Source organism: Nostoc sp. (assembly GCF_036917135.1).
In the GTDB taxonomy this organism is placed as follows: domain Bacteria; phylum Cyanobacteriota; class Cyanobacteriia; order Cyanobacteriales; family Nostocaceae; genus Nostoc.
Genome location: NZ_JBALEA010000063.1, coordinates 57,672 through 115,342, shown reverse-complemented (window position 1 = coordinate 115,342; position 57,671 = coordinate 57,672). Strand labels below are relative to the sequence as shown.

Sequence of the window (57,671 nt, the reverse complement as noted above, 5' to 3'; positions counted from 1 at the left end):
AATTACATTGTCAAAGATTGAGGATTCGTCTCAATCAATTTCGCTAAATCTTGCAAGAACGCCGCAGCATGGGCACCGTAAATAATCCGATGGTCAGAGGTGATATTAACTTGCATTTGTTGCCGCACGGCAAATAAACCATCGGGTGTTGCTACCACTTGCGGACGAGATGCCCCGATCGCTAAAATTGAACCTTGTCCAGGTGGTAAAATCGCATCAAATTTGTCTACGCCAAACATCCCCAAATTCGACAGGGTAAAAGTACCACTGTTGTATTCTTGGGGCTGTAGTTGTTTTGCCCTGGCACGTTCTACCAAAGACTTCCAAGTGCGCGATAGAGAATAAATATCTACTGCGTCGGCATTTTGTAGTACAGGTGTAATCAATCCGCCATCATCCATCGCTACCGCTACGGAAATGTTGATATCAGAATGATAAACAATACCCTGGTCTGAGTAGCTGGCATTTAAAAGTGGGTGTTTTTGCAACGTTACCGCTACAGCTTTCGCCAGTAGCGCTGTCATTGTCACGCCTTTGGATTTAATTTGTTTATAAAGTTTGTCTAATCCATCGGTGGTAATTGTATAACCGACACGGAAGACGGGCACGGATATGGTGGCTACCATGTTCCGCACTACAGCATTTTGGAAGGTAGTTAGAGGCACGATTTGACCAGGAACAGCCGCTACTACTGGTGTGGGTGCTGGTGTCCGAGGTGCTGGGGGTGCAACTGGGGCGCTGGTTGCTACAGGTGCTGCTGGGGCAACTGGGGCAGAGGCAGGTTGTTTGCCCTGATTAGACAACGCTTCTACATCTTCGGCGACAATGCGACCGTGGGGGCCACTACCTTGGAGTGTAGTTAAATCAACTTTGAGTTCTTTGGCTAACTTGCGGGCACGGGGTGAAGCTACAAGCCTTCCTTCTTTGTGGTTAGACCCGTTTTGAGAGGCTAAGGCAGGTGTTGTAGCTGAGGCTGTGCCGGCGGCGATTGGTTCAGGGGAAGAGGTAATAGTAGCAGCCGCGCCGGAGGAATTGGCGAGAGATTTCGCCTGTTCAATTTCAGCTTCCGTTTCGGCGATGAAGGCGATCGCAGATCCTACCGGGGCAGTTTCACCAGCTTCAACTATGATATGGGCAAGAAAGCCTTCATAAAAGGTTTCTACATCCATATCTGCCTTATCTGACTCTACAACCACCACTGTTTCGCCTTTTTCCACTTTGTCACCTGGCGATTTCACCCAGGAAACGATTTTGCCTTCGGTCATGGTAGAACTCAGAGCCGGCATAAATACTTCGTGAATGCTCATAGGGTGGTTTGGAAATCAATGGTTTATGGACTTTAACAGCTTTTGTCAGATCGAATTGTATCTTGGTGGGAGGGTTTTAGACTGTTTATATTTTAGGTTGGGTATTGGGCATCCCTTCTCTACGAGACGCTACGCGTAGCTTGCTTCCACAAAGTGGTACGCCTTCTCTACGAGACGCTGCACGAACGCTCCAAATTAAAAATTAAAAATTATTATTCTTCTTACAATACCTCTGCCAAATTAAGAGGGTTCAACGCCCGTAGAAACCTTATGAATACGTCCTAAAGAAGTAAGCTTGGCAAAAATCTGGGTTAATAAAATAGGCTCAGGGATTTCCAATAAGTTAGCCAAGCGAGGATATTGCAGATCATGATACCTTGTCGAACTCAATATAGAGGTGTTTCAGTGTCCGCATAAGTACGTTCGGTAAATATTCGTATCCTTCTTGCGCCAAGCGAATGTCCTTCAGCCGTAGCAGCAAACGCTGATATGCGATCTCCATTTCCTTACGAGCAAGCATAGCGCCCAAACAAAAATGAATGCCATGACCAAAAGATAGGTGGTTGCTGGCATTATGGCGGCGCACATCGAAACGCTCACCCTCAATAAATTTTATGGGGTCGCGGTTAGCAGCATCAAAGCGGAGCATCACTAAAGACCCAGCTTTGAGATCAACATCTGCGAGTTTTGTATCTTGCGTCACAACTCGCCACATTCCTGCTGTCGGACTTTCCATTCGTAAAACTTCTTCAATAAAGTTCTCTAACAGGGAAATATCTGTTTGTACCAACTTCATCTGCTCTTTATTATTTGTCAGCAATAACATCCCACCTGCAAGCGCACTCGTAACAGTCTCATTGCCTGCCACTAATATTTGCTGAATTATACTCAGCAGTTCAGCAGTGTCGAGCGATCGCTCTCCATCGACTTTTGCCTGTACCAAGTCAGTGATCAAATCATCTTGAGGCTGTTTTTGGCGTGACTCTATGACATCACGAAAATAATGCTGGAAAGCGACAACATCTTTAGCACACTCGATCTCCTGCTCTCTAGAAAGGATATGACCTAAACGCGCAATAAAAGCATCAGACCATTGCTTCAACTTTGGCAGATCAGCTTGCGGTACACCTAACTGTTGAGCAATAACTTTGATCGGTAAAGGTACGGCAAACTCACTGACGAATTCACACTTGCGCTGAGAAATGAAACTGTCAATTAGTTCATCAACAATCTGCTCAATCAAGTCACGCATTTTATTGACACGCGACGAGTTGAATGCCTTATTTACCAACGATCGAAATCGCTCGTGTTCTGGCGGATCTGCCGTGAGTAGGGTATTCATCTGAGGCCAGCCTTGAGCCGAAATTTTCTGCAACTCATCATCATGCTCTTCTTTGCTAGCCAGTAAAGTCGAGAAATTGCTAGAGAATACTCTTGTATCCTTAAGAATTTCGATCGCTAAGTCATAGCGAGTGACGAGAAAGAGTTTCGCTCCCGTTCTGGGACTTGGTAGCTCCATAATTGGTGCTTGCTCCTGTGCCAGCTTGTAGAATTCATAAGGGCACACAAGCACTTCTGGGTCAAAGAAGTTGTAGTCTGACAGATGCTTCATGCTTCTAATGGTGGTCAGTGATGGTTTGCTTTGAATCAAAATCAAGTCAACATCATCTTAACAGCTTACTCACTGTTGACTCATTTTTGAGGGGTTAGAGGTAACTATGTCTGCGATCTGCCAGGATGATTGCCTGAATCCTACTTGATGACAAAGTTAGACGGGTCTTGATCTCGTCGATGCTTAGTGGGAATGGGGGTTGGCTGCCCATCACCCGCAAGGGCTGCGGTTTTCTCCAGGGATTCCCTCAGTCGCTTGGCTGCGTAGATGGACATGTCTCGGGGTACATTAATGCGATCGCGCAAATATCGGAGAGCGACATCAGCTCCCGATGGAGGTACACAGTCTTCACCTGTCATCATCTGTGTTAAAGCACAACGTAGCGCTTGATCAAACAATTTATCATCTAAGGGGTTGACTCGGATAATATTGATGCGGTGTTCGATAGTTCGTTGAAGAGCTTCCATGCGAGAGTTTTCGGGTTCTGGATAAGTAACATCTGGTAGCCCAAACCAGGGACCGTTATCCACCCGCGCTTTATTGACAAGCATCTGGGTTTCGCCGTTTTCCCAACAGCCCCCCATCTGGGGCGGCAAATCATGTGCGTGGGTGTGAAAGTCGCTCTGAGTACCGCAGTAGGTCGGTCGGCTTTCCATTGCCGCAAACCATGCGCTCAAGCGAGGGTTTTCTTCTCGCAGGGAGTAGCCCTTGTAGTAGTAAAGGCTCGCATTCATCCGTTCGAGATATGGCGTAAAAATGACATCCACGATGCCGAAGCTATCTAGAAAATAAGGGCTTGAGGTGCTACCCAGAGCCGACTCAACCTTAGCCACCACGGCCATAAATTGTTCTCGGTTGCGTTGTTCTTGTTGAGAGGAACCGACTCTAGAGCAGAGCCAAGCGCACCAGGCTGCAAATAAAAGTCGTTCTAATTGACGTAGAGGAATCACCGTGCGGTCTTCCATCCCTTGGCTCAATGGAGCAAAAACCTTTTCTAAAGCGATTAAAATGTCATCGCTTTCCTTAATAATCCGTCCATCTAGCTCGATCGCGGGGAGCATTCCTGATGGTACTTTGCGTTTGTACCAACTTTCTTTCTCCCCGTAGCAGAACATTGTCACTTTTTCGATGCGGTAGGGGATCTGTTTTTCCTCTAGCCATAACCAAACCTTTTGACAGTAAGGACACCAGGCGTGGTTATCGCGGTACAGCGTTACCCGCACATCAGATTCTGGCTGACCAAACAAGCGCAACCTGGCTCTAGCGTTGGTGAGACCATTAATGGTATCTATTTGGTAGTCCGTGAGAGTTTCTAGTTCTTGCCAGCTTAAGGGTGCGGTAGTCATAGGGTGAATTGCGTAGGGCAATACTTAGGACAATTCTGTACTTTACAATATTTTCAATTACGCCAAGGCTTAATTTAACGTGTCGCGCAAGTTCCCACCTTCAATGTACTCATAAGCTGGGGATTTTGAGCGGGGGATAAGGAGCATTGACATCCTCACCGGACTGAAGCCACGGTGATTCTGGAGTAATAAGTAATGAGTAATGAGTAAGAATATTCACTTATTACTCATTACTTATTACTCATTACTTTAAAGCCGTGCTAGAAGCACGTAGCTCTAAACCCATTTTTTCGGTAATCTCGCCCCCGGCAACTAACCGCTCAAGGATTTGAAAATAAACTTTTAAAATACCTTCTAAGAACTATTTATTTGCTAGACACTTGAGTTAGCTGCCCAGGCAAAAAAAAGCAATATATGCTAGGATTGTATCAAATTATAGCAATTATTCAAGAGCAATTTAGAATAATTTTGCGCTTTGTTGAGTAAAAAAGCTAAAATCTACGATTTTTGGAGATTTTTAGGTTATGACAACCTCACAGGAGAGGATTATCCCGATAGACTTGCGAACCGAAATGTCGCAGTCTTATCTGGAATACGCCATGAGCGTGATAGTGGGTCGGGCGTTGCCAGATGCCAGGGATGGTCTAAAACCTGTGCATCGTCGCATTCTCTACGCAATGCACGAGCTAGGTCTACTTCACGATCGCCCTTTTAAGAAATGCGCCCGTGTGGTGGGGGAAGTATTAGGTAAATATCACCCCCACGGCGACACGGCAGTATATGATGCCCTGGTGCGGATGGCACAGGATTTTTCCATGCGATCGCCCCTAGTTAACGGGCATGGTAACTTTGGATCGGTAGACAACGATCCGCCCGCCGCCATGCGGTATACAGAATGCCGCTTGCAAGCTTTAACTAGTGCTGGTCTACTCCACGACATCGAATTAGAAACCGTAGACTTTGCCGATAACTTCGACGGTTCCCAGCAAGAACCCACAGTTTTACCAGCACGGATTCCCCAGTTATTGCTCAATGGTTCCTCTGGAATTGCCGTGGGCATGGCCACCAACATTCCCCCCCACAACTTGGGCGAATTGATTGATGCTTTGGTGGCTGTAATCCACAATCCAGAAATAAGTGACATCGAGTTAATGCAGTATGTCCACGGCCCAGACTTTCCCACTGGGGCGCAGATTTTGGGCACATCTGCCATTCGAGAAGCTTACACCACCGGGCGTGGTTCCATCACCATGCGTGGTGTCGCTAACATTGAAACCGTTGAACAACGGGGACGCCCAGATAGAGAAGCAATTATCATCACCGAATTGCCCTATCAAACCAACAAAGCGGCGCTGATTGAAAAAATCGCCGAAATGGTGAACGAGAAGCGTCTAGAAGGCATCGCAGATATCCGGGATGAAAGCGATCGCGACGGGATGCGAATTGTCATCGAACTCAAGCGTGATGCTTATCCCCGCGTCGTTCTAAACAACCTCTACAAACAAACGCCACTGCAAGCAAACTTCGGCGCAAATATGCTGGCGTTGGTGAATAGCGAACCCCAAGTACTCACCCTCAAGCAGTTCTTAACCGTCTTTTTGGATTTCCGCATCGAATCCATTGCCAGACGCACCCGCTACGAACTGCGGAAAGCTGAGGAACGCGATCATCTCCTCCAAGGGTTATTAATAGCCCTGTCCCAGTTAGATCCAATTATCGTCTTGATTCGCCATGCTCCCGATGCACCCACAGCTAAAGGCGAATTAATCACAATTTACGGACTCTCAGAAGTGCAAGCAGATGCGATTTTGCAGATGCAATTACGGCGGTTGACTGCCTTAGAAGCAGACAAAATTCGTCTGGAACACGATGAGTTACAAGCGAAAATTACCGACTTGCAAGATATTTTGGCACGTCGGGAGAGAGTGCTAGAAATCATTGAAACCGAAGTTGGGCAACTAAAAACTAGCTTTGCCACACCTCGCCGCACGGTGATTTTACCAGGGGAAGGGGAATTAGATGACCGTGACCTAATTGCCAATGAAAAAGCGATCATTTTGGTGACAGAGCAAGGTTACATCAAACGGATGCCAGTCAACACCTTTGAAGCCCAAAGCCGTGCTACCAGAGGCAAAGCCGCAGCGAAGGTAAAAGATGATGATACCGTTGAGCATTTCTTAACTTGCTGCGATCACGACAGTATTTTATTCTTTAGCCAGCGTGGTGTCGTTTACTGCCTGAGAGCGTATCAAATTCCAGTGAGTTCGCGTACCAGTCGGGGGACACCAATTGTCCAAATGCTACCGATTCCCAAAGAGGAAAAAATCACCTCCATTGTACCCGTTGACGAGTTTAGCAACGAAGAATATTTGGTCATGCTCACCAAAGGTGGCAATATCAAGAAAACCGAATTGGCAGCCTTTAGCCATATTCGCGCCAATGGCTTGATTGCCATTTCCTTAGAAGAAGGCGACCAACTGCGGTGGGTGCGACGTGCCAGAGTAGAGGATAGTGTAATCATTGGTTCTCGTAACGGCATGGCGATTAACTTCCGGTGCAACCACGAACAATTACGTCCTTTAAGTAGGGCAACTCGTGGAGTGAAAGCCATGAAACTCAAAAATAAAGATGAACTGGTGGGTATGGATATTCTGCCCGCAGCAATTCTGGAAACTTTGGATATAGTTACAGAAGCCGAAATTGAAGATATCGAAGTTATCGAAGCAGAAGATATCGAAGTTATCGAAATTAATGAAGAAGCGGCAGAAGTACCTGCCAACGCCAGTATTGGCCCTTGGGTGTTGGTAATTACAATGGGAGGATATGGTAAGCGCGTACCAGTTGCCCAGTTCCGACTGCAAAATCGTGCTGGTCAAGGTTTAATGGCGACCAAGTTCAAAAACCGCAAACACAAAGATAAGTTGGCAACCCTACGCATTGTCAACAACGATGACGATGAAATCATGATGGTGACAAATCGCGGTATTATCATCCGTCAAGCGGTAAATGCGATTTCTATCCAATCGCGATCGGCGACTGGGGTAAGAGTGCAGCGTTTAGATGAAGACGACGCGATTACCGGAGTGGCAATAGTTCCACCTGATGCTGTCGATGCAGAAGAAGCAGAGTAAAAAGCAGGGTGACCAGGGGAGGCAGGGGAGGCAGGGGGAGAGGTTTATCTCTTTACTCCCTTGCTTAATTGCCTTAGCTAGCGGCATTTTAATGGGGCTAACTGTAGCCCCAGTAGGTGCATGGTTCTTGGCTTGGATTGCCCTAGTCCCCTTATGGGTGCTAGTTGTCACTTCAGCCAAACGCAAAAATCAATCCCCCCCTGCTCCCTCATCTTCCCCTGCTCCCCCTGCTGTCTTCTGGGGTATCGGTTATCACGGTGTCGCCCTCTCGTGGATTACGGGAATTCACCCGATGACTTGGTTGGGCGTTCCGTGGTGGCCAAGTTTGGCAATCACCCTTTTTTGTTGGGGATTTATCAGTGTTTTAGGAGGGATATTCGTTGCTATTTGGGCGGCTGTGATGGTTCGCTTGGGTGGACAAAAACCGTGGCTACGTATACTGATTGGTACAGCCGTGTGGTGCGGATTAGAAAGTCTATGGAGTGCTGGACCTTTATGGTGGAGTTCTCTTGCTTACACACAAAGTCCGCATAATCTCGTAATTTTACATCTTGGTCAACTCTCTGGGCCTAATACTGTGACAGCCGCAATAGTTGCTGTTAATGGGTTAATTGCTGAAGGATGGACGAACCGCAGAGACGCAGAGAGCGCAGAGAGAATTTCCTCTGTGTCGCGCCAGTTGCTACAAGTCGGGGAACCCGCCCAACGCACTGGCTTCTTTGCGCCTCTGTGGTTCGTTAATAAATACTTTGCTACGGCTACAGGACTATTAATTACCTTACACCTCATAGGTTTTATCTTATACAGCCGCCCCATCGCTCAACCCCCAGAAGCCGCCTTGAAAGTGGGGATTATTCAGGGTAATATTCCGAACCGACTTTTACGAAGTTCCGAAGGGTTTCGTCGCGCCCAAGAAAATTACACCAGTGGGTATATAACTTTAGCAAATCAAGGTGTAGATGCAGTCCTCACCCCAGAAGGAGCCTTACCTATTTTTCAGCGTAACTTGCTCTCAACTGCCTTAGTCGCAGCAGTGAAAGAAAAAGGCGTAGTTGCTTGGATTGGGGCTTTTGGCGAACGGGGAGACAGTTATACAATTACTTTGTTTACTTTTAATACTAAAGGTGAAATTGTCAGCCGCTACGACAAAGCCAAATTAGTACCTCTGGGGGAATATATTCCCTTTGAAGGCATTTTAGGCGGAATTGTTCAACGTTTGTCCCCACTGGATGCACACCAAGTTCCTGGTTCAGCAAATCAGATATTTGATACTCCTTTTGGTCGTGCGATCGCTAGTATATGTTACGAATCTGCTTTTCCTGAACAATTTCGCCGTCAAGCTGCTATGGGTGGGCAATTTATCCTCAGTTCTTCTAACGATGCCCATTACACTGCATCCATGCCATTCCAGCACCATGCACAGGATATCATGCGGGCAATTGAAACTGATCGATGGTCAGCACGAGCAACTAACACCGGATATTCAGCCTTTGTAGATCCTCACGGCAAAACCTTGTGGATGTCTGGATATAATACCTACGAAACTCATGCTGAAACAATTTATCGGCGACAGACACAGACTTTATATGTGCGTTGGGGTGATTGGTTAACACCGTTATTGTTGATCTCCTCTGGAGGCGCTTGGCTAGTAATTAAAGGTAGGGGCGTGATTTTGTTCAGACTTTAATACCTAATTTTACCCTTGCCAGTGACTCAAAAGTTGAGCAAAGTGGAAGCGATCGCTGTGGCAATGAAAGCTAAATTCTGGACATCCATAGCGACTCATTTAAACCACTTTTGAGGCTTTCCCCAAATGAATAAATTACTTATTGGCATTGGAATGTTTTTGGGATCTACTATTGGCAGTTATATCCCAATATTATGGGGTGGAAGTTTGTTCTCGATTACCTCGATCCTCTGGAGCGTTATCGGGGGACTTGTGGGTATTTGGATTGGGTATCGCATCTCAAAATATTTAGGGTTTATTTGAGTCGCCTTGGTTGGAGGTATAAACCTGTTAATCGGTTAGTTTCGATACATTTTGTGGGATAGTGAGAAGTCTGATTTAAGCAAGCCTTAAATCAAAATCTTGGGGCATCTCCCCCTTGCTAAGTAAGACTTTCTCAGCTATTTCACCAAAAAAAATGTCGTGTATTAAATTAATAAAAGCTATACTTTTTCGATGTGAAAAAAATTACATCTTGCTAGATAATAACTATTTATATACACATATATAAGAAATTTGCCATTATCCATAAGGGTGAAATTGCAATAGACAATTTCATACCAAATTAAGTTTAAAAAAGTGTGTGAGCGATAATTCCCGGATTTTAAAGTGTTTTAATAAAGTTATTAACCAAAGTTTAGAGAAGCAAAAACATGAAAGGTTTCAGGAAGCTATCCTCAATAGCAATGTTGCTATTTGCCTTTGTGTCTCCGCCCTCATTAGCTGAAGCGAAGGATATTTCTCTAAGCAATGCTCTGAATGAACAGAGCGTTGCGCCAGATGCCAACCTGGTTGGAAATCAAACGGGAGAGCTTTTGATTGCTCAAGGGCGGTTAGAACGACGGCAGATGATTCGACGACGGGAGCAGTTAAGACGACGGGAGATTATTCGACGACGGGAGCCGTTAAGACGACGGGAGATTATTCGACGACGGGAACCGTTAAGAGAACGCCAGATTATCCGACGACGGGAGCAGTTAAGACAACGCCAGATTATCCGACGAGGATATTGAGGACTGGTGATACAAATAACTAATGGTTAGTGGTGGTTATATTACAATACAGTTCAGAATGAGCAACAAAATACTTGTAGAGACGGCGATTTATCGCGTCTCGAAAACCAAAAATTGTTGCCAGTAGCCCTTAACCCAAGCGTATTGGGTTATATTACAGTTATTTTCAGGTAAATAGATCACGCGGTAGGGGCACACCAATGAGCAATGCTATGTCCCACCGATAAATGTGGTTCAAATACATGAAAACTGCTGTAACCACTAACCATTAACTATCGTTATGTTCTAAGGGAACTCCAAGAAATAAATTATCCAATATTGTGGGGTGGGCATCCTGCCCGCCCAGTCCATAGGGCTCTCGTGTCGCCCACCCCACAAGAGTTAATTGGATATTTTTTTATTTGTCAGTCCCTAAGGCAATAGCAAAAAATAAATTATCCATAAGACATCTCCGAAAATTAAATATGCTTTGTCCATAACCCTTGTAGAGACGCGAAATTTCACGTCTCTACTGGAGATGTCTATAACATGAAGGTACGTTATGCTTTAGCCTAACGCACCCTACATTGGATATTTTTTAATTGTCAGTCCCTAATGGGTTGCCACTACCTCTCCTTCCAGGCGAACGAGTCGGTCTGCTAAAAGTTTTTCAAGGTCTTCTAATGCCTTGGTAAAACCTTTGATACCCTCGTCTAGTTTGTCAGTTGCCATGCGGTCGGCAGCGTGCATTTTGTCATAAGTAGCTTTGTCAACGGATATCTTGGCAATTTCCAAGTTTGCTACTTTGGCAGGGTCAAGTTTGCGTGGCAGTTCTCCAATGGTTGCTTGCAATTCAGCCAAAAGCGATGGCGAAATTGTCAACAAGTCACTACCTGCAAGTTCAGTAATTTCACCAACGTTACGGAAGCTAGCTCCCATAACTTCGGTTTTATAGCCGAATTTCTTGTAGTAGTTGTAGATTTTGGTGACTGACAAAACTCCTGGATCTTCGGCTGCTGGGTAGCTATCGCGTCCACTATCTTTTTTGTACCAGTCGAGAATGCGACCAACGAAAGGAGAGATTAGGGTAACGCCGGCTTCGGCACAAGCGATCGCTTGGTGAAGACCAAACAACAAGGTAAGGTTACAGTGAATACCTTCTTTTTCGAGAATTTCCGCAGCGCGAATGCCTTCCCAGGTGGTGGCAATTTTAATTAACACGCGATCGCGGCCAATTCCAGCTGCTTTATACTGGGCAATTAAGTCCCGTGCCTTAGTCAGGGTAGCTTCGGTATCATAGGACAAGCGAGCATCCACTTCTGTAGACACGCGACCGGGAATGATTTGCAAAATCTTTAATCCAAAGGCAACTGCCAAACGGTCAAAAGCTAGAGAAACTATTTGTGCTTGGGTAGCTCCGGCTCCAGCATCTTTCTTTGCTTGGAGTAAAGTTTGATCGACAATTCCCTGATATTCTGGCATCTGCGCCGCAGCAGTAATCAGAGAAGGATTGGTGGTGGCGTCTTGGGGTTTGAACTTTTCAATTGCCTGAATATCCCCTGTATCTGCGACTACAACAGTCATTTGTCGCAATTGTTCCAGTAAATTCTTAGACATAAAATACTCCGTGATGAATGTTACAGGATTTACTTATTCCCCAGTTCTCTATAGCGGTTCTCGTTTACGTGAGGTACACCCGTAGGGGCACGGCACTGCCGTGCCCCTACACCTCGTGATTGTTGTACCGCATCTGAATGGGAACCGCTATACACTCTTTACTGTCCCTTCAATTCTGATTCTGGCAATTTTTCTTAATCATTGCCCAATTTTGCTTACTATCTTGAGCCACAGACCTATTTTAAGTGCCTTATGCCGAAATTGGCTGTCCAATGGAATGCACTTTGATTAAACTAGTTGTTCCCGATTTACCAATTGGAACACCAGAGGTAATTACCACCTTATCGCCCTTATTGGCTAGACCCATCTCTACAACTGTGTTCACCACATTGGTAAACATCTCTTCGGCATTGTGGACTGGTGGAATGAGCAAAGCTTCCACACCCCAAGAAAGCGCTAGTTGGCGATAAGTGGTGATATCAGAGGTGAGGGCAATAATGGGAGAAGTTGGGCGATATTTAGACACCATTCTCGCCGTATTTCCTGAAGAAGTGTTACAGAGAATTGCCCGTGAGCCTGTTTCATAAGCGATGCGACACACCGATTCTGCCACAGATTCGGTAACGGTGAGACTACCCGCTTCATGACACCAGGAATGTTTGCTACCTTCATCTAGAGCCTGTTCTGTCCGCACGGCGATATTGTGCATCATCTGGACGGCGGCGACGGGATATTGCCCGACGGCTGTTTCACCAGAAAGCATGACTGCATCCGTACCATCTAAGATGGAGTTGGCAACATCGGTGGCTTCAGCGCGGGTAGGATCGGGGGCGCTAATCATCGACTCTAGCATTTGGGTGGCTGTAATCACCGGCTTGCCAGCCAGATTGCAACGGCGAGTTATATCTTTTTGAATTAGAGGTACTTCGTGAATTGGCACTTCCACCCCTAAATCGCCACGGGCAATCATAATCGCGTCGGCAACGTTCAGAATGGAGTCAAAGTTTTCTACTGCCTCAGCTCTTTCGATTTTGGCAATTAAGCGGATGGAAGCGCCAGCAGCTTCAATCATCCGTCTGGCGGGTTCTAAGTCTTGTGGCGATCGCACGAAGGACACCGCTACCCAGTCTACACCCAACTGAATCCCAAAGCGCAGATCCAGCAAGTCTTTTTCGGTGATGGAACTGACAGGTAAAGGAGTTTGGGGCAGGTTTACGCCTTTGTGCGTGGAAATTAGCCCGCCAATCTTCACTTGTGCCCGAATGCGATCGGCATCACGATTGGTAACAATCAACTTGACGCGACCATCATTAATCAAAATCGGTTCGCCTGGTCGCATCATGGCGAATAAAGTCGGCAATGGTAGAGGTATTTCCTCAATACTCTCACCCTTTTCTTGCAAAACAAAAGTGACTTCACTACCAGCTTCCAGATTTAACCCTTCCGGTGGTAAAGTTCCCAAACGAATCTTCGGACCACACAGGTCTTGCATAATTGCGATGGGCTTTTGCTTCTCAGTACTAATCTGCCTGAGATAGTGAGCAGTTTGGGCGTGGAATTCATAAGCGCCGTGGGAAAAATTCAGCCGCGCCACGTTCATTCCAGCTTCTACTAAGGCTTGTAGCTTTTCAGGGGCAGATGTAGCAGGCCCAACAGTACAAATGATTTTGGTTCGACGCATAGGGATTAGGGGTTGAGGAGTAACCTGCAAATTTGGATGCTTGGAGCGTAGGCGTAGCCCGTCGTAGACATCGCCCAAAGCATCCAAATTCACACGTGCTTCATATCACTGATTTGCTAAAAAAAAGATACTAGATAAAGTTTTATTCTCAGGGTATTTACCACCTGACCCAAATCCCAAATCGGGTACTGGGGATTGGGGATTGGGGACTGGGGGAGATGAGGGAGAAATCAATTCAAAATTCAAAATTAAAGAATTTATTTCTGCCTCCTGCCTCCTCTTTCCCAATTCCCAATTCCCAATTCCCAATTCCCAATTCCTAATCAAACCACAGCTGCTGTCGATGCAAGTTTTTCTTTCTGTGACATAGACAACATCAGGTCAATCACGCGATTCGAGTAGCCCCACTCGTTGTCATACCAGGCAATTACCTTGAAGAAGTTGGAATTCAACTCAATACCAGCACCTGCGTCGAAGATACTAGAATGGGTATCGCCTTGAAAATCTGTGGAAACGACTTCTTCATCGGTGTAGCCCAAGATACCTGCTAGAGAACCTGCGGCAGCCTCCTTCATGGCAGCACAGATTTCCTTATAACTGGTAGTTTTGGCAGTTTTGAAAGTTAAATCAACTACAGAGACATCGGGAGTCGGAACTCGTAATGCCATCCCAGTCAGCCTACCCTTCAACTCTGGTAAAACCAGGGCTACGGCTTTAGCTGCGCCTGTGGAGGAGGGAATAATATTTTGAGATGCACCTCGACCACCGCGCCAGTCCTTCTTACTAGGGCCGTCTACGGTTGGCTGGGTGGCAGTCATGGCATGGACGGTGGTCATCAATCCTTCCGTCAACCCAAAGTTGTCATTGATCACCTTAGCGATGGGAGCTAGACAGTTTGTGGTGCAGCTAGCATTGGAGACAATAAGATCCTTGCCGGGGTCAAACAGGTGATGATTTACGCCCATTAATAGGGTAGGAACTGTATCAGGGTCTTTGGTGGGAGCGGAAATTATCACTCGCTTTGCACCTGCCTTCAGGTGGTTTGCAGCCCCTTCATAGCCAGTGAAGAGTCCCGTAGATTCCACCACATAATCTGCACCTAATTGTCCCCAAGGCAATTCGGCTGGATTTCTCACCGATACACAAGGAATGAAGTGCCCGTCAATGAGGATGCCATCTTCCTTGGCTTCAACCTTGAACTTTAATCTACCGTGGGTTGAGTCGTACTTTAATAGATAAGCGAGGTTATCTGGTGGTACTAGGTCGTTAATGCCCACAAACTCAATATTGGGATTATCGATGCCAGCACGAAGCACAAGCCGCCCGATTCGACCGAAGCCATTGATACCAACTTTTAATTTAGTCAAGATTAAACCTCCCGTTGTGGAAAGCTGAACAAAAGGAGCAAGTTAAAAGTCAAAATAGATTGCCTTTTACTCTTTACACTCTGATCCTGACAGTCTCAGTCAGCTAAGGCATATTTACTTGGCATCTTTTAAGGATTGGGGCATTGGGAATTGGGAATTGGGGATTGGGAAAGAGGAGGCAGGAGGCAGGAGGCAGAAATAAATTCTTTAATTTTGAATTTTGAATTTTGAATTGATTTCTCCCACTCTCCACTACTGAAAGGCGATCGCACTGGTCACTATTGCGGGAAACTAAAAGCAGATATATTAGGAAAGGAGAACCTAATGAGCTGGACTAAAGTTCTTGCAGTCGAAGCACTTTCCCCAGGTGCGCGAGAAGTGGTAAAAGTTGGGAACCGGAAAATTCTACTTTTAAATCACGAAAATCAGCTTTATGCTGTAGATAACACCTGTCCTCACTTAAAATTACCTCTGAAAAGTGGGAAAATCAAAGATGGGGCAATTGTTTGTTCTTTCCATCACAGTGCTTTTGACCTGCGGACTGGCGAGGTAAAAGACTGGTGTTCTTGGCCACCTGGTGTAGGTAAGGTACTCTCCTTGGTTTCACAACCAAAAACATTGCCAGTGTTTCCGACTCGTGTAGAAGAAGGTAGCATCTGGGTTGATGTACAAGAGGAATAACAACCTCTCTCTGAACTTAGGGACTGACAATTAAATGAGTAATGAGTAATAAGTAATGAGTAATGAGTAATGAGTAATACCCATTACTCATTACTTCAAAATCAAAGACAGTTGGAGTCGGGGATTTAGCGAGAAACGCGGTCTTCTCCCTTGGCGCTAGCCTCTCCCTTTGAGAGAAGGGGAGACGCTAAAAGCGATGGGCTTTGCCCCAAGTGGAGCCATTTCTCAAGACAAACCCCAACTCAACTGATACTACGTGTAATGGTTGGGGTCTTAAACCCTTGAATTTACGATAAAAAAACATCCCAAATTTTTTGTGGGATGGGTGTCCCCACCCGTCCCAGATTTAGAGCGATCATGTTGCCCACCCCACAAAATGGATAATTTATTTCTTGGAAATCCCTTACCGAAACAGTGCTGAGTAAAAAAAGCAATAAAAACCCCAGCCGATGAGTTTCGCTGGGGTTTTTATCAAAATTGACCTATTTCAGAGATATAGGAACTATTGATTGAGAAAATAGAACATCTTCTCAAGTAGTTTTAAGGCTTTGCTGTGATCAAATGTTGGGTTGTGTATTACTGACTGCTTCTATAGAACCTGTAGCATTTTGAGACTCGCCTAAATTGACTTTGAACACCTTGTTCTGCTCTTGCTCCAGTTTGGGTAAAGTCAAAATTAAAATCCCATCTTTCAGGTCTGCCTTAACTTGTTGATTCTGAACTTTGGTTGGTAGAGGAATTACTCTAGTGAACTTGCCATACCGGAATTCAGAATGAACTTTAGCGTTAGATTGGGAATGTTTTTGGTAACGATGCTCACCAACAATGGAAACTGCATCTTGAGTGACCTGAACATCCAGGTCTTTAGCCTCAACGCCTGGAATCTCAACTCTTAATAGCAACTCTGACCCATTATCAGATAATTCAACAGCAGGAACCCACGCTGTTATCGGTGATGTAGAAGTTTCAGAATTGCCGCGCTCTGCGACTGTCAGATCAGAAAAGAGTTGATCCATTTGACGACGTAGAATCTCCATTTCACGGAATGGTTCCCAACGAATGAGTGGCATATTTCAATCTCTCCTTAACTTTCTAATTCACTTTTGGGTAATCAAACAAAGTTTTAGAGGTATTTAGAGGTTTCAGATATTTAAGCAATTATCGAACCTCCAGTTTTTTAGAGAGGAGCTTTATTTCTCTCTAGTAAGTAATTTAATAAAAGAAAAACCTAAAAACAGTTGGGTAAACCGTACAGACATCGGTTGTATTTACCGTATCAAACTAACTGAATTTTCACGATATCTGGAAAACCTCTCTTCTATTTATCTCTCCTACAAGGAGAGAGACTTCACTCTTGTTCCACGTGGCATCAGAGACGAATGAGTTAAGATACAACTCTCGTCCTGACTGCTTCCCAGCTTCTAGGCTAGGAACCCATTCTTGGAGGGCTGCCGCCTCCAGTACCTTGTGATCGGAGCGGAGGCAGCAGCCCTCTTTGAATACATTCCCAGCCTCTAGGCTGGGAACGAGGCGAACGAGGTGACACAAGCCTTTGGGTTTTTCTTAGTGCCATTCGCGTCAGAGACTTTGAATTTTCCCCCTTCCCGACACCTCCGGTGTACACACAAGTCGAAAAAAGCTCGATTTTCCATTTCTCTCGTTCCCAGGCTCTGCCCTTTTGCGACACGTTAAGAACCGTGTTTTGATCACAGACAGAGCTATAGAACTAGTATTTAATTTTTGAAGTACACCTAGGGGAGCTGTTGCGTTGCGGAGGTTCCTTCCGTTGTCCCAACTGGCGTTGTGTTAGCGCCGAAAGTAGGGTACTACAAGCTCTGATCAAATCGGCATGGTTGGTGTATGGGCGATGTCAGCTTTGTTGTATCTTCGTACTTCGATCTTCCATCACAGAGATTTGCCAGTATTAAGCACTTCTCCTGCTTCATCTGCAACTTTTTCAGACATCTTGTGCGGAAGGGATGGTGGCAAGAAACAAGGATTTTATTTACAATTTTCTAACAGAGTTTTGCTTTCTGATTTTATGTTCAGTTTAATTAAATAAATTACTCTTGATTCCAAATTAACTTAGTAACTGATATATATGGATGCTCAAGAAATAAAAATTTTATTAGTTGATGACAACTTAGAGAATTTACATTTTTTATCAGACATCCTTCAACACCAAGGTTATCAGGTACAAAGTGTCATTTCTGGACAATTGGCAATCAATAGGGCGCTTGCTTCTTTGCCTGATTTGCTATTGCTAAATATTTTCATGTCAAATATGGATAGTTATGAAATTTGTCAAAAGTTGAAAACTAACTTTAAAAGTCAAGAAGTTCCGATAATCTTTTTCGGTGTTTTAGATGAATTACCTGAAAAAATCAACGTCTTTGATTTAGGAGATATTGACTATATTACCCAACCATTCAAAACTAAAGAAGTTTTATTACGCGTCAAAAATCAACTTACTATGCAAAGGCTGAGAAAACAGTTAAAAGAAAAAAATGTCCAACTGCAACAGGAGATTAAAGAGCGTCAACGGGTTGCAGTTGAGTTAGATATTTGCAACAGCCAAATAGAAGATATTTTTAAAGAAATTTCCGTTAGCATTAGCAAAGCCTTTTATAGAGAAGTTTACCAAAGCCAACGTCTTTTAGTCGAAGCTGCCTTAAAAAAGAGTGAAATTCAATATCGCTACCTAGTGGAGACATCCCAGGATATGATCTGGTCGGTAGATATTGATGGACTAATTACCTTTGTCAACCCGGCAGTCAAGCAGATTTATGGCTACGAACCCCAAGAAATGATCGGGCGTGCCTGGACTGATTTCATCTCGCCTACACAACTTGCTGAAGATCGAGTAGTCTTTGAGCGTGTTCTTCAGGGAAAACCTATCTTCCAACATGAAACTACCTGTATCGCTAAAGATGGTACCTTACTTTATCTGATGTTTAATGCGATCGCATTACGCAACGAAGAGGGTTTAGTTATAGGCATGACAGGCACTGCTAGTAATATTACTCAGCGTCGAGGAGTAGAAAAATTACTCCAAGAAAGCGCAATTAAGCTCCGCAATCATAACCTAGTGCTAACACGACTAGCACAAAATCAGACGCTTTATCAGGGTGATTTGAAAACAGCCTTGAGTAAAATCACTGAAACAGCTGTCAAGAATATTGGGATGGAACGAGCTAGTGTCTGGCTGTATGACGAAACAGGCATAAAAATCCAGTGTTTTGATCTATTTGAAGCCAGTCACAATCAACATAGCGAAGGATTTTCCTTATCAGCAGCAGACTATCCAGCTTATTTTGGAGCTTTGCAGCAAGACCAACCAATCGCTGCCGATGATGCCCGTACCGATGCCAGAACTAAAGATTTTTCTGCGTATTACTCAAGATTAAACATCACCTCTATACTCGATACACCCGTTAGGCTGGAAGGAAAGACTGTAGGAGTTTTATGTCTGGAGGCAGTGGGAGTTACTCATCATTGGACGCTAGAAGACCAAAATTTTGCTCGCTCTCTGGGTAATTTAGTGTCCTTGGTGTTGGAGGCAAAAGAACGCCAACGCGCAGAAGCAGCGCGGCGGGCTTCTGAAGAAAAGTTAGCATCAGCTTTTCGCTCATCTCCCGATCCCATTGCCTTAATTACTGTTGCTAACAAACGCTACATCGAAGTTAACGACAGCTTTTGTCGGTTTTTTGGTTATTCTCGTTCTCAGGTGATCGATCGCACCGATGAAGAATTGAATATTTGGGTGAATCCAGAAGAATATAATTTTCTCACCCACATCTTGCAACAAACAAAAGCTATCCGCAATTATGAGATTGATGTCTGCACTTCCACAGGAGTAATCAGGACAACACTGTTGAGTGCGGAAATGATCGAGATTGATGGGCAATGGTACGTGCTGGGCACCACGAAAGACATCACTGAACGCAACCAAGCAGAAAATGAAAGCCGTTTGTTGTTGTTGACTACCCAAGCCATAACTGGCGCGAGTGATGTCAACAGCGCTTTAGCAGTGGTTTTGCGCTTAATTTGTCACACCATTGGCTGGGATTTTGGTGAAGCATGGATACCTAATGAAGATGGGACTGTTTTAGAACACAGTCTCAGCTGGTACGGTGAGCAGAGCAGTTTAGAAGAGTTCTCCCGCAAAAGCCAAACTGTGAAATTTCCTCTGGGATTGGGACTACCAGGAAGAGTTTGGCAGAGCCAGGAGCCAGAATGGATAGAAGATGTTTCTTTAGTTACAGAGCCAGTTTTTTTGCGATCGCTACAAGCCGCAAAGGTGGGATTAAAAGCTAGTTTTGGTGTTCCCATACTAGCTGGAAACCAAGTATTAGCTGTTTTAGTGTTTTTTAAACGTAGCTCAGTATTGATAGATCAGCGTTTGCTCTTGTTAGTCAGTGCTGTTGCAGCTCAATTAGGTGGGTTGATTGAGCGCAAAACCTTAGAACAAGAACTCGCAATCAGAGAAGCTCGCCTCAATGCCTTTTTTAGTAGCGCTCCCGTTGGCATGACCATTATAGATACACAGCTGCGGTATGTGCAAATAAACCAACTGCTGGCAGAGATTAATGGACTACCCCAGCAAGATCATATTGGCAAGACCATCCATGAAATCTTACCTCATATCGTCCCTTTAGTAGAACCAATTTATCAACAGGTTTTGTTGACTGGTCAACCCATTCTCAATCAAGAATTAAGCGCCCCATCAATTCAAGAACCAGATATTATCCGCCACTTCTTAGTTTCTTATTTTCCCATTCCTGGTGAAGACCATCACCCCTCTGGTGTCGGCACAGTTTTAGTAGAAATAAGCGAACTACAAACAGCGCTACGCGAACGGCAAGCCGCGCTATGCGATCGCAAACGTGTCGAGCAAGAACTGCGTTTAGCCAACGAACGCCTACAATATCTCCTCACCTCTAGCCCTGTAGTCATTTATAGCAACAAAACATCAGAAGATTTTAGCACTACTTTTATCAGTGAGAACGTTAAAGAAATGGTGGGCTACGAAGCGCAGGAATTTATGGAAAATTCTAGTTTCTGGCTCAATCGCGTTCACCCACAAGATATTGAACTGATCTCAGTCAAATTTTCCCATCTTGTTGAGCAGGAATACATTGACTACGAATACCGTTGGTTACACGCTGATGGAACTTATCACTGGTTCTACGAAAAAATGAGGTTAATTTATGACGAAGCTAACTACCCGATAGAATGTGTTGGTTATTGGGCAGATATTAACGATCGCAAATTGGCAGAATTAGCTTTGCAGTCGGGTCAACAACAATATCAAATTTTAGCAGAAGCTTCACCAGCTTGTATATTTCACGCAGATATAGATGGGAATGTCTTATATTTTAATCAACGCTGGAGTGAGATTAGTGGATGTAGTTTAGAAGAATCTCTGGGCGCAGGTTGGTTAAATGCAGTACATCCAGAGGACCGAGAGCAGGTATTGCTGGGATGGAATCAAGCAAGAATCGGTAAAAAAATGTATAAGTGCGAACATCGCTTTGTGCGTGATGAGAGTACAGTCGTCTGGGTAATTTGTCAGGCTTTGCCAGAATTTAGAAATGATGGAGAAATTAAAGGCTACATCGGCACAATTACAGATATTACCGAGAGAAAATTGGCAGAAGAAGCCTTGCGTGAGAGTGTAGAACGAGAAAGAGCGATCGCCCAAGTGATTCAAAGGATGCGCCAAACACTGGATTTAGATACTATATTTGCAGCTACAACCGAAGAATTGCGGCAAGTACTCAACTGCGATCGGGTTGTTGTCTATCGTTTCAATCCCCAGTGGAGTGGTGAATTTGTCTCTGAGTCGGTGGGTAATGGTTGGATTTCTCTAATAGAAGAACACAACAATGATCCTGATCTCACAGAGGGTGTCTTACAAGATGGCCGTTGCCTAGCAAAAATTTTGGATAGCGCAAATAACCAGGTGGAAGATCCTGATCTGCAAATAATCCAAGGTGCAAGTTTCCTCAGTATCCCAGACATTTACAACGCGGATTTTCATCCTCTTTATATCAACCTGTTAGAGCGCTTTCAGGCAAAAGCCTACATTATTGTCCCTATTTTATATGGTACTCAGCTTTGGGGATTACTGGCGAGTTATCAAAATTCCGATGTCCGTCAATGGAAACCAGGAGAAATCAACATCGTAGTTCAAATAGGAAATCAGTTAGGTGTTGCTTTACAGCAGGCACAATTGCTAGCGCAAACTCAAAGGCAGTCACAAGCATTGCAAGAAGCTGTGATTATTGCTGATGCTGCCAACCACGCCAAAAGCGAGTTTCTCGCCAACATGAGCCACGAACTACGTACCCCACTTAACGCCATCCTCGGTTTTACCCAAGTCATGAGCCACGATCATACTTTATCCCCTGAACATCAGCAAAATCTAGCAATCATCAATCGTGCTGGCGAACATCTCCTGAATTTAATCAACGACATTTTGGAAATGTCTAAAATTGAAGCCGGCAGAATCACATTAAATCTTAACAATTTTGACTTAATTCGCCTCTTAGAAAATCTGGAAGAGATGTTGCGTTTTCGCGCCACCTCCAACGGATTAGAATTGATATTTGAATATACATCTGACCTCCCCCAGTACATCCAAACTGACGAAAGTAAACTGCGTCAAGTCTTGCTTAACCTTTTGGGAAATGCAATCAAATTTACCGATACTGGGAAGGTAACGCTGCGGGTGGGACTGGGGATTGGGGAGCAGGGAGCAGGGAGCAGGGGCGAAAGAGGCAATTATTCATTCTCCCCCTTACCCCCTGCTCCCTGCCCTTCTGCCTCTTCAACCCAATCCCCAATCCCTAATACTTCGGCTTCTCTACGAGACGCTACGCGAACGCTCAGTACAAGTCCCCAATACCTAATCTTCGAGGTACAAGACACCGGTCGCGGTATTGCCCCGCAAGAAATTGACTTGCTGTTTGAGGCTTTTGGGCAAACTGAAACCGGAAGAAAATCGCAACAGGGAACAGGGCTAGGTTTAGCAATTAGCCGCAAATACGTGCAACTAATGGGGGGAGATATTAGCGTCACCAGCACTATTGGCAAGGGAAGTAAATTTGCTTTTGATATTCAAATTGGTCTAGCCGCAGCTAGCGAAATCCAGATCAAAAAAACTAAAGGCCAAGTTATTAGTTTAGCGCCCGCTCAAAGCGAATACCGCATTTTAGTGGTTGATGACTCCATAGACAGCCGTTTAGTACTAGCGAAAATTCTCACGTCTATCGGCTTTGCAGTCGAGGAAGCAACAAATGGTATCGAAGCGATCGCACTTTGGCAGACATGGCAACCACATCTGATATTAATGGATATGCGAATGCCGATTATGGACGGCTATGAAGCCACAAAAGTTATTAAAACTAGAGAAGAAACCTCTATCCCAAATCGCAATACCATTATTATTGCCTTAACTGCTAATGCCTTTGAGGAACAACGAGAGGCAATGATCAAAGCGGGTTGCGATGATTATATTAACAAGCCTTTCCGCCAGGAAGAATTACTAGAAAAATTAAGCGAATATTTAGGAGTTCAATATATTTATCAAGAAGAAACCTATCAGCTAATAAACGCAAAACAACAAGGAATAAAATCAATGCTGACACTTGCAGATTTAGTTCCTTTTTCATCTGAAATCTCACCTGAATGGGTGAAAAATGTGTACACTGCCGCCGCCCAATGCAGCGATAATCTAATTTTAGAATTGATTGAGCAAATCCCTTTTGAAAATGCCTTACTGCGAGACTTTATAACAGATTTAGCTCATAATTTCCAGTTTGATAAAATTATGGAATTGATGAGTATTGCCGGACTATTATCAAGTTAATAGGAGTTGTCAATTGGGTAGCAATAAGATCCCCCTAACCCCATTTTTTTAATTTGGATAAATACATTGCGCTCGCCGCTCTTAAACCTTGGGGCTTCAAGTTAATTTAAGTAAAGCAGCGTAGATATTTAAAGGTTTGTAGTATGCCCCTTTGGGGATCTTGCTACGCGTAGCGTCTCCTAGAGAGGAGTTGAGTCCAATTGTCAAGGCTGAAGCCGCTCAATACAAAATAAGGGACTTCCAGATAAATAAATATCCCATCGCTTTTAAGGCAGGGGAGCAGGGGGCAGGGAGCAGGGGGAGAAAAAGCCGTTTTGAAGGAGTGAAATTGGATAATTTATTTCTTGGAGTTCCCTAATCACAAACTTCTTTACATTACTTAACGTACTTCGATTTATGCTATTTTTCAAAAAAAGATGCAATCATTGCATCGACACACCCTGATTTCAATCTTGGCGACTTGAATCAGGATTATATTTTTGTTAACATTTCCAGAAAATTCAGGTTAAGTAACTTTCAAGACAAAAATGTGTCAATAAAAGTAATCAAATGTAATTAAGGATACAAATCATTGGTGCTTAGGAATAAAAAAAAGTGTTGAAGAAAGTTGTGATCGTTGGGGCTATGACTCTACTGTTTTTGGGAGGACCGTTGATGGGAAATGCTTTTGCCCAAACACCAGTCGCTGCGGTGCCTGCTGCTGATACTGGAGATACGGCATTTATGCTGATTTCAGCAGCACTTGTGCTGCTAATGACACCAGGATTGGCGTTTTTCTATGGTGGGTTTGTGCGATCGCGCAATGTGCTAAACACATTGATGATGAGTTTTGTGTTGATGGCGATCGTGGGAGTCACTTGGATTCTATGGGGCTACAGTCTTTCCTTTGCGCCAGGTTTACCATTCATTGGTGGATTGCAATGGTTGTTTGGCAATGTGGGGTTGGAGACTCAGGGTTATTTGCCTCATCTGCCCTATGAGGATGCCCTGAAAGCAGCAGATCCGAAATATGCTGATTTAACCTCCTATGCCGGAACCATACCTCACCAGGCATTCATGATCTACCAAGCCATGTTTGCCATTATCACCCCAGCCTTAATTTCTGGAGCGATCGTAGAACGAATGAGTTTCCGCGCCTATTCGCTGTTTGTGCTACTGTGGTCAATCTTTGTTTACGCCCCCCTCGCCCACATGGTATGGGCGAAAGGTGGATTTTTAGGTTTGGCTGGTGGATTGGGTGCCCTCGACTTTGCCGGTGGGACAGTCGTTCATATTAGTTCTGGGGTTTCAGCCCTGGTAGCGGCGATCGTCCTTGGACCTCGGAAAACCCATCCCGATCGCCTTAGCCCACCGCACAATGTTCCGTTTGTTTTGCTAGGTGCTGCCTTGCTGTGGTTTGGTTGGTTCGGCTTCAACGCTGGAAGTGCCCTATCTGTTGCGAGTGGAACATCTGGTAACTTAGTTACAAATGTGGCAACAACAGCCTTTGTCGCCACCAATACGGCGGCGGCGGCGGCGGCTTTAATGTGGTTAATTTTGGAAGCGGCTTTACGGGGTAAACCAACCGCCGTGGGAGCAGCGACAGGAGCCGTTGCTGGTTTAGTAGGCATCACCCCCGCCGCCGGATTTGTCACACCGTTATCAGCGATTTTAATTGGTTTCATCACCGCCTTTGTTTGCTTCTATGCCATCAGTTTCAAGCACAAGCTAGAAATTGACGATGCTTTAGATACCTATCCCGTGCATGGGGTTGGTGGTACAGTGGGGGCAATTTTAACGGCAGTCTTTGCCACGACTCAAGTCAACGGTGGAGGTAGAGACGGAGTACTGCGTGGTAATTTGGGTGAATTGGGAGTTGAACTAATAGCGATCGCCGTTGCTTATGCGATCGCAGGTGTTGGTACCTGGATTATTCTCAAGGTGATCGATGCGACAATCGGGCTACGAGTCAAAGAGGAAGCCGAATTACAAGGTTTGGATATCAACGAACACGGCGAAGAAGGTTACAATTCCGAGTTTGGCGATCGTCCCATTCAATAGGGAGTTTGGAGAGACGCGATTAATCGCGTCTCTACGTTAAGAGTTAGGAGTTAGGAGTTAGGAGGAAAGAACTTTCTGTTTGCTTCTCCAGTCCCCAGTCCCCAATCCCCAGTCCCCAATACTTCGGCTTACCTCGGCTCCGGCTCCATCGAGCGAAGTCGAGATGCTCGGCACAAGTCGCTCAGTACAAGTCCCCAATCCCCAGTCCCGATTTTAAAATTGTGTAATTTGCGATCGCTAGCGTTAAAATTTGATTCAAATAACTGGTAAATTTCGCTAGTCGTGTCTACTTCTTTTAAAACCTTTCCTATCTGGGCATTTTTTTCGCTGTTAACCAACGGCATCCTAATGTTGGCGGTCATTCTGCTAATTTGGCAACAGCAGAGATTGGCCGCTTTTTTTGGGATAATAACATCCCCAGAGTCAATCAACTTGAACAACTCAACCCAAATTGCTACATCTGATTTGGGTCGCCGCCATCAACTCACTTATCAACAGTGGGTAGACATCCTCAAGCAAGAAGCCAAGGTCGCTGCTGACCAACATCCTCCGCATTTAACTATCCTGGTGGGAGATTCTCTGAGTTTGTGGTTTCCCCCGGAATTATTACCCGAAGGTAAAAATTGGCTCAATCAAGGGATTTCTGGCGAAACCAGCAATGGACTCTTGAAAAGATTGAAGATATTTGACCGCACCCAGCCAGAGGTGATTTTTGTGATGATTGGCATTAATGACCTAATTCGGGGGGTAAGCGATGGGGTAATTTTAGATAATCAGCAGCAAATTATCAGTTACCTGCAAAAGACGCATCCCACAGCGCAAATTGTTGTCCAGTCGATTTTGCCACATGCGGCAGAGTCAGCAACCTGGAAAGGACGAGATAAACTTCTGGCTGTTACTAACAGTCGCATTCGTGAGTTGAATCAGCAACTACAAAGCATATCTACCAAAAAAGGTGTCAAATATCTCGATTTATATCCCCTGTTTACCAACAAGCAAGGAAATCTCCGCCGCGAATTTACTACTGATGGCTTACACCTAAGTCCTGAAGGCTATATAGTTTGGCGTTCGGGATTGCAGATTTATAGCGAGATCGAATTAAAATCCCAGCATCAGGGAAGAGGAGAAGGGAAAAAAGGCTAAAGCACAAAAAGAAGTAATATCTTTGAATACAACTCTGTATCAATCGCGTCTTGGCGCGAGAAAATAAGAAATAGTGGTTTAAGTAGACAAATCTAATGGATACAAAAGCTTTTAAGCGCAGCCTCCAACATTCCGAAAATTACAATCGCAAGGGCTTTGGTCATCAGGCAGAAGTTGCTACTCAGTTGCAGTCTGAGTATCAGAGTAACTTGATTCAAGAAATCCGCGATCGCAATTACACTCTGCAACGCGGTGATGTGACAATCCGACTAGCACAAGCCTTCGGTTTTTGCTGGGGTGTAGAACGGGCTGTAGCGATGGCTTATGAAACTCGTCAGCACTTCCCCACAGAACACATTTGGATTACCAACGAGATTATTCACAACCCTTCTGTAAATCAACGAATGCAGGAGATGGAGGTAGAATTCATCCCCATTGAAGGAACTCAAAAAGACTTTTCTGTTGTTGGCACTGGTGATGTAGTCATATTACCTGCTTTTGGGGCTAGCGTTCAAGAAATGCAGATACTTCACGAGAAAGGCTGCAAAATTGTTGATACAACTTGTCCTTGGGTATCTAAAGTTTGGAATACAGTAGAGAAGCACAAAAAAATCGATTATACATCAATTATTCATGGTAAATATAAGCATGAAGAAACAGTTGCGACTAGTTCCTTTGCTGGCAAGTATTTAATCGTGTTGAACTTGTCAGAAGCAGCTTATGTTGCTGACTATATTATTAATGGTGGGAACCGTGAAGAATTTATCACAAAATTTGCTAAAGCTTGTTCAGCCGGATTTGACCCCGATCGAGATTTAGCAAGAGTTGGCATTGCCAACCAAACTACCATGCTTAAAGACGAAACTGAGCAAATCGGCAAGCTTTTTGAGCGGACTATGTTGCAGAAGTATGGGCCAATCGAGTTAAATCAGCATTTCCAAAGCTTCAACACTATTTGTGATGCCACCCAAGAACGGCAAGATGCTATGTTGGAATTGGTGGAACATAATTTAGATTTAATGGTAGTAATTGGTGGGTTTAATTCCTCCAATACTACTCAATTGCAACAAATTGCTTTTGAGCGGGGAATTCCTTCTTATCATATTGATACTGTTGAACGGATTAAATCAGGAGATTCCATAGAACATCGGCAATTAAATGGGCAGTTAATAACTACAGAAAACTGGTTGCCAAATGGAGAAATTGTTGTGGGAATTACTTCTGGTGCTTCTACGCCAGATAAGGTGGTAGAAGATGTGATTGAGAAGATTTTTGCTGTGAAGGCAATAGCAGCAGTAGTTTAAATTGTCGGGGCAATTCATGAATTGCCCCGACAGCGTGTAGTTTTGCGTAAATCCTATAGCGGTTCTCGTTTACATGAGGTACACCCGTAGGGGCACGGCATTGCCGTGCCCCTACATTTCGTGATGTAATGTTGTACCGCATCTGAATGGGAACCGCTATGAATAAATTACTTCTGAGATATCGCTGCGCGTAAACTGTAACTACCAGATTCTCCCGCTTCAAAAGTGTTAGCCAACAGATAATAGACACCATTTTCTGGTATAGTCACAGTCAATCGAGCATTAAAATTCTTTGGGGAAATGTCGTCATTTTCTGCTACAAGTCGTTCTTTAGCAGGAAGCAGCAAGTACAAGTGAGGGTCTATTTGGTCACTATCCATCTCAATAGTTATCTGTTGACCTGCTTTACCTTCAAAGACATAAGTGTGAAAATAGCTATTATTTGGTAAAGTGCGATCGCCATTTTTAAGGCTTGCTTGTAAAACTTTACCATTCATGGGTAAATCCGTGTCTTCATTATTAGTAGGTTGTTTACGCCCACTTGCTAACTGAGCATTACCTTGTTCTACGGCTACCAAAAAAGGCTGAATTAATTCAGTAGGAATTGCAAAACTAATACCAATAAATCTTTTTATTTCGGTGTCATTGAAAATTGCACTATTAACACCAATTACTTGCCCATTAGAGTTGAGCAATGGCCCTCCAGAATTGCCAGGATTCACAGCAGCATCGTGTTGGATTAAGCCCAATTTTTTATCAACGCGACTGATCACACCATAGGTTAAAGTATTTTGCAATTCCAGACTCAGGGGAGTACCAATAGCATAGACAGATTGACCTACTTGTGCTGAACCGGATGTAGCTAAACGCAGGTAAGGGAGATTTTTTTGATTGCGAATCTTGAGTGCGGCTAAATCTAAACCTCCAGATCCAAAACCAACCACATCAGCTAAAACTTGTGTACCATCAGCCAGTACTATTGCAACAGCTTTAGAACTATCTTCGACAACGTGAGCATTAGTTAAAACTAGACCATCTGGACTCACAATAAAACCACTACCATGTCCGAAACCAGTAGCGATCGCAACTACAGCCGGACTAGCTTTTGCATATAGCTGAATCCGGTTTTGTTCTTCAGAATTTTCGGCGACAAGAATAGTTGATTTGATTTTTTCAGCCTGTTTACCTAATAAAGTAGGTTCACATTCTTGAGGGCTTTTGGCAATAGCAGGTAGTTGGCAACCAAATAAACTACTAATAGAAACTCCCCCAATAACAGTTGTCAAAATTGCTGAAGTTCCTATTGTTAAAAATTTTCTGTTCATTTTTCAACCATCCTTAATAAGTGAAATAACCTTAGTAAAAAAAAAATCCGCGTGCTTTATGCTCAGGAGACGATTTCAAAAATTGTTCTTTTCCTTACTCTTCTCTGCACCTCTGCGTGAGACATAAAATATTTAACTTCTTCTACTAACAAGTATCTTATTCTGATTCACCGAAGCAACTCGCAATTTGAGAATAAATTCACCAATAGAAGATATTACACTATTTGAGTGAAGTTTTTTTCAACATTATCAGCTTCAGTTTCGCTAACAGACTTCAGTCTGAGGGTACTCCTAGACCCCCAGAGAGAGGTTTAAAGGAGGGTACAAACCGGGAGTATCTCACCTTTGCAAATATACCAGGCGATTAGAAATCGCGGCTACAGAAACGAAGTCCGCCTACGCGGACTCAAAGAATTTGAAACCCATGCAGGTGGGTTTTGTCTGTATAGCCGCGAATTCCATTCGCCAGGGCAGGTGTGTTTTTACAGCGATCGTAAATAGACCATGCTGTAGGGGCACAGCAATGCTATGCCCTTACGAAAGATGTGGTTTTTAAACTTATCCATATTTGGTATTTCTTCTCAATGCGTAAGTCCTATAATCGTTTACGATCCAGTGAATGAGGTGATTGTAGAATGGAAAAATTAGAGCAATATCGAGGTTATATTCAAGAGTTATTGGCAGCTTATGCTAGTCGAGGTTCGTCAAAAAGTGAAATAGAAAAACAAGTCATTTTTGATACTATTCACGATCACTATCAATTAGTCTACGTAGGCTGGAAAAATCGACGACGGCAATATGGCTGTGTTTTGCATCTTGATATCAAAGATGGGAAGATTTGGATACAATACGATGGGACTGAGATTGGCATTGCTAATGATTTAGTAAAATTAGGAGTCCCAAAGGAAGATATTGTTTTGGCATTTAATGAACCGTTGGTAAGGCAATATACGGGATTTGGTGTGGGTTGAAATAATTCGTAATTCAGTTTTGCAACGGGGATTTAGAGCAAAGTTGAGCCAGTAACTATTGTTTTGTTCGCAATGCTTGGATAGTAGGATGGGAAAGGAGTTTTCGCGCCTCATCAATTAGGTGTGTTCCCCAAAGATTTTGCTTGAGAACCTCGACATCAGCGAAGCTTTTATCTAAACGCAAAGCGGCTTGTGCCATGTTGAGAGCTTTTTGTTGCTCACCTTTGGCATATAAAGCAACGGCCAATGCCATTTGTGGTTCTGCTAGACTAGCATTAATTTGCACTGCTTTTTCCCACTGCTGTATTGCCCCATCTACATCTCCATTTTCATATTTGATGTAGCCAACATTGATGATAACTGCTACTAATTTTGAATCTTTAGCAAGCGCCTGATTGTATTCTGAGAGTGCGGCGCGATCGTTTCCTTGTTTCTGGTAGACAACACCCCGCCCAAAGTATGCGTCGGCATTATCAGGCTGAAGTTTAATCGCTTGACTATAATCAGCTAATGCTGCTTGATAATCTTTCAATTGAATGTAAACATTACCCCGCGCAACATAAGCTTGTGCATTCTCAGGCTGAAGCTTAATACCTTGACTATAATCTGCTAGTGCTGCTTGATAATTTTTTAGTTGAACGTAGTAAACATCACCCCGTCCAAAATAGGCGTTAGCATTATCAGGCTGAAGTTTAATCGCTTGACTAGAATCAGCTAATGCTCCTTGATAATCTTTTAACTCAGAACGGACAACCCCCCGCGCAACATAAGCTTGTGCATTGTCAGACTGAAGCTTAATACCTTGACTATAATCTGCTAATGCTGCTTGATAGTCTTTTAACTGAACGTAAACATCGCCCCGCACAACATAAGCTTGTGCATTGTCAGACTGAAGCTTAATACCTTGACTATAATCTGCTAATGCTGCTTGGTAATTCTTCAACTGATTTTTGTAAACATCACCCCGCCCAAAATAGGCGTTAGCATTATCAGGCTTAAGTTTAATCGCTTGACTATAATCTGTTAATGCTGCTTGGTAATTCTTCAACTGAACGTAAACATAGCCCCGCACAACATAAGTTTGTGCATTGTCAGGCTGAAGTTTAATCGCTTGACTATAATCAGCTAGTGCTAAATCCCATTTTTTCTGCTTAGTGTAAAGATACCCCCGATTCTTGTAAGCTTGGGCATACTCAGGATTAATCCTAATAGCTTTAGTGTAATCAGCAAGAGCTAAATCCCATTTTTTCTGATCATAGTAAAGATCCCCCCGATTATTATAAGCTTGGGCATACTCAGAATTAATCGCAATGGCTTTGGTATAATCAGCAAGAGCTAAATCTGATTTTTTCTGATCATAGTAAACATCCCCCCGATTGTTGTAAGCATCAGCCAACTGAGGATTAATTGCAATGGCTTTGGTATAATCAGCAAGAGCTAAATCCCATTTTTTCTGCTTAGTGTAAAGATACCCCCGATTTTTGTAAGCATCAGCCAACTGAGGATTAATCGCAATGGCTTTGGTATAATCAGCCAGCGCTCCCTGATAATCTTTCAAATCAGAACGGACAAGACCCCGCACGAAGTAGACTTGTGGATTATCAGGTTCAAGTTTGATTGCTTGATTAATATCAGCTAGTCCGCCTTGAGTATCTTTCAACTGAACGCGGATATCACCCCGCAAGGCGTAAGCAAGAGCGAATTTAGGCTGGAGTTTAATCACTTGATTGTAATCTGAAAGCGCTCCCTGATAATCTTTCAACTGAAAACGTACAACGCCCCGTGCTGAGTAGACATCAACATTATCAGGCTGTAATTTAATTACTTGGTTGTAATCAGCCAGCGCTCCCTGATAATCTTTAAGCTGATAGCGAAAACCACCCAGCACGAAGTAGACTTGTGGATTATCAGGTTCGAGTTTAATTGCTTGATTAATATCAGCTAGTCCGCCTTGAGCGTCTTTCAACATATAGCGGCTACCACCCCGCAAGAGGTAAGCAAGAGCAAAGTCAGGCTGGAGTTTAATCACTTGATTGACATCAGATAGTGCCCCTTGATAATCTTGCGACTGAAAGCGTATAACACTTTTTAGTAAGTAGTTAAAATAAAACGGCTGAATCTGAATCGCCTTATCAATTGTTGCTAGCGCCTCTGGATAGCGTTGTAAGTTGAACAATATCAAACTCCGAGATGAATAAAGGCTCCCATCGTCGTCATTATATTTAATAGCTTTGTCAATGGCTGCTAAAGCCAAGGGATATTTTTTTAAGTCTGATAATAGACTACTTTTTCCCTTCCAAGCTTCATAATAATCAGGTTTGAGCATAGTTGCTTTATCGAGAGCAGCTAAAGCTTTTGCAGGATCTTTACTTTCAGTTGAAGAGTCTAAAGCTGCACCAAGGACAAAATAAGCTTGATAGAAATCTGGTTTACGTTTAACAATCTCTTGTATAACAGATATTGTTTCTGAAATTCTTTTAATACGCCACATTTGATTAGCATATTGAAACAAATCCTTTTCACTAGCATCTGCTGATGGTTTTTTGATTGCAAATAATGGATGATTCGCCAATAAAGCAATTTCTGAATCCTTGAGGCTTGGTGGCTTAGTACTAACAACTTTTAATGATTCCTTCTTCAGTCCTGCTTGTGTAGCTAAACTCAAAATGCTACTACTGGGTACTCCATATCCAAAACCGATTACAGTTTGGCTGATTTTTCTATTTTCACTACCTGCATTAATCCCAATCACTTCTCCACTAACATCTAGCACTGGGCCACCACTCATTCCAGGTAGTGACAAATTGGAATATGCCAGTCTATATCCTCCCTCTACGAATGCCTGATACAAAGGATTACTTTCTGCATTAACAACTAATCTTTCTCCGACTGAAAGGTATCCAGGAGATAGTTTTCGCTTACCTTTATCCTCTCCTGGAAATCCAGATATAAATACGCAAGATGCTTCTATATTGCCCAAATTAGAGCCGTTATATTTAGAAAGTACCTCTCCTACGGAAAGATTATATTTAGAAATTGTGGCGACAGAGTAAGTTTGATTACTAGTAAATTTAACCAAAGCTGCATCTATTCCCTCTGGTTTAAATATATTCTCTTGCTGCACTGCATAATGCTTACCATCAGGGGTAATAATTTCGTAATTGTCGGGATGCTTGAATACATGACGTGCAGTAGCTACATAGTAAGTTTGTCCTTCTTTTGCAATAATTACCCCTGAACCATTCCCATTATTTTTGGAATCAATTCTTACGGTAATCTGTTGAGCAATGTTATCAACCTTATCAACGAATGTATTACCTGCTGGTTTTGTCGCTTGTTGCTGATTGCGCCATTGTGGAGGAATAATTGCTAAGTTAGGCGCAACTTTCGCTAAAGTTTGAATGGGGACTGCAAAACTTACTTGTCGCAATTGCTGAAGTTTTTCTGCACTAGGTTTTGTGCCATCTTGATAGGCATAAGCATCAGTTAAAATGGCATTGTTTGTTAATCCATTTATCCCGATTAATTCACCTGCTTGATTTAATAAAGCCCCTCCACTCATTCCTTGTCTAACTTCGTTGGTATAACCAATTTGATAACCCCCAACTAATGGTTGAGTAGATAGCAGGGAGGTTTTGCCATTACTGATCACTAATTTTTTGCTATCATCAGGAAACCCAGCAGCAAATACTTCTTGATTTTCTGATACATTTGAGGTACTAGCTAAAGGTACGATTTGATAGTTTTCTTGGGATTGAAACTGCAAGACGGCTAAATCATTACCTTTTAAAGAATCACCTTTACTAATAACTGTAGCCGTATATATTTTTTCATCAGGTGTTTGAATTCTATAACTTCCCTTATTGCTGATAACATGGGCGTTGGTAAGAACGGTGTAAGTTTGCCCTTGTTTACTAATTAATACTCCACTTCCACCCTTGCTGTTACTCAATACTTTGACGGTGATGGCTTGGGCTAGTTGACGAATTCCTTCTGAGGATAGAGAATTATTTGCCAATACAGAAGTAGGTAGATTAGCTACTTGCTGGGATGTCGCAGCGTCGGTGATTGGTAGTAGGAAGCAAGTGCTTAAGATGGCAATAATCAACGAATTGAATTGGTTCATTTTTGTATTTAGATAAAATTCCGGCATTCCTGAATAGGAATATAAATTTTTATTTGCGCCTCTGTGTGAGTTTTTCATACCTTCAATCCGCAACGCTTTCATCGTGGCGAATTGAGGGTTGATTTTGAAACGCAGAGGTCAGCGCAGAGGGGACGCAGAGTTTTATTTAGCCAAAGTTGATCTTATTCCTTCTCAACGGGGGCTGTTTGCAGAAACTTCTTGATGTCAATTTTGTAGTAGACTGGTTCTTGTTTAGTGCTATTCTCTAGTGGTTTAGTAGCACGTCCTCTAAGAGTGTCTTTGAGTTCATCAAGAATTTGTAGAGGATCGTCTTGAGGTCGTAGAGTTAGCAGTGTGGTATCGCAAGCAGCGTCTTCTTTTTTAGCTGTGCAAATCACTGGTTGATTATTGACTGTACCGTTAGTGATATAAGCCAAACTTTGATTGTTGTAAGCAGTCTGGAATCGAGACGATACTAGTTCACACCGTTCTTCTGGGGTAACAGTCTTACTATTAAACCATGCATATTTCCAACGTATAATGGCAATTTTGCCGCGTTCTGTCCAAGCGTAAGTAGTGGGGAAGCGCAGATTAGTTGCTTGGTCGTAACCCGAAGCGCAGATAAAACGAACTTCATCATCCGCTTTCGCTTGACTAGGTATAGAAGTGATACAAGCAGTAGCCAAAGCACAGCCAGTCAATAAAGAAACGATTGGTTTTAGTTGCATAATTTTTCTCCTGAAATCCTGAAAAACAAGGCTTTTGGAATAATTGCGAATTAGATATTTTCTCACAAGCAGTACAATTAGTACAGATGAAAATCAAATTTGATTCTTGAGATTCATCTTAAAATGAGATTTACATACAACTACATATTTGAGCAAAATTTCATCTATTTGATTGACACAGCCATTGAGGTGAAGTTTTCTTCACCATTTTTAGCGTGTAGCAAAAACTTGATAAACTAAAAGTTACAGCGTAATTCAAGAAGTAAATATTAATTTTTTTGATGATAGTTAACAAAGTATGGTGTATTAAGACGTAGGTTGGGTGGAGCGGAGCGCAAGCCAACATCCTGATATATGTTGGGTTACGCAAAGCCTCCACCCAACCTAGAATTTTTTTCCTACGCGGGTTTCAAACCCTTAATTTGGCGTTAGTTGGCGTAGGCGGACGAGAGTTTCTATAGCCGCGTTCGCCCTTGGCGTGCCGGAGGCATTATTCTAATCGCCAGGGCTAGGTGCAAGATATAAATCTCTGTGCCTCTGCGGTTAGACTTCCAAATAAAACAATATCCAACTATTTATTGTGGGGTGGGCGACACGAGTGCCCGTAATCATGGGCGGGCAAGACTTCGGCGTGAGCGCTCAGTCGAACGCTGCCCACCCCACAAGATTGAAGAATTTATTATTAAGTAGAAAAATGTTGATAAGTCAAGAAAAGTTTGAAAAAATATATCAGGATGAATTGACTCCGAAACAAAAGAAAGTATTGCCCTTATTTTTAGCTGGACAAACAGATGAACAGATAGCTAAAGAACTTGGCGCTACGCATCGTTCTACAGCTAGCCATCAACTGAGAAATATATCCACAAAATTTGGTTTTCCTCCTGAGACTGAACCAGATTATCGTTGTAATTTGATTGAGATGTTTGCTAAATATAAGCCAGAGTTAGTTAGTGTTAAAGCTTTAGAAAAATGTGGGCATATTATCCAGAATATTCGCTTCCCAGAAGGTCTGGAACCACTAAATTCTGCTTTTTATCAAGAACGTTCTCCTATTGAATCTCGTTGTTATACTGCTATTAAAGAACCAGGCGCACTAATTCGGATTAAAGCACCTAAGCAGATGGGTAAAACTTCGCTGCTGAAGAGAATTATGGCTGAAGCTAAGAAAAGTAGTTATAGTACGGTTTATTTAAATTTTAGCTTAATAGAAACAAATAAATTTACTAACGCTAATGATTTTCTTCGCAGTTTTTATGCTTATGTGATTAATCAATTACCTTCAGCACCTCCTTTAACAGTGTGGGATACAGACATTCCGAGTATGGTGAACTGCACTCGGATATTTCAAAGTTTGCTTAAACAATTGGATGGCGTTTTAGTTTTAGCTTTAGATGAAGTAGATAAATTGTTTGAATACCCGGAAATTTATCAAAACTTTTTTCCGATGTTGCGTAATTGGAATGAAAATGCTAATGAGTCAGATACATGGGAAAAATTGCGGCTATTAGTAGCTCATTCTACAGAAGATTATGGACGCTTAGATATTAATCAATCTCCTTTTAATGTGGGATTACCAATTAAATTGGAAGAATTTACTGAAGAACAGGTGAAGAGTTTAGCTATCCGACATGGATTAGATAGTAAAAATATTCTTCCAATTATGTCTTTAGTGGGGGGACATCCTTATTTAGTGCGGTTAGCACTTTATTATTTGGTATGTCAAGATGCAACTATTGGGGAATTGCTGCAACAGGCTACTACAGATACAGGAATTTATAGTGAACACTTACGCCGACATTTGGAGACTTTTCAAGAAAATCAAGAGTTAGGAAGGGTATTTAAAGAGATAGTGAGTAATACTCAAGGAATTAAAATAGAGCGTAAAAATCGGCAAATTTATCAATTAGATAGTATGGGAGTGATTAAATTTAGCAATAATTTTGTGATGCCACGCTGTAGATTGTATCATGAATATTTTGGCGATCGCTTGTAATTATAAATCTCACGCGGAGGCGCAGAGGCGCAGAGAGAGGAGGAATGGAATTTAGTAATTATTATAAAGTCGGTGGAAGTTTAAATGCTAATCATCGCACCTATGTAGTCCGCAAAGCAGATGCACAAATCTTTGAACTGCTGAAAGCTGGGGAGTATTGTTTTGTATTTAACTCGCGTCAGATGGGTAAATCTAGTTTGCGAGTTAAAACAATCAAAAAACTTAGAGCAGTAGGAATCAAATGTGCTTGTATTGATTTAACTATTCTTGGTAGTCACACCAGCCCAGAAAAATGGTATAAAGGTTTTGCTAATCAGTTATTATCTAGTTTTGAAATAGATGATATAGATTTTAATAGCTGGTGGTTACAGTATGACTCTTGGACGGAGGTACAGAGATTAAACTTACTTTTCGAGTTATTGCTGTTAGATAAATTTAGCTCTAATATTATCATTTTTATCGATGAAATTGATAGTTTAATCAAAAGTAAATTTAAAGATGATTTTTTTGCTTTAATTCGCGCCTGTTATAATCTCCGGGCTGAATCTCCAAAATATGAGCGTTTAACTTTTTGTTTGCTTGGGGTGGCTACACCAGGAGATTTGATTCAAGAAAGGGAACGCACGCCGTTTAATATTGGTAGTTCAATAGAATTAACTGGGTTTAGCTTTACAGAAGCAAAGGATGCTTTAATTGCAGGGTTAGAAAGTCAGGTAGAACATCCAGAAACAGTATTGCAAGATGTTTTAAGTTGGACTGGTGGACAACCATTTCTCACTCAGAAGCTATGCAGTTTAATTGTCCAAGAAACAGAAAATAGCTATCTCAATGTTAATGAGCTAATTCAAAATTATATCATCGACAATTGGGAAACTCAAGATGAACCTGAGCATTTAAGAACAATCCGCGATCGCATTCTACGAAATGAGCAAAAAGCTGGCAGATTACTAGGATTATATCACCAAGTTTTACACTCAAGCAAGGGAGTTTTGATAGATGGCAGTCAAGAGCAAACCGAATTAAGATTATCAGGTTTAGTAGTTAAACAAGATGGTTACTTAAAAGTATATAATTCTATCTATCAATCAGTTTTTAATCAACAATGGCTCAGGGAAGAATTAGATAAACTTCGTCCTTACAGTCAAGCAATTAATAACTGGTTTAATTTTCAAAAAGAGCAATCTTGGCTATTGCGAGGAAAAGCCTTAGATGAGGCGCTAGCTTGGGCGGTTGGCAAAAGTTTAAGTAATTTAGATTATGAATTTTTACAAGAAAGTCAAAAAGTCGCTACAGAATTACAAATTGAAGTAAATCAGAAATTAGCCGAAGCTAGTCAAAGGTTAACTCAAGCTAATCAAATCGCTAAACGAAAATTAGCTGATGCGAATAAAAAAGCAAAATACATAGTTTGGATTGGGGGAGGTATTGCAAGTATCCTTATATTAATAAGTGTGATTGTAGGACAAAATCAACTACACACCGCCAACGAAGCTAAAAGACTTACACAGGATGGCTATAACGCCATACAACAATTTCAATCTAAACAACTTGAAGCATTATTTTTAGCTATGAAGGCTGGACAAGATTTAAAACATCTGGTCAAAAATCAGTCTGATTTGGGAGAATATCAAACAATCACTCCTTTGTCTGCTTTACTAAATATTTTCGTCAATCTTCATGAATATAATCAATTTGATAGTAAACAAACAACACTCAATCATCTAACTTTCAGTCCTGATGGTAAAATTATTGCTTCTGGTAGTGATGATGGGACTATTAAATTATGGCATGAGAATGGAACTGCGATCGCTACTATTTATGGAGATAAAAATAAGCTCAAAAGTATTAGTTTTAGTCCCGATAGCAAAACTATTGTTTCGGCTAGTGAAGATGGAACTATAAAACTTTGGCAGCAAAATGGTACTTTGATTAAAACCATCTTTGGACATCAAAGCTGGGTAGTCAGTGCTAGTTTTATTTCTGATAAAACTCTCGTTTCTGTCAGTAAAGATGGAACTGTAAAACTCTGGCAACTAGATGGTACTCTGATTAAAACTATCTCACTCAAAATTCATGAAATTACCAGCGCTAGTATCAGTCCCAATGGTAAAATTCTTGCTGTTGGTAATGAAGAAGGAAATATTGAACTACGGAAAATCGATGGTACTTTTATCACAACTATTGTTGGACATCAAGGTTGGGTAACAAGCATTAGTTTTAGTCCTGATGGAGAAAATATTGCTTCTGGTAGTGATGACAAAACTGTTAAGCTTTGGAAAGCTGATGGTACTTTAATTAGAACTTTTAAGGGGCATACAGCTAGGATAAATACTGTCAGTTTCAGCCATGATGCTCCCATAATCGCTTCTGGTAGTAGTGACCAAACTGTAAAAATCTGGCAATTAGATGGTACTCTAATTAATACCCTAGTTGGACACGGTGATTCAGTCGCTAGCCTGAGTTGGAGTCAAGATGACAAAATTATTGCTTCTGGTAGTGCTGATGGAATTGTAAAACTCTGGAAGCTGAACGCAGATATAATGACTACATTAACTGGGCATAAACGCGGGATAACCAGCCTCAATTTTAGCCCTGATGGTAAAATAATTGCTTCCGGTGGTGAGGATGGTACTGTGAAACTATGGCAGCAAAATGGAAATTTAATTCCTAACCTTACAGGGCATCAAGGTTGGGTAAATAGTATCAGTTTCAGCCCCGATAATAAAACTATTGCCGTTGGTACTGATAAAGGAACTGCTAAACTTTGGCAGCAGAATCAAACTCTAATTCATACTTTAACTGGGCATGAAGTCGGGATAACAAGTGTTAGTTTCAGTCCAAACCTAGAAATAATTGCTTTTGGTACTGATCAAGGAACTATTAAACTCTGGAATTGGGACGGAATTTTAATTAAAATTTTTACTGGGCATAAAAACAATTGGGTAAAAAGTGTCAGTTTTAGCCACGATGGTAAAATTATTGCTTCTGGTGGTGATGATGGTACTATCAAACTTTGGAAAAAAGATGGAACTTTAATTACTACCCTGACTGGACATAGAAAGGATATTAATAGTATCAGTTTTAGTCCTGACGACAAAATTATAGCTTCTGGAAGTACAGATCAAACTATCAAACTTTGGAAAAAAGATGGAACTTTAATTACTACCCTGACTGGCCATAGTGATTCTGTAAATAGTGTCAGTTTCAGTCCCGATGGTGAAATTATAGCTTCAGGAAGTACAGACAAAACTATTAAATTTTGGAAAAAAGATGGAGTTCCCATCACTACATTAATTGGACATCAAGGTGCAGTAACCAGCGTCAGTTTCAGTCCTGATGGAAAAACTCTTGCCTCTGCTAGTAAGGATGGTAAGGTAATTTTATGGAGTTTGGATTTAGATGATTTATTAACACGGGGATGTCAATGGCTCGATGACTATTTTATAACTCATTCGGAAACTCGTAATAGTTTGGGTCTATGTAACTAAAAATTATAGAATAATGTGAGTCTAAAATTTTTTCACAGACTTAAAAAAATGGCTGTTTATATGTACGTTCTGGAATTTCTACGTTTGCTTTGTTAGCTTCTGCGGAGGAAATCGCCGCAGGGTGTCAAAGGCTAGCAGCAGATATTAATACAGTCCGCATCACCAAGATTGTCAATAAATATGAAAACAATCATGGCGATTACTTGTTTGTAATCGCCGATAAAGTAGTAAAATCGGCTAAAGAGTGAAATATGAAGCAAAAATATTCTTATTCAATCAGCGTCTCGTACTCATCATGTGACCCAATCCAGATCCAGTAATAATCTTCACCTTTTTTAAGTGCTAGTGCCCGATATCTGCCACTAATCCTGACTGACCCCAAATCATCTCCTACTTTTTTGAAATCCAAAGATGGATGAAATTGATTATTAATCCAAAGGCGATATAGGGGTTCTCGTTTACGTGAGGTACACCCATAGGGGCACGGCACTGCCGTGCCCCTACACCTCGTGATGTAATGTTGTACCGCATCTGAATGGAAACCGCTATATGCTTTTCTAGCTTGCTCTTTAAGTTCAGATGAAAATGCAGAATATGAGCGCCAAAAATCAGGGGTTGTTAAGGACTTCATCTAACGGTTTCACACGATTAGCATCAATATCTGATTTGGCACGTTGGATTAACTGATCCAATCGCCCAGATTTTGCATCTGCTTCAATTTGATTGTCCCAGGAATCATTAAGATATTCTTGGAGCCAGTTCGATAGATCCCGAATTTCACCTTCAGACAGTTACATAATAGCAGCTTCGATTTCTGGGAGTGAGTTCATCCAGTTATCCTCAATCCACCACTATGCACTCTATACTACCAAAATTGACGGAATAATTCCGAATTAGAATTAGTGTCAAGTCTTAGTTATGAAGTAATAATTATTAATCATGAATTAGCATGACCCAAAAATGGCTTTCGATCGTTGGCATTGGAGAAGATGGATTACAGGGGTTAAGCCTGATCGCTAGTTCTCTAGTCAATCAAGCTAAAGTAATTGTGGGAGGCGATCGCCATTTAGCAATGCTCCCTACAGACGATCAACGTGAGAAACTAGTCTGGACATCCCCCATTAACGCCTCAGTAGAGGAAATCATTCAGCGTCGCGGTCAGTCAATTTGCGTACTAGCAAGCGGCGATCCCATGTGTTACGGCATTGGTGTTACCTTGATGCGGCGAATTCCCGTCTCGGAAATGACGATTATCCCTGCACCTTCAGCCTTCAGCCTCGCCTGTGCCAGGGTGGGATGGTCTTTAACTGAGGTGGAAACCTTGAGTTTGAATGGTCGTCCATCCTCCCTACTCCAGTCTTACATCTATCCAAAAGCGCGGCTCTTGATTTTGAGTGAAGGGAAGGACACGCCCGCCGTTGTTGCTCAAATTTTGACAAATCGCGGCTATGGTGGCAGCAAGATTACCGTCTTGGAGCGTATGGGCGGCATTCATGAAAGAATTATCGAAGGTATGGCTGCATCCTGGAGTCAAACTGAAGTTGCTGCCTTGAATGCGATCGCAGTTGATTGTATTGCTGATGTTGGTGTTATCCCATTACCAAGATTACCAGGACTACCAGATAACGCCTATCACCACGATGGACAGTTAACGAAGCGTGAAGTTAGGGCAATTACCGCTTCTGCTTTGGCACCTACACCGGGACAACTTTTGTGGGATGTTGGCGCGGGTTGCGGCTCAATTTCTATCGAATGGATGCGGAGCCATCCTCGATGTCGGGCGATCGCGATCGAACAAAACTCCTCTAGACTACTTTACATTGCCGATAATGCCGCAACTCTCGGTACTCCAAATCTACAAATCATTGAAGGTAAAGCGCCTCATGCCCTGAAAGACTTGCCACCACCAGATGCAATTTTTATTGGTGGCGGAGTAACAGCAACAGGACTTTTTGATGTTTGCTGGGAAGCACTGAGGACGGGTGGGCGTTTGGTAGCAAATGTGGTAACGGTAGAGGGTGAGCAAACTTTATTTCAATGGCATGAACGAGTCGGTGGTGATTTAACTCGTATTGCTATCCAGCGCACAGAACCTATTGGTAAATTTTTGGGCTGGCGAGCAATGGCACCTGTAACGCAATGGGTAGTTGTGAAATCTGAAAAATTGAACTGGGGAGTAGGGATTAGGGACTAGGCATTAGGGACTAGGCATTGGGGATTGGGTTGAAGAGGCAGAAGGGCAGGGAGCAGGGGGTAAGGGGGAGAATGAATAATTCTTTCGCCCCTGCTCCCTGCTCCCTGCTCCCTGCTCCCTGCTCCCTGCTCCCTGCTCCCCAATCCCTGCTCCCCAATCCCCAGTCCCCAGCGATGCACTGAGCTTGTCGAAGTGTCCCCAGTCCCCATTTAGCTATTCCTGTGCAACCCATGCACCATGAAACCCATAAGGCACCCTCTGGGGAATTATTACCCGCGCTACAGGTTCAGATGTTATGTCTTGGGCATTCACCACTACCAATTCTGAAGTGTTTGAACCCTCATCGTGGACGAAAGTTATAAGCCAACCGTCATCTTCAGCAGTTGCACCAGGACGCGGCGCAAACACAGCTTCACCGCCATAGCGCCCCTCTCCAAATTCATGGGTTTGGGACTTTCCACTGCTGAAGTCGTACTTGATAATACCTTCAAATAAAGGTAGGGGACTGTTTGCCACTTTGTTAGTGTAGCCATATCGGGTTTGTCGCCCCAATAGGTTTTCGTTGACGCGAGGGAATTCGGAAACGACATCATCCAACATTTCTTCACGCACTGTCCCCGTGCTGAGGTTAAACCGCCAGCGATACAAACGGGGAATATTTGCATTTGGATCAGGTTGCGAATCATCAGAAATCAAAACAGTAGTAGAACTCATACGACAGGCGATAAGCACCACTTCGTCTCCCTCTTCGTAGGCGTTGAGGGTATGGAAGACGTAGCAAGCAGGACTTTCAAACCAGCGAATATTACTGTTGTCACCGTGACGTGGTAGGATGCCAAAACGACTAGAGCGATCGCGCTCAAACATCATTACAGGTTCTCCGCGTTGCGCTCTTTCGGGGCTGAAAGTCATGGGCAAATCCATGAAAATCGTGTAGTTTTCTGTGATGGCAAAATCGTGCATCATCACCCCTATTGGCAGTTCAATTGGCACCGTCCGCAACAGTTCCCCTTGTGCTGAAACCACACCATATTGCAGGTACGGTGGCACGATGGGAGAGTAGCCAAAGAAGATCATTTCACCTGTCACCGGGTCTACCTTGGGATGGGCTGTGAAGGCAGAAACCAGTTTGCCATTGTAGCTATACTCGCCAAGGGTTGCTAATTCAGGCAGCTTGATGGCGTGAGGTTTCCCCCCCTCGTTCAGCGCCAACATCTGACCAGCATGCCACACCAAGGCAGTGTTGCCGGTATTTTTGTAACCACCCTCAGGATTATCCATCTTTGGTGGTTCTAACAACCCACTCCAGAGAGGCTTACCCACTTCTCGTTCTTTTTTCCATCCGGCTGTCTGCACGTAGCGGTTACGATAAGTGGCTATGCCGTTGCTAATTTGCACACCATGCAACATCCCATCACCATCAAACCAATGATATTGACCGATAGGTGTCCATTGAGGGTTAGGGCCATTCCGTACAAACATCCCTGATAGTTCAAGGGGTAATTCACCGATGACTGGCAATTTGTCGGTGGTAATTTCTTCATTAATTGGAGCAAAGTTGCCATCGAGATACGGATTGACTGCTATTGTTACCATTGTCTTGATTTAACTGTACATTTGAGTTTGCGATCGCGCCCACGTAGAATTTTTGAGGACGTTGGGAAATTTTTGCCATCAATCTCCAAATTAAACCTTTTTCTCTAGCGATTTAATTTGTTTGATTTGCAGGAAGTTCCACTCATCTTCAGAAAAGGGTGTGCTAAACCAGGTATCTAATATTTCTTTAGCGATCGCTTCTGTAGTTGCACGTAAACTTAATACAAGGACATTCAGATGATTCCAGATACAAGCCCCTCGTGCCGTCTCAGCATCATGGCACAAAGCTGGATGTATCCCAGAGACTTTGTTGGCGGCAATAAGCTGATGTGCAGCTAAATTGCATAACACGAAAACGTAAAATTATTGTAGTGCGGGCAACATGAGCGCCCTGCCCCTCTTCAACTAAGGCTTCTGACTACCCACTTCTTGCGGTGCAGGAGTAATGGGAGCGCCATTAGTTATGTTGAGAATACCCGAAACAACAATTTTGTCCCCAGCTTTTAGTCCTTGGATAACTTGATAATTATTTCCCTCAATCACTCCCAATTTCACGGATTTCTGTTGAGCTACTAAAGATGGCGCTCCAGCTTGCGGCTTTTCGGCTGACGCTTCAGCTTGCGGCTTTGACGTTGGCGCTTCAGCCACAAACACAAAAGTCTCCCCACCCAAACGAGATACTGCTGTAACTGGAATCAAAATTCCTGGATGTTCGTCCCAGATGACTTTGGTTTGCGCTGACTGAAGATTAAGCAGTCGATTTCTCGAATTGCCAAAGTTGGCTTTCACCAAAACTGTTTGTGAATCTGAACTGGCATTTGGGGAGATAAAACTGATCTTACCCGTTGCGGTGGGTTTGCCTTGGGCATCTAACATTTGTACAGGTAATCCCAAGCGCAACTTTCTGGCTTGATTTAGCGGAATGGATATATTCAAATCTAAAGAGTCATTTTTGGTCAATGTGGTGAGTTGATCACCTTGTGCCACATACTGTCCTACCTTGACTGGGATATTACCAACAATACCTGTGAAAGGAGCTAGGACTTTTGTGTATTGTAGTTGCACTTGAGCCGACTGCACTTGAGCCACCGCTTGGCTTACTTGCGATCGCCCTTGGGCAATATCTTCTGGGCGATTGCCGTTCACCTGCTGCCTATAGTATTGTTTCTGCTGTTCTAAGGCAGCACCTAGCTGCTGGATATTAGCAGTTCTGCTTTTGCGGAGTTGCTCTAAATTTTTCTGGGCTGCAACCACCGCCGCTTCAGCACTAGCCTTGTTTTTCAGGTATTCATCTAGGCTATCTTGGGAAGTTGCCCCTTCTTTTGTTAATTGTTCGTATCGTCTTGCTCGTGCTTGTGCTAGTACTAGATCGGATTTGGCGGAATTAACTTGAGCTTCGGCCTGCTGAATTTGTTGTGGTAGCGATCCAGATACGGCATCTTGATATTTTGCTTGGGCTTGATCTAGCTGGGCTTTGGCTTGGGAAACTATTTCTGTTCGAGTCCCGGCTTTGAGTTCAGCAAGATTTGCCTGTGCTTGTTCTAGTGCTGCTTGTTTTTGTCGTAGCTGGGCTTGGGCATCATCAAGTTGTAGGCTAATAATTACTTGCCCTTCTTGAACACGGTTGCCCTCTTTGATGAAAACCTCAGTAATTCGTCCTCCAACCTGTGGCTTAATTGGTACAGAGAGTGGTGCCTGAAATTGGCCAATATACTCCGAACTCTCCTGGACAGTTTCAGTTTCCACAGTTGCTAGCTTCACCGGAATTGCCATCGGTGGACCACCAGGCGCTCCAGCAGCCGATGGTGCTTTGCTAGCATTACTAGTTTGCCACCAGCGCCAACCAAAACCAACACCTGCAATTAACAGGATAATTCCTAAAATTACAGGCCAACGCCGCTTTTGAGGTGGCTTTGGCGATCGCTGTGGCAATGGTTGCGACTCTTGACTAGAATCATCAGTAACAGTCGGCTGTTCTATTTCAACGGGAAGGGGAGAGTCAGGTAACTCAGAATAGGACATCTTCGTTTTCTCGTCTTGTGGATTTAGACTTGGGCAATCTACTCTTCGCTAAAAAAGCATTATTTGAATAGTTTTTTAGCCCTTGTTTTTCTATATTGGTGACAAAATTTTTGGGTATTTGGGCGATCGCTCACGATGTCTAGCACCTAAAACGAACCAATATTCTTAATCACATTATGGTTATTTTGTACATTACTTAACTCCTATTTTTAAACTGTAATTTATAAAACTTTCTTAGTCACTACAAACCCAGTGCCTTAGCTCAGAGAGAAAGGACGGTTTATCTTGTTGTAGGCAGTCAACTGAACCTCCTGCTTCCTTCAATGGCAAACTGCTATTATGCTCTTCCATCATCTGCTTACAAAGCCTGACATCTAAGTTTTCCATGAGTGTTTGCAAGCGCTTGCTTGCATTATAACCACATAGCAGACAATATTGGTATAATCTACAGATGAGTTTATCGCTCTTAAGCCCTAGTGAATACTGATCTTAGGGAATAAAAAGGTATGGAGCGATGCCTTCTCTGCGAAACGCTACGCGTAGCAAGATCCCCGAAGGGTAGGGTGGGCTACGCCTACGTTAGTTACAGCAGTTTTCATCTATTTGAAACATATCTGTCGTAGGGGCACAGCATGCTGTGCCCCTACAGCGTGGTCTATTTACCTGAAAATAACTGTAATTCAGCTTTATTAATCAAGGTTGCGAGTTTCATCAAGTTATCGTCACCAAGAACCAGTTTTTTCTACAGTCCTATTTTTGACAAGTCTTAACTTCCTACATTTAGGTCACCCGATCGGTTGATTTTGAACTCACCCGAATGGGTGATTTAATTTATCCCAATCAAGGTTTTGTCTGTCTTGCCAAATCCAGTAATCCTCAATAGACATCTGAGTGAAAAAGAAGAGACATAGCACTGCTAAGTAGAGCGATGTGAAGAATTCAAGGTTTGTAGTAAGGACTTTAGTCCTAATTTGTTCGCGTAGCGTCTCGGAGAGAGCGGCTCCAGCCCTCTCTCCGAGACGCTACGCGAACACTACCGCTTCGTACCCAACTCTTGGAGAAGGAGTACGCAATGACAAATATGTTCTGGCAAAATTGGGATGCTCCCTATTTAATTTCTGGAAATGCCCAATCCCCTTCAACCATCCATAACTGAGTCCTTAGAATCCAATTTTGGCAAGATCCCCACAGTTGATTTTCGGTGAGCAACAATATGAGAAAGCAGCCCTTCATACTTATCAAGTGCTTGCTCCAAGGAGTAGTTTTCTTCAGCAAACTTTCTTCCTGTGTTACCTAGCCTCGCACCTAAAGCCGGATTAGTATATAAATCATGCACCGCAGCGGCCATTGCATTGGGTGATTCTGGCTCAACAATTATCCCACCACCACTGAGATCGATCACTCTAGCAGCAGTACCAGTGGCGGGAACTGAACCCACAATTGGGCGACCACTTGCCAACAACAATGGTATTTTTGAAGGCATATTGAAGGAAATCACATTGCGCTTTTGCACAATCAGCCCGACATCAGATGCTGCTAGCATTTCGGGTAGTTTTTCTCGCGGTTGTAATGGTAGCAGCAAAACATTATCTGCTCCATTTAAGAGACAACATTCCTGCAACATTTGCAATGCTCTTGATTCGCCAACAATCACAAAGACAATATCTTTGATATGACGCAAGCAAACGGCTGCTTCTATTACTGTTTCTAAACCTTGCGTGAGAGCAATGTTGCCCGAATAAAGTACTACAAATTTCCCATCTAGTTTATGATTAGATATCCAGGAGTTTTTCTCTTTTGGTAAAGGGCGGATAAAAGTTATATTCACCCAATTGGGAATACAAACGATTTTATTAACAGGTACTCCCTTATTCACTAAATTCTCACGAAACCCATCGGCGATGACACTAATTGTGTGTGCAGTCCGATAGGCAAATTTCTCTAGGGCTGCAAGAATTCGGATCATCCACTTGTTTTTCAATAACCCGATACGCACGGCAGCTTCTGGTAGAATATCTTGCACATTCAGAACTACTGGGCAGTTGTATAACCAACCAAATATTGTTGCTGGTAAAATACCTAGTAGAGGCGGGACTGTTAAGATAATCACATCCGGGCGTCCGCCTTTAAAGGCTTGGGGTAAGCTCGTGAAAATAAAGCTTAACTCCAGTAACAGCCGATCCAGGAGATTAGGTTTAGACTTAATCCGCAGGTAACTTCGTTGAATTTTGACGCCATTTTTTTCTTCAGTCAGATACCACTTATCCCGATACCCATCGTAAATTTCGCGCTGAGGATAGTTGGGCATTCCCGTAATCACTCGCACTTGGTGACCTCGCTTTACTAGTCCTTCTGCCAATTCAGTCATTAATGGAGCAATTCCAATTGGCTCTGGATGATAGTTGTAGGAATAAATCAGAATGTGCATGAGCTATTTGTGAATTTTGTAAAGACAGCCTGAGATGAGCAGATTTATTCATTAATTAATAGCCACTAGGGTCTGCTACTTTTATTACTTGTTTTAACTTGTAAGATTGCTTGATTGAAATTGGTTTAAACATTGCTTCTGAATTTTCTTAGTGATTTTAAAAAGATAATTTTTATACTGCAAAAAACACTTAAGCATCAAAATATTAACTTGTATAAACAGGTGAGGTTCTTATAGACATAGGCTTTAGTTTCTAGTGATTATGACAATAGTTGATCTGGTTGATTCTGACTAATGCCTAAATTTACACTTGGGGGATTGTAGCATTATATTCAAGGTTGTGCATATAACCCTCATTCCGCCCTTTAAACTGGCACATTAACTATTTTTAACCAAGTCATCAGTATTGTATTCATTTGATTCACTCAGTATTGGCTCAAGCCTAGCTAGGCGCTAACAGCAATCTTTTCAAGAGTGTTGATGACGAAGCAGTGAAGTTGAATGATAACCCCACCAGTTCACTGAACTAGTGGGGCTATAATAGAGATTCAGTAAATTTAGCAAGCTCTGACTAAAAAGCCCTACTTTCTAGAAAGAGGCTTGCTTTTTCTTGAAAGTTGAACCTAGACCCAAGGTAGCTAATGTTAGTAAACCTAAGATAGAAGCAGGTTCAGGGACTTTGGATACCTCTATAGAGCCAGGATTTTGATCTACTAGTGTTGATGTTCCTTGTTGATCGACATCCTTACGTAATTGCAAAGAGTCGCCAATCGTTCCCTGGAAGAAATATTCTCCAATTACACCCGTCCCTCCTGCTACATCAAAGGGGCCAAACAACTTCTGAGTGGAAGTATCAAAGTTGAAAGCGAAGAAGCTAGATTGTGACACTCCAGCAGTAACGGTGTTATAAGTTCCCAGAAGATTTTTAGATGGGTCTAAGAAGGAGACATTCAAGGATTGTAAAAAGTTGGTTGCTCCACTACCAGCTTCGGAAATGATTGTTGGTGCTGTAGCTTCGTCGTAGCTGAATGAACCTGTGGCTGAATAACCACCATTACCTAGCCAGTTGAAGTTTAACTCAATAGCTTGAGCTGGGTTGTTAGCAGCAGCGATGCCTTCGGCGGGCTACGCCTACGCTACACTAAAAGCAGCACTGGTTGCTGCGATCGTGGCGATTTTGGTGAAAATGCTTTTCATTGCCATAACTCCAAGATTGATTGAGATGATGCAGATATCAATTCATCAAACAACACTAAGCTTACGATAGAAATATATATACGTAAATACCGCATAAAACTACCGTGTAAATGTAAAATTTCCATGAAGTGAAGTACTTTTTTTATGAAGCTTTGCGTAAAATACTAAGTCTATCTAACAAACCTAAGCTCGTCTTTATTGATAAAGATGTATTGCCCCGGAACCAATTTTTAGCCGAAACCAAAGGTTATGCTTGCGATTGGCTAAATCCTTCTAAGGGTGGTAAGTATAAAATAACTTAGCTTTGATCTTGCACCTGTAAGATGGTGAAAGTTACGAGCGATCGCCAGATAATAACTGATAAAGTTGAGCTACGCAAAGTTGAAAACAGTGTAATATGCCTGGGTTTCTATTAGAAGTTGGTACAGAAGAACTACCTGCAAGTTTTCTCAGTGATGCTTTAGTGCAATGGCAGGAACGCATTCCCCAAAGCCTGGAAGCAAACAGCCTCAAGGGTGAAAGCGTCCAGGTGTATGGTACTCCCCGGCGGCTGGCGGTAGTGATTAAAGGTCTACCATCCCAGCAACCAGACCGAGAAGAAGAAATTAAAGGGCCTCCAGCCCAAGCCGCCTTTAAAGATGGTCAGCCCACAGCCGCCGCCGCAGGCTTTGCCAAAAAGCAAGGTGTGGAAATTGATGCGCTGTTCCTTCGCCCCACTGACAAAGGGGAATTTGTCTTTGTTCTCAAAAAAATTCCTGGCCGTCCTGTGGCGGAAATTTTGACAGAACTTATTCCCCAGTGGATTTGGGCTTTAGAAGGTAAGCGATTGATGCGTTGGGGTGATGGAGATGCAAGGTTTTCCCGACCAATTCGTTGGCTGGTAGCTTTGTTAGATGATACAGTGCTACCTCTAGAATTGGTAAATGGTTCTAAAACGGTTCATAGCGATCGCATTTCTCAAGGTCATCGGGTTTTACATCCTGAACCTGTGACAATTGCCCAAGCTACTGATTATGTTACCACTCTCAAGTCTGCATCTGTCAACGTTGACCCAGTAGAACGGGCAAATATTATCAAAGAGCAGGTAAAGGCAGTAGCAGAGAAATTAGGCGGGTATACGGTAATTTACCCCGATTTGTTAGAGGAAGTAACCAACCTTGTAGAATATCCCTCTACAGTTGTTGGGAAATTTGAACCAGAATTTTTAGAATTACCAACTGAGGTAATTACTGAAGTCATGGTTACTCATCAACGTTATTTTCCTGTATTCAAGCCAGGTAGTTTTCAGCAAGAATTATTGCCCAATTTCATCACCATTTCTAACGCTGATCCCCAAAAATCAGATATTGTTGCCGTCGGGAATGAAAGGGTAATTCGCGCCAGATTAGCTGATGGCAGATTTTTCTATGAAGCTGATTTAACGAAGCCAATAGATAGCTTCTTACCACAGTTAGAAAAAGTCACTTTCCAAGAAGAATTGGGTTCGGTGCGTGCCAAGGTAGATAGAATAGTTAAGATTGCCGAGCGAATCAGCACCCAATTAGAATTAGCGGAAAATCAAAGCCAAAGAATCCAACGTGCTGCTTTATTATGTAAGGCAGATTTAGTAACTCAAATGGTGTATGAATTCCCGGAATTGCAAGGCATTATGGGAGGAAAATACGCCTTAGCCAGTGGTGAAGATGCGGAAGTCGCAAAGGCAATTTATCAACATTATTTGCCAACAGGTGCCGGTGATAATTTCCCCGAAACTCTCACGGGTAAAATTGTCGGTTTGGCAGATAGATTAGATACTTTAGTAAGTATCTTTGGTTTAGGTTTAATTCCCTCTGGTTCTTCTGATCCCTTCGCTTTGCGCCGTGCGGCTAATGCTGTAGTTAAAATTATTTGGTTTGATAATTTGCTGATAAATTTAGATGATTTATTAGCGCAAATAGCCACAGACTTTGCCGCGAAATATCACAAAGATCAGGCATCGTTAACCACAGCATTACAAGAGTTTTTCTTGCAGCGCATCCGCACTTTACTACAAGAAGAAAAACAGATTGATTACGACTTGGTAAATGCAGTTTTGGGAGAAAATGACCCAGAATACACAGAACGGACGTTAAAAGATTTATTGGATGTACGCGATCGCGCCTTATACTTACAACAAATCCGCAACGACAGTACCTTAGATCACATCTACGAAACTGTTAATCGTTCCACACGATTAGCCGCCCAAGGTGATTTGGATACAAAACAGCTAGAACCGACAACCGTAGTTCGTCAAGAATTATTCCAAAAATCCTCTGAGATGGCTTTGTATAATGCCCTAATCGAATCAGTACCACAAACTCAAGCAGCACAGGAGACCCGAAATTATCAACTATTAGTAGCAGCACTAACAAAAATTGCTCCCACAGTTAGTAACTTTTTTGATGGCCCAGATAGCGTTTTAGTTATGGACTCCGATCCAGAAATTAAGCGCAATCGATTACATCTGCTGGGACTAGTTCGCAATCATGCCCGTGTTTTAGCTGATTTTGGGGCGATCGTTAAAAATCTGTAGCGTAGGTCAACAAAAACTTGTGTAATTTTTGCCAATAAACGCTACTATAGGGAGTGCTTAACCAGGGACTTCTAGCTGCAATCTATGTCCAGAGCTACTGTAATTGGATTGGGAAAGTCCGGTGTTGCTGCGGCGAGATTGTTGAAGCGGGAAGGTTGGGAGGTAGAGCTAAGTGATGGCAACACCTCCGAAACCCTCCTGCAACAACAACAAGAACTCGCTGCCGAGCAAATAACCGTAAAACTAGGCCAATCCCTAGAATTGAATGGTGCTAATTTACCGCAATTAATAGTCGTTAGTCCTGGCGTACCTTGGGATATTCCCGTATTAGTTAAGGCACGCCAATTAGGTATTGAAACCATTGGGGAAATAGAACTTGCTTGGCGAAATTTGCGATCGCTACCTTGGGTAGGAATTACAGGTACTAACGGCAAAACTACTACCACAGCTTTAGTTGCTGCCATTTTCCAAGCAGCACAATTAAACGCACCCGCCTGTGGTAATATTGGTTACGCTGCCTGTGATGTTGCCCTATCTCAGCCAAAGAGAGCAGCAGAAAAATTTGATAAATCGTCACTCCTCACTCCTAACTCCTCACTCGATTGGGTGATTGCCGAAGTTAGTAGCTATCAAATAGAGTCTTCCGTATTTCTTGCTCCTCGTATTGGTGTTTGGACGACTTTCACACCAGATCACCTCAGTCGTCATCAGACTTTAGAGAACTATTACAATATCAAAGCCAAGTTATTACGTCAGTCACAGTTGCAAGTGTTTAATGGTGATGATGCCTACTTGAGGCAGCTAGGACTAAATGCTTGGCCTGATGCCTATTGGACAAGTGTCAAAGGAAAAGATTCCCTAATTAGCGAAAAAGGCTTTTACATTGAAGACGACTGGGTTGTGGAAAAATTGACTGCAACCTCTGCACCAGAAGCGATTGTGAAAGTATCTACTTTGCGGATGGTGGGAGAACATAACCTACAAAATCTCTTGATGGCAGTCGCAACGGCAAGATTAGCGGGAATTAATTGCGATGCGATCGCGCGTGCTATTGTTGAATTCCCCGGTGTTGCCCATCGTTTGGAGCATATCTGTACTTGGGAAGGGATTGATTTTATTAACGACAGCAAAGCCACCAACTACGATGCTGCTGAAGTTGGTTTAGCATCCGTTAACAGTCCAGCGATTTTAATTGCTGGTGGAGAAGCCAAAGCAGGTGATGATACTGGTTGGCTAGCAAAAATTCACTCCCAAGCTGCTGCTGTATTATTGATTGGCTTTGCTGCGCCCGCATTTGCCAAACGTCTCCAAGAGGTGGGGTATTATTCTTACGAAATTGTGGAAACAATGGAAAAGGCAGTCCCCAAATCGGCGGAATTAGCCAAGCAGTATCAAGCGCGTGTAGTGTTGCTATCTCCAGCTTGCGCGAGTTTCGACCAGTACCCGAATTTTGAGGTGCGGGGCGCTCGTTTTCGTCAGTTGTGCCTTGCTTGGGCGGGAGGAGAGAAGCTTCAATACAACTCGATTCTTTCATCTCCTCTGCCTAATTAATTCACCCTGTAGTTGCAAGTCACACAGGGAATGAATTATGTAAAATTATTAACAATTTTTGTATTTGGTAGCAAATAACTGTATTCTACACACCTGAGGATAATACTGTGCAGGCAGGAGAGATTTATGAAAGTGAAAATGATCGCAGCTTGGCATATTGCCAAGAAAATTTTTGTTTTCCCAAAAAATATTCTATTTTTTGGGTTAGTACTTTTACTGATTTTAGGTTTTAGTACGATTGTAAACTTCACACCATTGGCTCAACCTGCCGTAGCTCAAACGGGTCTATTCCCAACCACTCTTTCACATTATGCTATAACCGCTGAATTTGGTAGAGATAGAAGCGGTAGCGATTACATATCTTTTGCGAATTCACCATCCGCTTCAGCTTGCCAGCAAGCTTGTCTTAATGACAATCGGTGTAGTGCTTATAGTTATAATGTTATAATAGGTCCTGGTGCTACTTGTTTTTTAAAATCTGTAGCACCAGTATCAACCCCAAGTCCATACACTATAACCGGTGTGAAATTGTAAGCTAAAAATGCGGTGCGAACTTCCGCCAATCTGTACTATAAGGATTGTTTAGAGCTAATTTAGTGGTTTACTATAATTATGTTTTGCTGTAGTTTCCAACTTCCACCTCATGAGCGATGCTGGTAGGTTTAGGAATAAGTAAACCATCTTCTAGCATTCCTTCTAGATGAAATTCAATAGCTTCTGTAATCATCTGCTTGACTTCTTCTAAAGTTTCACCCACAGCTACACAACCTGGTAAATCAGGGACATAAGCGCCGTAGCTAGTTGCTCCCTTTTCAATCACAACTGTATAACGCATCAGTCTTCCTCCAATTGAGCTTGTCTCCAGATATTTTTCAGAGTACCAATTGGCACATCCACATTTGGCTTACCAGCCACTGTTACAGTACCAGGTTTATCAGGATGTTTGAACTGTCGATGACTACCTTTAGTTCTAGCAAGATACCAACCATCAGCTTCCAGTCCTTTGATAACTTCGCGTACTTTCATGCTACTACTTATCTGTACAGTTGAAATTTCTGTTACAGATAGAGTCGCTAATTGAGAAGTCAAAAGTCAATAAGATTTTCTATTTTCGGACAATTTTATCATTTGGGAAATATTTTGTAGGGTGCGTTAACGAAGTGTAATGTACCTTTATACTTGAGCAAGCTAGGTTTAAGTGCTTGGCCTGAAGCCTATTGGACAAGTGTCAAAGGAAAAGATTCCCTAATTAGCGAAAAAGGCTTTTACATTCAAGATGGCTGGGTTGTGGAAAAATTGACTGCAACCTCTGCACCAGAAGCGATTGTGAAAGTATCTACTTTGCGGATGGTGGGAGAACATAACCTACAAAATCTCTTGATGGCAGTCGCAACGGCAAGATTAGCGAGAATTAATTGCGATGCGATCGCACGTGCTATTGTTGAATTCCCCGGTGTTCGTCACCTTTTAACCATCTATCAAAAGTTATCTCAACTTTTTTAGGGACTTACCGTAGCACTTGAGAGTGAATATCTTTGTAAGCTAATGTACTTTTAATTTGCATAAGCAGGGCGGGCAAGATGCCCACCCCATAAGAGTTTTACTTCGAGGTAATATGCAAGTTAAATGTCCAACAGCTTACCACGGTCTGTCTATTTTGAGTTGAGTTAATGATGCTTTTTGATTATAGTAATTTGACTGTTAGTTTAACTCTAGTATATGACAAATCAAAGGACATCTATCAATTAATTGGACAACGGTTTTCCTCATACTAATCAAACCTTTGAGCAAGCAAATAATTAAGCTAAATCAAGTTTTTTAAGTCATCTCGGCGATTATTCAAGACGTAGTATCTTTTGAATCTACGAAGGATAAACAATGCGGCTTTCAGATCCAGGACAACAAGTTTTAGTGTCTGGGGATTCTACCTAAATATCTAACTTAAAGACACATTAGCTTATTACTTATGATAGTTACTAGAACTCTCTTGGATAGGTGAAAGTGATGAGTGAGAGTAAATATACTTAGTAGCTGAGGTTCAAAGCATGGACTCCACAGGTAAAGTTCAAATTGTGGACTCGTCCTGGTACGTTCCACTACCGATGAAAGAGTATGCAATGAGCCGAGTAACTGTCTACTTTTATAGCGATGGGTGGGTTCCAATTAAATATTGTTCTTTGGGAAAGGCAATTTTGCTTCACCAAAAGGCAAGCTTAGAAGGCAAGGAAATTTTATTATTTCCTGCTGATTTAGACCCTAATCAATTCTCAAACTCTTTTAAAATGCATTGAGGTAGACTATTTTTCCAAATTATTGGCAACGAATTAATCGGCTATAGAGGCGTATATATCATATATACGCCTCTATTTGTTAAATGGAATTAAAGATCACCAGATAATCAAACCAACCCAGAACGCAATGCAACGACTGCTGCTTGCACGCGATCGTCTACTGCTAATTTATTCATAATCCCTCGGACATGAGTTTTGATGGTATTGGGACTCAGGTAGAGTTTTTCGGCAATCTCTGGGTTACTCAAGCCGTCTACCATGAGTTTCAACACTTCTAACTCGCGCCCAGATAAGTTGGCGGTGTTGGTGGTGGGTGAAGGCGGTTTGAGATTATCAATTACTCGCCGCGCAATTTGAGGATCGAGATAGGCTGCACCATCAACTGCGGCTGCGATCGCATTTAACAATCGTTCCACACTTGCACCTTTAATACAATATGCATCTGCACCGCTAGATAGTGCCGCGATAATTTCTGTCTCTGTTTGATGAGATGTCAGCATCACCACATGAGTTGCTGGTAGCGCCGCCTTAATTTGCTGTGTGGCTGCAATGCCATCCAATCGCGGCAACCCAATATCCATAACCACCAAATCAGGTTTCAGTCGCAGTGCGGCTTGAACTCCCAAATAACCATCTTCAGCTTGTCCAACTATCTCTAACTGAGGATGAGCCATTAACGATTGCTCTAATCCGAGTTGCATCATCGGATCATCTTCGACAATTAACACGCGCAACGGCGGAGCATTGGCTGGTAAATTTAAAGGATAGCGAGTATCTAAAGACATTTTTATTATCTATAAGTCCTTTGTTCTTTGCCTTTTTTCCCTGCCAATGACCAATACTTCGACTTCGCGGTAGTTGAGCGTAGTCGAAACTCAGTACAAGTGACTAATGACCAATGACTAATTTATTCTTCCACCCGATAGCCTAACTCTGCTAAACTGAGCCGCGACTGTCGCCATTTTGGTTGGACTTTGACAAATAATTCTAGGTAAACTTTACCAGCGATTAACTTTTGGATTTGTTCGCGGGCTTCACTACCAATTGCTTTGAGCATCGCTCCGCCTTTACCAATGAGTATGCCTTTTTGGGAATCACGCTCGACGTTAATGGTAGCAAGTACACGAGTAATGCTGGGAGTTTCTTCTACTAAATCAATGGCGATCGCTACTGAATGGGGTACTTCTTCACGAGTCAATAATAAAATTTGTTCTCGGATCAATTCACCCATAATAAAGCGTTCTGGCTGGTCAGTTACCAAGTCTGGGGGATAATATAATGGCCCAATTTCTAGATGTTCAATTAATAATTCTTGAAGTTGGGGTAATCCGGCACTAGTCTTGGCAGAAAATTTCACGATTTCCCATTCATGAGACTGGGCCATCTGGGC

General features: G+C 42.7%; 38 protein-coding genes and 2 pseudogenes (1 of these 40 only partly in view). 19 read left to right on the top strand and 21 right to left on the bottom strand.

Going from position 1 to position 57,671, the window contains the following annotated elements; all coding sequences use genetic code 11:
* Window positions 1-2: 2 nt before the first annotated feature.
* From V7K50_RS19210 to V7K50_RS19200, 3 genes are all read right to left on the bottom strand, one after another.
* A complete protein-coding gene (locus tag V7K50_RS19210) occupies window positions 3-1,307 on the bottom strand; it encodes a dihydrolipoamide acetyltransferase family protein (protein ID WP_334962732.1) in 1,305 nt (434 codons plus the stop codon).
* Window positions 1,308-1,674: 367 nt separating this feature from the next.
* Window positions 1,675-2,919: a cytochrome P450 gene (locus tag V7K50_RS19205; protein WP_334962730.1), complete on the bottom strand. Its 1,245-nt coding sequence runs from the start codon at window positions 2,917-2,919 to the stop codon at window positions 1,675-1,677.
* Between the two features lie 140 nt (window positions 2,920-3,059).
* Window positions 3,060-4,265 (bottom strand): glutathione S-transferase family protein, encoded by a 1,206-nt coding sequence (locus V7K50_RS19200; protein ID WP_334962728.1) that lies wholly within the window; start codon window positions 4,263-4,265, stop codon window positions 3,060-3,062.
* Between the two features lie 524 nt (window positions 4,266-4,789).
* Here V7K50_RS19200 and gyrA point away from each other — a divergent pair.
* From gyrA to V7K50_RS19185, 3 genes are all read left to right on the top strand, one after another.
* On the top strand, window positions 4,790-7,396 hold the full coding sequence (gyrA, locus tag V7K50_RS19195; RefSeq protein ID WP_334962726.1) for a DNA topoisomerase (ATP-hydrolyzing) subunit A: 2,607 nt from the start codon (window positions 4,790-4,792) through the stop codon (window positions 7,394-7,396).
* Entirely contained in the window at window positions 7,377-9,083 is a 1,707-nt protein-coding gene (gene lnt / locus V7K50_RS19190) for an apolipoprotein N-acyltransferase (RefSeq protein ID WP_334962724.1), read from the top strand. Before gyrA ends, lnt begins: the two co-directional genes overlap by 20 nt.
* A gap of 725 nt (window positions 9,084-9,808) precedes the next feature.
* A complete protein-coding gene (locus tag V7K50_RS19185) occupies window positions 9,809-10,135 on the top strand; it encodes a hypothetical protein (protein ID WP_334962722.1) in 327 nt (108 codons plus the stop codon).
* Window positions 10,136-10,726: 591 nt separating this feature from the next.
* Here V7K50_RS19185 and V7K50_RS19180 read toward each other — a convergent pair.
* The 3 genes from V7K50_RS19180 to gap form a co-directional block, all read right to left on the bottom strand.
* Window positions 10,727-11,731: a transaldolase gene (locus tag V7K50_RS19180; RefSeq protein ID WP_334962720.1), complete on the bottom strand. Its 1,005-nt coding sequence runs from the start codon at window positions 11,729-11,731 to the stop codon at window positions 10,727-10,729.
* A 250-nt stretch (window positions 11,732-11,981) separates the two neighbouring features.
* Window positions 11,982-13,412 carry a pyruvate kinase gene (gene pyk, locus V7K50_RS19175; RefSeq protein ID WP_334962813.1) on the bottom strand — a complete coding sequence of 477 codons (1,431 nt, stop codon included), beginning with the start codon at window positions 13,410-13,412 and terminating at the stop codon, window positions 11,982-11,984.
* Window positions 13,413-13,735: 323 nt separating this feature from the next.
* Window positions 13,736-14,779 (bottom strand): type I glyceraldehyde-3-phosphate dehydrogenase, encoded by a 1,044-nt coding sequence (gap, locus tag V7K50_RS19170; RefSeq protein ID WP_334962718.1) that lies wholly within the window; start codon window positions 14,777-14,779, stop codon window positions 13,736-13,738.
* A gap of 324 nt (window positions 14,780-15,103) precedes the next feature.
* Between gap and V7K50_RS19165 the strand changes: the two genes are divergently transcribed.
* A complete protein-coding gene (locus V7K50_RS19165) occupies window positions 15,104-15,460 on the top strand; it encodes a Rieske (2Fe-2S) protein (protein WP_334800824.1) in 357 nt (118 codons plus the stop codon).
* 557 nt (window positions 15,461-16,017) lie between these two features.
* Here the strand turns inward: V7K50_RS19165 and V7K50_RS19160 are convergent.
* A complete protein-coding gene (locus V7K50_RS19160; protein WP_334962716.1) occupies window positions 16,018-16,530 on the bottom strand; it encodes an Hsp20/alpha crystallin family protein in 513 nt (170 codons plus the stop codon).
* A 1,031-nt stretch (window positions 16,531-17,561) separates the two neighbouring features.
* Between V7K50_RS19160 and V7K50_RS19155 the strand changes: the two genes are divergently transcribed.
* The 4 genes from V7K50_RS19155 (at window position 17,562) to V7K50_RS19140 (ending at window position 27,820) form a co-directional block, all read left to right on the top strand.
* Window positions 17,562-23,333, top strand: coding sequence for a PAS domain S-box protein (locus V7K50_RS19155; protein WP_334962714.1), 5,772 nt, complete (start codon window positions 17,562-17,564; stop codon window positions 23,331-23,333).
* Window positions 23,334-23,957: 624 nt separating this feature from the next.
* Window positions 23,958-25,373 carry an ammonium transporter gene (locus tag V7K50_RS19150; protein ID WP_442944632.1) on the top strand — a complete coding sequence of 472 codons (1,416 nt, stop codon included), beginning with the start codon at window positions 23,958-23,960 and terminating at the stop codon, window positions 25,371-25,373.
* A gap of 282 nt (window positions 25,374-25,655) precedes the next feature.
* A complete protein-coding gene (locus V7K50_RS19145; protein ID WP_334962710.1) occupies window positions 25,656-26,516 on the top strand; it encodes an SGNH/GDSL hydrolase family protein in 861 nt (286 codons plus the stop codon).
* Window positions 26,517-26,611: 95 nt separating this feature from the next.
* A complete protein-coding gene (locus V7K50_RS19140; RefSeq protein ID WP_334962708.1) occupies window positions 26,612-27,820 on the top strand; it encodes a 4-hydroxy-3-methylbut-2-enyl diphosphate reductase in 1,209 nt (402 codons plus the stop codon).
* A 167-nt stretch (window positions 27,821-27,987) separates the two neighbouring features.
* On the opposite strand, the gene V7K50_RS19135 is transcribed toward V7K50_RS19140, so the two are convergent.
* The gene (locus V7K50_RS19135; protein WP_334962706.1) at window positions 27,988-29,145 is read right to left on the bottom strand and encodes a trypsin-like peptidase domain-containing protein; all 1,158 of its coding nucleotides are present in this window, start codon (window positions 29,143-29,145) and stop codon (window positions 27,988-27,990) included.
* A 345-nt stretch (window positions 29,146-29,490) separates the two neighbouring features.
* Between V7K50_RS19135 and V7K50_RS19130 the strand changes: the two genes are divergently transcribed.
* A complete protein-coding gene (locus V7K50_RS19130; RefSeq protein WP_334962704.1) occupies window positions 29,491-29,646 on the top strand; it encodes a hypothetical protein in 156 nt (51 codons plus the stop codon).
* Between the two features lie 134 nt (window positions 29,647-29,780).
* A complete protein-coding gene (locus tag V7K50_RS19125) occupies window positions 29,781-30,116 on the top strand; it encodes a XisI protein (RefSeq protein ID WP_334962702.1) in 336 nt (111 codons plus the stop codon).
* A 55-nt stretch (window positions 30,117-30,171) separates the two neighbouring features.
* Here the strand turns inward: V7K50_RS19125 and V7K50_RS19120 are convergent, their stop codons facing one another.
* Together V7K50_RS19120 and V7K50_RS19115 are read right to left on the bottom strand one after the other, a co-directional pair.
* The gene (locus tag V7K50_RS19120; protein ID WP_334962700.1) at window positions 30,172-34,242 is read right to left on the bottom strand and encodes a serine protease; all 4,071 of its coding nucleotides are present in this window, start codon (window positions 34,240-34,242) and stop codon (window positions 30,172-30,174) included.
* A gap of 182 nt (window positions 34,243-34,424) precedes the next feature.
* On the bottom strand, window positions 34,425-34,970 hold the full coding sequence (locus tag V7K50_RS19115; protein ID WP_334962699.1) for a COP23 domain-containing protein: 546 nt from the start codon (window positions 34,968-34,970) through the stop codon (window positions 34,425-34,427).
* 694 nt (window positions 34,971-35,664) lie between these two features.
* Between V7K50_RS19115 and V7K50_RS19110 the strand changes: the two genes are divergently transcribed.
* From V7K50_RS19110 to V7K50_RS19100, 3 genes are all read left to right on the top strand, one after another.
* Window positions 35,665-36,963: an AAA-like domain-containing protein gene (locus tag V7K50_RS19110; protein WP_334962697.1), complete on the top strand. Its 1,299-nt coding sequence runs from the start codon at window positions 35,665-35,667 to the stop codon at window positions 36,961-36,963.
* 44 nt (window positions 36,964-37,007) lie between these two features.
* Window positions 37,008-40,451, top strand: a complete 3,444-nt coding sequence (locus V7K50_RS19105; protein ID WP_334962695.1) for an AAA-like domain-containing protein — start codon at window positions 37,008-37,010, stop codon at window positions 40,449-40,451.
* An 89-nt stretch (window positions 40,452-40,540) separates the two neighbouring features.
* On the top strand, window positions 40,541-40,699 hold the full coding sequence (locus tag V7K50_RS19100; RefSeq protein ID WP_334962693.1) for a hypothetical protein: 159 nt from the start codon (window positions 40,541-40,543) through the stop codon (window positions 40,697-40,699).
* 20 nt (window positions 40,700-40,719) lie between these two features.
* Here V7K50_RS19100 and V7K50_RS30760 read toward each other — a convergent pair whose 3' ends face one another.
* Window positions 40,720-41,082 (bottom strand): ParE family toxin-like protein, encoded by a 363-nt coding sequence (locus V7K50_RS30760; RefSeq protein WP_442944627.1) that lies wholly within the window; start codon window positions 41,080-41,082, stop codon window positions 40,720-40,722.
* Window positions 41,083-41,400: 318 nt separating this feature from the next.
* Here V7K50_RS30760 and cbiE point away from each other — a divergent pair, with 318 nt between their 5' ends.
* Window positions 41,401-42,645 (top strand): precorrin-6y C5,15-methyltransferase (decarboxylating) subunit CbiE, encoded by a 1,245-nt coding sequence (gene cbiE / locus V7K50_RS19095; RefSeq protein ID WP_334962691.1) that lies wholly within the window; start codon window positions 41,401-41,403, stop codon window positions 42,643-42,645.
* Window positions 42,646-42,858: 213 nt separating this feature from the next.
* Here the strand turns inward: cbiE and V7K50_RS19090 are convergent, their stop codons facing one another.
* The 5 genes from V7K50_RS19090 to V7K50_RS19070 all read right to left on the bottom strand — a co-directional run bounded on the left by V7K50_RS19090 (window position 42,859) and on the right by V7K50_RS19070 (window position 49,645).
* On the bottom strand, window positions 42,859-44,241 hold the full coding sequence (locus tag V7K50_RS19090) for a carotenoid oxygenase family protein (RefSeq protein WP_334962689.1): 1,383 nt from the start codon (window positions 44,239-44,241) through the stop codon (window positions 42,859-42,861).
* 90 nt (window positions 44,242-44,331) lie between these two features.
* Window positions 44,332-44,592 (bottom strand): RpiB/LacA/LacB family sugar-phosphate isomerase, encoded by a 261-nt coding sequence (locus V7K50_RS19085; protein ID WP_334962688.1) that lies wholly within the window; start codon window positions 44,590-44,592, stop codon window positions 44,332-44,334.
* Between the two features lie 54 nt (window positions 44,593-44,646).
* A complete protein-coding gene (locus tag V7K50_RS19080) occupies window positions 44,647-46,263 on the bottom strand; it encodes an efflux RND transporter periplasmic adaptor subunit (protein ID WP_334962686.1) in 1,617 nt (538 codons plus the stop codon).
* Between the two features lie 1,138 nt (window positions 46,264-47,401).
* On the bottom strand, window positions 47,402-48,691 hold the full coding sequence (locus V7K50_RS19075; RefSeq protein ID WP_334962684.1) for a glycosyltransferase family 4 protein: 1,290 nt from the start codon (window positions 48,689-48,691) through the stop codon (window positions 47,402-47,404).
* Between the two features lie 588 nt (window positions 48,692-49,279).
* Window positions 49,280-49,645, bottom strand: a complete 366-nt coding sequence (locus tag V7K50_RS19070; RefSeq protein WP_334962682.1) for a PEP-CTERM sorting domain-containing protein — start codon at window positions 49,643-49,645, stop codon at window positions 49,280-49,282.
* 142 nt (window positions 49,646-49,787) lie between these two features.
* Between V7K50_RS19070 and V7K50_RS19065 the strand changes: the two genes are divergently transcribed.
* From V7K50_RS19065 to V7K50_RS19050, 4 genes are all read left to right on the top strand, one after another.
* Window positions 49,788-49,958 (top strand): hypothetical protein, encoded by a 171-nt coding sequence (locus V7K50_RS19065; protein WP_334962680.1) that lies wholly within the window; start codon window positions 49,788-49,790, stop codon window positions 49,956-49,958.
* A 327-nt stretch (window positions 49,959-50,285) separates the two neighbouring features.
* Window positions 50,286-52,439, top strand: coding sequence for a glycine--tRNA ligase subunit beta (glyS, locus tag V7K50_RS19060; protein ID WP_334962678.1), 2,154 nt, complete (start codon window positions 50,286-50,288; stop codon window positions 52,437-52,439).
* 84 nt (window positions 52,440-52,523) lie between these two features.
* Window positions 52,524-53,990 carry a UDP-N-acetylmuramoyl-L-alanine--D-glutamate ligase gene (gene murD, locus V7K50_RS19055; protein ID WP_334962677.1) on the top strand — a complete coding sequence of 489 codons (1,467 nt, stop codon included), beginning with the start codon at window positions 52,524-52,526 and terminating at the stop codon, window positions 53,988-53,990.
* Window positions 53,991-54,116: 126 nt separating this feature from the next.
* A complete protein-coding gene (locus V7K50_RS19050; RefSeq protein WP_334962675.1) occupies window positions 54,117-54,524 on the top strand; it encodes a PAN domain-containing protein in 408 nt (135 codons plus the stop codon).
* Window positions 54,525-54,600: 76 nt separating this feature from the next.
* On the opposite strand, the gene V7K50_RS19045 is transcribed toward V7K50_RS19050, so the two are convergent.
* Both V7K50_RS19045 and V7K50_RS19040 read right to left on the bottom strand, forming a co-directional pair.
* Entirely contained in the window at window positions 54,601-54,825 is a 225-nt protein-coding gene (locus V7K50_RS19045) for a type II toxin-antitoxin system HicB family antitoxin (RefSeq protein WP_334800852.1), read from the bottom strand.
* Entirely contained in the window at window positions 54,825-55,016 is a 192-nt protein-coding gene (locus V7K50_RS19040; RefSeq protein ID WP_334962673.1) for a type II toxin-antitoxin system HicA family toxin, read from the bottom strand. Before V7K50_RS19040 ends, V7K50_RS19045 begins: the two co-directional genes overlap by 1 nt.
* Before the next feature lie 150 nt (window positions 55,017-55,166).
* Between V7K50_RS19040 and murD (V7K50_RS19035) the strand changes: the two are divergent.
* Window positions 55,167-55,460 (top strand): annotated as a pseudogene (gene murD, locus V7K50_RS19035) (UDP-N-acetylmuramoyl-L-alanine--D-glutamate ligase); the annotation flags it as partial.
* Between the two features lie 40 nt (window positions 55,461-55,500).
* Here the strand turns inward: murD (V7K50_RS19035) and V7K50_RS19030 are convergent.
* The 3 genes and pseudogenes from V7K50_RS19030 to era form a co-directional block, all read right to left on the bottom strand.
* Window positions 55,501-55,791 (bottom strand): annotated as a pseudogene (locus V7K50_RS19030) (hypothetical protein); the annotation flags it as partial.
* A gap of 597 nt (window positions 55,792-56,388) precedes the next feature.
* The gene (locus V7K50_RS19025; RefSeq protein ID WP_334962671.1) at window positions 56,389-57,066 is read right to left on the bottom strand and encodes a response regulator transcription factor; all 678 of its coding nucleotides are present in this window, start codon (window positions 57,064-57,066) and stop codon (window positions 56,389-56,391) included.
* A 122-nt stretch (window positions 57,067-57,188) separates the two neighbouring features.
* Window positions 57,189-57,671 carry the 3' portion of a GTPase Era gene (gene era / locus V7K50_RS19020; RefSeq protein ID WP_334962669.1) on the bottom strand. The gene runs 474 nt beyond the window's last position, so only the last 483 of its 957 coding nucleotides appear in the window; the start codon falls outside the window, past its right edge; it ends in the stop codon at window positions 57,189-57,191.

Bases quoted from the DNA above. Each gene is read 5' to 3' on its own strand.
- V7K50_RS19210 (WP_334962732.1), bottom strand. From the start codon at position 1,307: ATGAGCATTCACGAAGTATTTATGCCGGCTCTGAGTTCTACCATGACC.
- V7K50_RS19205 (WP_334962730.1), bottom strand. From the start codon at position 2,919: ATGAAGCATCTGTCAGACTACAACTTCTTTGACCCAGAAGTGCTTGTG.
- V7K50_RS19200 (WP_334962728.1), bottom strand. From the start codon at position 4,265: ATGACTACCGCACCCTTAAGCTGGCAAGAACTAGAAACTCTCACGGAC.
- gyrA (WP_334962726.1), top strand. From the start codon at position 4,790: ATGACAACCTCACAGGAGAGGATTATCCCGATAGACTTGCGAACCGAA.
- lnt (WP_334962724.1), top strand. From the start codon at position 7,377: ATGCAGAAGAAGCAGAGTAAAAAGCAGGGTGACCAGGGGAGGCAGGGG.
- V7K50_RS19185 (WP_334962722.1), top strand. From the start codon at position 9,809: ATGTTGCTATTTGCCTTTGTGTCTCCGCCCTCATTAGCTGAAGCGAAG.
- V7K50_RS19180 (WP_334962720.1), bottom strand. From the start codon at position 11,731: ATGTCTAAGAATTTACTGGAACAATTGCGACAAATGACTGTTGTAGTC.
- pyk (WP_334962813.1), bottom strand. From the start codon at position 13,412: ATGCGTCGAACCAAAATCATTTGTACTGTTGGGCCTGCTACATCTGCC.
- V7K50_RS19165 (WP_334800824.1), top strand. From the start codon at position 15,104: ATGAGCTGGACTAAAGTTCTTGCAGTCGAAGCACTTTCCCCAGGTGCG.
- V7K50_RS19160 (WP_334962716.1), bottom strand. From the start codon at position 16,530: ATGCCACTCATTCGTTGGGAACCATTCCGTGAAATGGAGATTCTACGT.
- V7K50_RS19155 (WP_334962714.1), top strand. From the start codon at position 17,562: ATGGATGCTCAAGAAATAAAAATTTTATTAGTTGATGACAACTTAGAG.
- V7K50_RS19150 (WP_442944632.1), top strand. From the start codon at position 23,958: ATGACTCTACTGTTTTTGGGAGGACCGTTGATGGGAAATGCTTTTGCC.
- V7K50_RS19140 (WP_334962708.1), top strand. From the start codon at position 26,612: ATGGATACAAAAGCTTTTAAGCGCAGCCTCCAACATTCCGAAAATTAC.
- V7K50_RS19135 (WP_334962706.1), bottom strand. From the start codon at position 29,145: ATGAACAGAAAATTTTTAACAATAGGAACTTCAGCAATTTTGACAACT.
- V7K50_RS19125 (WP_334962702.1), top strand. From the start codon at position 29,781: ATGGAAAAATTAGAGCAATATCGAGGTTATATTCAAGAGTTATTGGCA.
- V7K50_RS19120 (WP_334962700.1), bottom strand. From the start codon at position 34,242: ATGAACCAATTCAATTCGTTGATTATTGCCATCTTAAGCACTTGCTTC.
- V7K50_RS19115 (WP_334962699.1), bottom strand. From the start codon at position 34,970: ATGCAACTAAAACCAATCGTTTCTTTATTGACTGGCTGTGCTTTGGCT.
- V7K50_RS19110 (WP_334962697.1), top strand. From the start codon at position 35,665: ATGTTGATAAGTCAAGAAAAGTTTGAAAAAATATATCAGGATGAATTG.
- V7K50_RS19105 (WP_334962695.1), top strand. From the start codon at position 37,008: ATGGAATTTAGTAATTATTATAAAGTCGGTGGAAGTTTAAATGCTAAT.
- V7K50_RS30760 (WP_442944627.1), bottom strand. From the start codon at position 41,082: ATGAAGTCCTTAACAACCCCTGATTTTTGGCGCTCATATTCTGCATTT.
- cbiE (WP_334962691.1), top strand. From the start codon at position 41,401: ATGACCCAAAAATGGCTTTCGATCGTTGGCATTGGAGAAGATGGATTA.
- V7K50_RS19090 (WP_334962689.1), bottom strand. From the start codon at position 44,241: ATGGTAACAATAGCAGTCAATCCGTATCTCGATGGCAACTTTGCTCCA.
- V7K50_RS19080 (WP_334962686.1), bottom strand. From the start codon at position 46,263: ATGTCCTATTCTGAGTTACCTGACTCTCCCCTTCCCGTTGAAATAGAA.
- V7K50_RS19075 (WP_334962684.1), bottom strand. From the start codon at position 48,691: ATGCACATTCTGATTTATTCCTACAACTATCATCCAGAGCCAATTGGA.
- glyS (WP_334962678.1), top strand. From the start codon at position 50,286: ATGCCTGGGTTTCTATTAGAAGTTGGTACAGAAGAACTACCTGCAAGT.
- murD (WP_334962677.1), top strand. From the start codon at position 52,524: ATGTCCAGAGCTACTGTAATTGGATTGGGAAAGTCCGGTGTTGCTGCG.
- V7K50_RS19050 (WP_334962675.1), top strand. From the start codon at position 54,117: ATGAAAGTGAAAATGATCGCAGCTTGGCATATTGCCAAGAAAATTTTT.
- V7K50_RS19045 (WP_334800852.1), bottom strand. From the start codon at position 54,825: ATGCGTTATACAGTTGTGATTGAAAAGGGAGCAACTAGCTACGGCGCT.
- V7K50_RS19040 (WP_334962673.1), bottom strand. From the start codon at position 55,016: ATGAAAGTACGCGAAGTTATCAAAGGACTGGAAGCTGATGGTTGGTAT.
- V7K50_RS19025 (WP_334962671.1), bottom strand. From the start codon at position 57,066: ATGTCTTTAGATACTCGCTATCCTTTAAATTTACCAGCCAATGCTCCG.